The organism is Alphaproteobacteria bacterium PA2 (genome assembly GCA_002256425.1).
Taxonomy (GTDB): domain Bacteria; phylum Pseudomonadota; class Alphaproteobacteria; order Caulobacterales; family Caulobacteraceae; genus Phenylobacterium.
Genome location: NKIZ01000001.1, coordinates 113,979 through 170,588 on the forward strand (window position 1 = coordinate 113,979; position 56,610 = coordinate 170,588).

Annotated in this window: 51 protein-coding genes (1 of these 51 cut by a window edge); 27 read left to right on the forward strand and 24 right to left on the reverse strand. The window is 65.6% G+C overall.

The features are described from left to right. Together CFE28_00530 and CFE28_00535 are read right to left on the reverse strand one after the other, a co-directional pair. Window positions 1-1,157 carry the 5' portion of a succinate--CoA ligase subunit beta gene (locus CFE28_00530; protein ID OYU68617.1) on the reverse strand. 43 nt of this gene lie to the left of the window's left edge, so 1,157 of the gene's 1,200 nt are visible here — the first part of the coding sequence; the start codon lies at window positions 1,155-1,157; the stop codon falls past the left edge of the window. Window positions 1,158-1,353: 196 nt separating this feature from the next. Further along, entirely contained in the window at window positions 1,354-1,902 is a 549-nt protein-coding gene (locus tag CFE28_00535; protein ID OYU68618.1) for a hypothetical protein, read from the reverse strand. Between the two features lie 144 nt (window positions 1,903-2,046). Here CFE28_00535 and CFE28_00540 point away from each other — a divergent pair, with 144 nt between their 5' ends. Then, window positions 2,047-2,802 (forward strand): hypothetical protein, encoded by a 756-nt coding sequence (locus CFE28_00540; protein ID OYU68619.1) that lies wholly within the window; start codon window positions 2,047-2,049, stop codon window positions 2,800-2,802. A gap of 49 nt (window positions 2,803-2,851) precedes the next feature. On the opposite strand, the gene CFE28_00545 is transcribed toward CFE28_00540, so the two are convergent. Continuing rightward, the gene (locus tag CFE28_00545) at window positions 2,852-3,835 is read right to left on the reverse strand and encodes a malate dehydrogenase (protein OYU68620.1); all 984 of its coding nucleotides are present in this window, start codon (window positions 3,833-3,835) and stop codon (window positions 2,852-2,854) included. Between the two features lie 122 nt (window positions 3,836-3,957). Between CFE28_00545 and CFE28_00550 the strand changes: the two genes are divergently transcribed. Next, the gene (locus CFE28_00550; GenBank protein OYU68621.1) at window positions 3,958-4,377 is read left to right on the forward strand and encodes a diadenosine tetraphosphate hydrolase; all 420 of its coding nucleotides are present in this window, start codon (window positions 3,958-3,960) and stop codon (window positions 4,375-4,377) included. Here CFE28_00550 and CFE28_00555 read toward each other — a convergent pair. Next, complete coding sequence (locus tag CFE28_00555) at window positions 4,374-5,189, reverse strand: hypothetical protein (protein OYU68622.1); 816 nt, start codon at window positions 5,187-5,189, stop codon at window positions 4,374-4,376. The two genes, CFE28_00550 and CFE28_00555, sit on opposite strands and share 4 nt — an antisense overlap. Then, window positions 5,186-6,001 (reverse strand): CoA ester lyase, encoded by an 816-nt coding sequence (locus tag CFE28_00560; GenBank protein OYU71477.1) that lies wholly within the window; start codon window positions 5,999-6,001, stop codon window positions 5,186-5,188. The genes CFE28_00555 and CFE28_00560 overlap by 4 nt, the downstream gene beginning before the upstream one ends. Window positions 6,002-6,089: 88 nt before the next feature. On the opposite strand from CFE28_00560, the gene CFE28_00565 reads away from it, so the two are divergent. Next, complete coding sequence (locus CFE28_00565) at window positions 6,090-6,473, forward strand: hypothetical protein (GenBank protein OYU68623.1); 384 nt, start codon at window positions 6,090-6,092, stop codon at window positions 6,471-6,473. Here CFE28_00565 and CFE28_00570 read toward each other — a convergent pair. Continuing rightward, a complete protein-coding gene (locus CFE28_00570) occupies window positions 6,470-7,648 on the reverse strand; it encodes a citrate synthase (GenBank protein OYU68624.1) in 1,179 nt (392 codons plus the stop codon). The two genes, CFE28_00565 and CFE28_00570, sit on opposite strands and share 4 nt — an antisense overlap. 75 nt (window positions 7,649-7,723) lie before the next feature. Here CFE28_00570 and CFE28_00575 point away from each other — a divergent pair, with 75 nt between their 5' ends. Further along, a complete protein-coding gene (locus CFE28_00575) occupies window positions 7,724-8,809 on the forward strand; it encodes a citrate synthase/methylcitrate synthase (protein ID OYU71478.1) in 1,086 nt (361 codons plus the stop codon). Window positions 8,810-8,812: 3 nt separating this feature from the next. Here CFE28_00575 and CFE28_00580 read toward each other — a convergent pair whose 3' ends face one another. After that, entirely contained in the window at window positions 8,813-9,346 is a 534-nt protein-coding gene (locus tag CFE28_00580) for an inorganic pyrophosphatase (GenBank protein ID OYU68625.1), read from the reverse strand. Between the two features lie 99 nt (window positions 9,347-9,445). After that, complete coding sequence (locus tag CFE28_00585) at window positions 9,446-9,835, reverse strand: hypothetical protein (protein OYU68626.1); 390 nt, start codon at window positions 9,833-9,835, stop codon at window positions 9,446-9,448. A 276-nt stretch (window positions 9,836-10,111) separates the two neighbouring features. On the opposite strand from CFE28_00585, the gene CFE28_00590 reads away from it, so the two are divergent. The 12 genes from CFE28_00590 (at window position 10,112) to CFE28_00645 (ending at window position 23,634) form a co-directional block, all read left to right on the forward strand. After that, on the forward strand, window positions 10,112-10,654 hold the full coding sequence (locus CFE28_00590) for a ribosome maturation factor RimP (protein OYU68627.1): 543 nt from the start codon (window positions 10,112-10,114) through the stop codon (window positions 10,652-10,654). 12 nt (window positions 10,655-10,666) lie between these two features. After that, window positions 10,667-12,331 carry a transcription termination/antitermination protein NusA gene (locus CFE28_00595; protein OYU68628.1) on the forward strand — a complete coding sequence of 555 codons (1,665 nt, stop codon included), beginning with the start codon at window positions 10,667-10,669 and terminating at the stop codon, window positions 12,329-12,331. 21 nt (window positions 12,332-12,352) lie between these two features. After that, the gene (locus CFE28_00600) at window positions 12,353-12,979 is read left to right on the forward strand and encodes a DNA-binding protein (protein OYU68629.1); all 627 of its coding nucleotides are present in this window, start codon (window positions 12,353-12,355) and stop codon (window positions 12,977-12,979) included. Between the two features lie 85 nt (window positions 12,980-13,064). Then, a complete protein-coding gene (locus CFE28_00605; GenBank protein OYU68630.1) occupies window positions 13,065-16,064 on the forward strand; it encodes a translation initiation factor IF-2 in 3,000 nt (999 codons plus the stop codon). Window positions 16,065-16,266: 202 nt separating this feature from the next. Continuing rightward, window positions 16,267-16,770, forward strand: coding sequence for a hypothetical protein (locus tag CFE28_00610; protein OYU68631.1), 504 nt, complete (start codon window positions 16,267-16,269; stop codon window positions 16,768-16,770). Window positions 16,771-16,809: 39 nt separating this feature from the next. Then, entirely contained in the window at window positions 16,810-17,601 is a 792-nt protein-coding gene (locus CFE28_00615; protein OYU68632.1) for a dienelactone hydrolase, read from the forward strand. Window positions 17,602-17,708: 107 nt separating this feature from the next. Then, a complete protein-coding gene (locus CFE28_00620; GenBank protein ID OYU68633.1) occupies window positions 17,709-18,128 on the forward strand; it encodes a ribosome-binding factor A in 420 nt (139 codons plus the stop codon). Window positions 18,129-18,130: 2 nt separating this feature from the next. Continuing rightward, a complete protein-coding gene (locus CFE28_00625; GenBank protein OYU68634.1) occupies window positions 18,131-19,075 on the forward strand; it encodes a tRNA pseudouridine(55) synthase TruB in 945 nt (314 codons plus the stop codon). Window positions 19,076-19,078: 3 nt separating this feature from the next. Next, entirely contained in the window at window positions 19,079-19,348 is a 270-nt protein-coding gene (locus tag CFE28_00630) for a 30S ribosomal protein S15 (protein ID OYU68635.1), read from the forward strand. Window positions 19,349-19,593: 245 nt separating this feature from the next. Beyond that, window positions 19,594-21,729, forward strand: a complete 2,136-nt coding sequence (pnp, locus tag CFE28_00635; protein ID OYU68636.1) for a polyribonucleotide nucleotidyltransferase — start codon at window positions 19,594-19,596, stop codon at window positions 21,727-21,729. A 136-nt stretch (window positions 21,730-21,865) separates the two neighbouring features. Next, a complete protein-coding gene (locus CFE28_00640) occupies window positions 21,866-22,720 on the forward strand; it encodes a 2,5-dichloro-2,5-cyclohexadiene-1,4-diol dehydrogenase (GenBank protein ID OYU68637.1) in 855 nt (284 codons plus the stop codon). Window positions 22,721-22,779: 59 nt separating this feature from the next. Beyond that, complete coding sequence (locus CFE28_00645) at window positions 22,780-23,634, forward strand: multidrug transporter (protein OYU71479.1); 855 nt, start codon at window positions 22,780-22,782, stop codon at window positions 23,632-23,634. On the opposite strand, the gene CFE28_00650 is transcribed toward CFE28_00645, so the two are convergent. After that, a complete protein-coding gene (locus CFE28_00650) occupies window positions 23,615-24,037 on the reverse strand; it encodes a hypothetical protein (GenBank protein OYU68638.1) in 423 nt (140 codons plus the stop codon). The genes CFE28_00645 and CFE28_00650 overlap by 20 nt on opposite strands. Before the next feature lie 58 nt (window positions 24,038-24,095). On the opposite strand from CFE28_00650, the gene CFE28_00655 reads away from it, so the two are divergent. Then, window positions 24,096-24,875: a 3-hydroxy-2-methylbutyryl-CoA dehydrogenase gene (locus CFE28_00655; GenBank protein OYU68639.1), complete on the forward strand. Its 780-nt coding sequence runs from the start codon at window positions 24,096-24,098 to the stop codon at window positions 24,873-24,875. Window positions 24,876-24,954: 79 nt separating this feature from the next. On the opposite strand, the gene CFE28_00660 is transcribed toward CFE28_00655, so the two are convergent. Beyond that, on the reverse strand, window positions 24,955-26,457 hold the full coding sequence (locus CFE28_00660; GenBank protein OYU68640.1) for an ATP-binding protein: 1,503 nt from the start codon (window positions 26,455-26,457) through the stop codon (window positions 24,955-24,957). Window positions 26,458-26,522: 65 nt separating this feature from the next. After that, window positions 26,523-28,106 (reverse strand): FAD-dependent oxidoreductase, encoded by a 1,584-nt coding sequence (locus CFE28_00665; protein ID OYU68641.1) that lies wholly within the window; start codon window positions 28,104-28,106, stop codon window positions 26,523-26,525. Between the two features lie 204 nt (window positions 28,107-28,310). On the opposite strand from CFE28_00665, the gene CFE28_00670 reads away from it, so the two are divergent. Next, window positions 28,311-29,387 (forward strand): AI-2E family transporter, encoded by a 1,077-nt coding sequence (locus CFE28_00670; protein OYU68642.1) that lies wholly within the window; start codon window positions 28,311-28,313, stop codon window positions 29,385-29,387. Between the two features lie 214 nt (window positions 29,388-29,601). Then, window positions 29,602-34,443 carry a glutamate dehydrogenase gene (locus CFE28_00675; protein ID OYU68643.1) on the forward strand — a complete coding sequence of 1,614 codons (4,842 nt, stop codon included), beginning with the start codon at window positions 29,602-29,604 and terminating at the stop codon, window positions 34,441-34,443. A gap of 1 nt (window position 34,444) precedes the next feature. On the opposite strand, the gene CFE28_00680 is transcribed toward CFE28_00675, so the two are convergent. After that, the gene (locus tag CFE28_00680) at window positions 34,445-35,758 is read right to left on the reverse strand and encodes a hsp70 family protein (protein ID OYU68644.1); all 1,314 of its coding nucleotides are present in this window, start codon (window positions 35,756-35,758) and stop codon (window positions 34,445-34,447) included. A gap of 68 nt (window positions 35,759-35,826) precedes the next feature. Further along, window positions 35,827-38,118: an NADP-dependent malic enzyme gene (locus CFE28_00685; protein ID OYU68645.1), complete on the reverse strand. Its 2,292-nt coding sequence runs from the start codon at window positions 38,116-38,118 to the stop codon at window positions 35,827-35,829. Window positions 38,119-38,320: 202 nt separating this feature from the next. On the opposite strand from CFE28_00685, the gene CFE28_00690 reads away from it, so the two are divergent. Together CFE28_00690 and CFE28_00695 are read left to right on the forward strand one after the other, a co-directional pair. Beyond that, complete coding sequence (locus tag CFE28_00690; GenBank protein ID OYU68646.1) at window positions 38,321-39,094, forward strand: 4-hydroxy-tetrahydrodipicolinate reductase; 774 nt, start codon at window positions 38,321-38,323, stop codon at window positions 39,092-39,094. A 12-nt stretch (window positions 39,095-39,106) separates the two neighbouring features. Continuing rightward, window positions 39,107-40,537, forward strand: a complete 1,431-nt coding sequence (locus CFE28_00695) for an amidase (GenBank protein ID OYU68647.1) — start codon at window positions 39,107-39,109, stop codon at window positions 40,535-40,537. 1 nt (window position 40,538) lies between these two features. Here the strand turns inward: CFE28_00695 and CFE28_00700 are convergent, their stop codons facing one another. The 4 genes from CFE28_00700 to CFE28_00715 form a co-directional block, all read right to left on the reverse strand. Further along, window positions 40,539-41,636, reverse strand: a complete 1,098-nt coding sequence (locus CFE28_00700) for a hypothetical protein (GenBank protein ID OYU68648.1) — start codon at window positions 41,634-41,636, stop codon at window positions 40,539-40,541. A 79-nt stretch (window positions 41,637-41,715) separates the two neighbouring features. Continuing rightward, entirely contained in the window at window positions 41,716-42,285 is a 570-nt protein-coding gene (locus CFE28_00705) for a hypothetical protein (GenBank protein OYU68649.1), read from the reverse strand. 14 nt (window positions 42,286-42,299) lie between these two features. Continuing rightward, the gene (locus CFE28_00710; GenBank protein OYU68650.1) at window positions 42,300-42,755 is read right to left on the reverse strand and encodes a deoxyuridine 5'-triphosphate nucleotidohydrolase; all 456 of its coding nucleotides are present in this window, start codon (window positions 42,753-42,755) and stop codon (window positions 42,300-42,302) included. After that, the gene (locus tag CFE28_00715) at window positions 42,752-43,945 is read right to left on the reverse strand and encodes a bifunctional phosphopantothenoylcysteine decarboxylase/phosphopantothenate synthase (protein OYU68651.1); all 1,194 of its coding nucleotides are present in this window, start codon (window positions 43,943-43,945) and stop codon (window positions 42,752-42,754) included. Before CFE28_00715 ends, CFE28_00710 begins: the two co-directional genes overlap by 4 nt. Window positions 43,946-44,113: 168 nt before the next feature. Between CFE28_00715 and CFE28_00720 the strand changes: the two genes are divergently transcribed. Further along, window positions 44,114-44,686, forward strand: a complete 573-nt coding sequence (locus CFE28_00720) for a hypothetical protein (protein OYU68652.1) — start codon at window positions 44,114-44,116, stop codon at window positions 44,684-44,686. A 2-nt stretch (window positions 44,687-44,688) separates the two neighbouring features. Here CFE28_00720 and ubiB read toward each other — a convergent pair whose 3' ends face one another. Together ubiB and CFE28_00730 are read right to left on the reverse strand one after the other, a co-directional pair. Then, window positions 44,689-46,179 carry a 2-polyprenylphenol 6-hydroxylase gene (ubiB, locus tag CFE28_00725; GenBank protein ID OYU68653.1) on the reverse strand — a complete coding sequence of 497 codons (1,491 nt, stop codon included), beginning with the start codon at window positions 46,177-46,179 and terminating at the stop codon, window positions 44,689-44,691. 3 nt (window positions 46,180-46,182) lie between these two features. Beyond that, window positions 46,183-46,971 carry a bifunctional demethylmenaquinone methyltransferase/2-methoxy-6-polyprenyl-1,4-benzoquinol methylase gene (locus tag CFE28_00730; GenBank protein OYU68654.1) on the reverse strand — a complete coding sequence of 263 codons (789 nt, stop codon included), beginning with the start codon at window positions 46,969-46,971 and terminating at the stop codon, window positions 46,183-46,185. Window positions 46,972-47,005: 34 nt separating this feature from the next. Here CFE28_00730 and CFE28_00735 point away from each other — a divergent pair, with 34 nt between their 5' ends. The 5 genes from CFE28_00735 to CFE28_00755 all read left to right on the forward strand — a co-directional run bounded on the left by CFE28_00735 (window position 47,006) and on the right by CFE28_00755 (window position 51,829). Continuing rightward, a complete protein-coding gene (locus CFE28_00735; GenBank protein OYU68655.1) occupies window positions 47,006-47,869 on the forward strand; it encodes a DNA-formamidopyrimidine glycosylase in 864 nt (287 codons plus the stop codon). Further along, window positions 47,763-48,746 (forward strand): hypothetical protein, encoded by a 984-nt coding sequence (locus CFE28_00740; protein OYU68656.1) that lies wholly within the window; start codon window positions 47,763-47,765, stop codon window positions 48,744-48,746. The genes CFE28_00735 and CFE28_00740 overlap by 107 nt, the downstream gene beginning before the upstream one ends. Window positions 48,747-48,780: 34 nt before the next feature. Continuing rightward, on the forward strand, window positions 48,781-49,557 hold the full coding sequence (locus tag CFE28_00745; GenBank protein OYU68657.1) for an enoyl-CoA hydratase: 777 nt from the start codon (window positions 48,781-48,783) through the stop codon (window positions 49,555-49,557). Window positions 49,558-49,687: 130 nt separating this feature from the next. After that, on the forward strand, window positions 49,688-49,957 hold the full coding sequence (locus tag CFE28_00750) for a 30S ribosomal protein S20 (GenBank protein OYU68658.1): 270 nt from the start codon (window positions 49,688-49,690) through the stop codon (window positions 49,955-49,957). 420 nt (window positions 49,958-50,377) lie between these two features. Further along, window positions 50,378-51,829 (forward strand): chromosomal replication initiation protein DnaA, encoded by a 1,452-nt coding sequence (locus tag CFE28_00755; GenBank protein OYU68659.1) that lies wholly within the window; start codon window positions 50,378-50,380, stop codon window positions 51,827-51,829. Here the strand turns inward: CFE28_00755 and queG are convergent. From queG to CFE28_00780, 5 genes are read right to left on the reverse strand one after another with little or no spacing between them, the layout of a single operon-like run. Continuing rightward, a complete protein-coding gene (gene queG, locus CFE28_00760) occupies window positions 51,826-52,944 on the reverse strand; it encodes a tRNA epoxyqueuosine(34) reductase QueG (GenBank protein OYU68660.1) in 1,119 nt (372 codons plus the stop codon). The genes CFE28_00755 and queG overlap by 4 nt on opposite strands. Further along, on the reverse strand, window positions 52,925-53,596 hold the full coding sequence (locus CFE28_00765; protein ID OYU68661.1) for a glutathione S-transferase: 672 nt from the start codon (window positions 53,594-53,596) through the stop codon (window positions 52,925-52,927). The genes queG and CFE28_00765 overlap by 20 nt, the downstream gene beginning before the upstream one ends. A 54-nt stretch (window positions 53,597-53,650) precedes the next feature. Further along, complete coding sequence (locus CFE28_00770; GenBank protein OYU68662.1) at window positions 53,651-54,601, reverse strand: cation-efflux pump; 951 nt, start codon at window positions 54,599-54,601, stop codon at window positions 53,651-53,653. 49 nt (window positions 54,602-54,650) lie between these two features. Next, the gene (locus CFE28_00775; GenBank protein ID OYU68663.1) at window positions 54,651-55,322 is read right to left on the reverse strand and encodes a tRNA (guanosine(46)-N7)-methyltransferase TrmB; all 672 of its coding nucleotides are present in this window, start codon (window positions 55,320-55,322) and stop codon (window positions 54,651-54,653) included. A 30-nt stretch (window positions 55,323-55,352) separates the two neighbouring features. Continuing rightward, window positions 55,353-56,573, reverse strand: a complete 1,221-nt coding sequence (locus CFE28_00780) for a methionine adenosyltransferase (GenBank protein OYU68664.1) — start codon at window positions 56,571-56,573, stop codon at window positions 55,353-55,355. Between the last annotated feature and the right edge of the window lie 37 nt (window positions 56,574-56,610).

The following is a 56,610-nucleotide window of genomic DNA, read 5'->3' on the forward strand; positions in this document are numbered from 1 at the left end:
TCGCTGAGGTCGTTGGCCGCAATGACATTGAGGCCGCTCTCATTGATGATCTTCTTGCCAAGCTCAGCATTGGTGCCTTCCAGGCGCACCACCAGGGGAACGCTCAGGCCCACCTGCTTGACGGCGTTGACCACGCCATTGGCCAGGATGTCGCAACGGGCGATGCCGCCGAAGATGTTGACCAGAATGCCCTTCACATTGGGATCGGCCATGATGATCTTGAAGGCCGCCGTCACCTTGGCTTCGTCCGCGCCGCCGCCGACGTCCAGGAAGTTGGCCGGCTCGGCGCCGTACAGCTTGATGATGTCCATGGTCGCCATGGCCAGGCCCGCGCCGTTGACCATGCAGCCGATTTCGCCGTCGAGGGCGATATAGGACAGGTCGAACTTGGAGGCTTCGATTTCCTTGGGGTCTTCCTCGCTCTCATCGCGGAGGACGACGACTTCCGGGTGCCGGTAGAGGGCGTTGGAGTCGAAGGACACCTTGGCGTCCAGGACCCGCAGCTGGTCATCCGCCGTCACGATCAGCGGGTTGATTTCCAGCATGGCCATGTCCTTGGCCACAAACGCCGTATAGAGCTGGCCCAGCAGCTTGGCGGCCTGCTTGGAAAGATCGCCGGTCAGGCCGAGCGCCTTGGACAGGGTCCGGCCGTGGAAGGGCCACACGCCCGTCGCCGGGTCGATGCTGAAGGTGATGATCTTTTCCGGCGTGTCGTGGGCGACGGTTTCAATGTCCATGCCGCCTTCGGTCGAAGCGACCACCGAGACCCAGCTGGTTTCACGGTCGACCAGGAGGGACAGGTAGAATTCCTTGGCGATGGCCGCGCCCTCTTCGATGTAGAGGCGGTTGACCTGCTTGCCCTTGGGACCGGTCTGATGGGTCACCAGAACCCGACCGAGCATTTCGGCCGCATTGGTCGCCACATCGTCAACGGACTTGACCACCCGGACGCCGCCCTTTGCGTCTTCGCCCAGGCCTTCAAACCGACCCTTGCCGCGGCCGCCCGCGTGGATCTGCGATTTGACGACGTAGACGGGTCCGCCCAGTTGTTCGGCCGCCTTGCGCGCCTCTTCAACGGTGAATGCGGGATAGCCGCGAGGGACGGCGACGCCGAACTCGGAGAGGACGGCCTTGGCTTGATGTTCGTGTATGTTCATGAGGTCGCAGAACGCGTCGGTCTGAGGGCCCGCCCAATCGGCGAGTGGGACGGCTTATAGGGCGCCCCGCGTCAAAGTGGCAACCGCTGTCAGGGGGTGTTTTTCACGGATTGCGCGAAGAATTCGCCTGATTATTGCGGGCGATCCTGACCAGGCGCCCCTTGCTGATGCACCACCCCCGGGCAGATGGCGACGCCTAGCCGAAGAAGAGCTGCCAGACGGTCCGCCCAGGGATCATGGCGATGAAGCCGTTGATGACGAAGCCACCATAGAACAGGCCCATCATGGTCCGGCGATGCCGCTCCACGTTCCGGCGCTTGGCGGCGAAGACCGCCAGGGGAAGCATGAGGAGGGTCCAGCCGGTGAAGAGGTGCAGCAGGGACCAGTGGCCGTGGTTCAGCTGGGTGATGAAGATCGAGGATCCGGCCACCAGCGACACCAGGCTGACCCAGGTCCAGCCGGCGACCCGATGGAATGTCCTGCCCTTGCGGACCCACATGAGGGCGGCGCCCAGAATGACCGCGCCGACGGCGGCCAGCAGATGCATCTTGATGGCCAGGGGCAGCCGCTGAAAGACGCCAATGTCAGGGGCATGCAGGTGGGCGCGACCGGCCAGCATGATGATCCCATCTGCAAAGGGCGCCAGCGACAGGCCGACAATCAAACAGGTAGCGACTCCTGTAATCGCAAGCCGCTGGGCGGTCATGCGACGGGCGGGCGCTGACATTTGCGAAATCTGCGACATCCGTTATCTCCAAACCTGGTGTCCGCGAGGTGCGGACCTGATGGATGAAGGTTTGGAGGCGGCCTTGGGCTTGGGCAAACGCCGTTGCGTCGGATGACGGACCCCGTTCGCAAGTCGCAGGGGGGCGCCGTTGGCGCTTCGTCAATGAACCAGCTGGATGGCCCGGCTGTGCGGCGGACCCTGATCGGAGCTGTCCTGATCGGCCTGTTCCTGGCGGTGGTCGGCGCCTTCGGAACCATCAATGTCCCGTTCTTCTACAGGGCCGGCGTGATGATCCTCATCGCCCTGATCGGCGCGGGAACCGGCATGGTCGCCTATGCCCTTGCCGGAAGGATTGCGGGCCTCGTCGACCGTCCTCTTTTGAGAGGGGTTTTCGGCGGACTTATCCAGTCTGTTCCCATGACCCTGATCATCATGGCCCTGGGCTGGATCTTTGAAGGGCCCCGCCCCTTTCTGCAGGCCTTCGTTCAGGATTTCCCGGTGGTGCTTGTGGTCTGCCTGACCATGAGCGTGCTTGCCCCGGCCCTCAATCGTCAAGCAAGCGCAGCGAAGGAGGCCGCCGCCCTCCTGCAGACAATACCAACCCCCCCGCGGTTTCTGGAGCGCCTGCCCCTCAAGCTCCGGGGCGCCGAGGTCTGGGCCGTTGAGGCCGAGGACCATTATCTGAGGGTGCACACTTCGAAGGGTCAGGACCTGATCCTGCTGCGACTGAGCGACGCCATCGAGGAACTGGCCGGCCTTGAGGGTGAGCAGGTCCACCGGTCCTGGTGGGTGGCGCGGGACGGGGTCACCGATGTGGAGCGAGGGGATGGCCGCGCTGTCCTGACCCTGAAGAGCGGCGTCAGGGCGCCGGTCAGCCGGACCTATGCCCGGGTCATACGGGAGAAGGGCTGGTTCTGAGAAACCCGACAGCTCCCCGACGGTTTCATCGGGGAGCCGCAGATCCGCCCTAGAGCATGTCCTTGATGGTTTCGCGTTCGCCGACCAGTTCGTCATTGGTCAGGGCGATCTTGCTCTTGGCGAAGTCGTCCATCTCGAAGCTGGTCAGGACGTCATAGCCCGTAGCCGTGGTCTTCACCGGCATGCCGGCCCAGACGCCTGGGGCAAAGCCGTAGCGACCCTGGCTCTCGACGGCCACAGAGTGAATGGCGCCCACGGTGGTCAGGTCGCGGACGTGGTCCACGAGGGCGTTGGCGGCCGAGGCGGCCGAGCTGAGGCCACGGGCCTCGATGATCGCCGCGCCGCGCTTTCCGACGGTGGGCAGGAAGTCGTTCTTCAGCCAGGCTTCGTCACCGATGACCTCGGCGGCGGACTTGCCGCCGATCGTGGCGTGGGTGAAGTCGGCGAACATGGTCGGCGAGTGGTTGCCATAGATGAAGAGGTTGCTGACCTCATTGATCGAAACGCCGGCCTTCTTGGCCAGCTGGGCCCGGCCGCGATTTTCGTCCAGACGCACCATGGCGGTGAAGCGGTCGGCGGTCAGGCGCTTGGCCTGGGCCGCAGCGATCATGACATTGGTGTTGCAGGGATTGCCGACCACGGCGACCCGGGCGTCATCAGCCGCCACGGCGTCGATGGACTTGCCCTGGGCGATGAAGATCTTGCCATTGTCCTTCAGGAGGTCAGCGCGTTCCATGCCGGGACCGCGGGGCTTGGAGCCCACCAGCAGGCACCAGTTGGCGTCCTTGAAGGCGACATCGGCTTCTCCGGTCAGGACCATGTCCTGCAGCAGGGGGAAGGCGCAGTCTTCCAGTTCCATGGCGACGCCCTTGAGGGCCTTCTGGGGGCCTTCGACCGGGATTTCCAGGAGCTGGAGGATAACCGGCTGGTCCTTGCCGAACATCTCGCCGGAGGCGATGCGGAACAGCAATGCGTAGCCGATGTTTCCCGCCGCGCCGGTGACCGCCACGCGGATGGGTTTCTTGGTGGCCATGGCCGAAGCTCCCGTCTGTTTGGAACATTGAATGCGTATGCGGCGTCCCTAGCCCAAAATGCCGCCGGGCCGCAATGCCGCCGACGCTTTGTTTGATTGCCGGACCTGTGGTCAAAAGGGACATGTTCACTGTCGACCCCGCCTTCGAGACCGGTTCCGTCCCCCTGGGGGATTTGCGCCTGTGCCATGTCCGCCTTCAGGTGGATGCCAGATGGCCCTGGCTGATCCTGATTCCCCGGCAGTCCGGCCTGCGGGAAGTCGAGGACCTTTCGCCGGCCGACCAGTCTGATCTCATGGCCGAGATCGTCGCCTGCGGTCCGGCTGTGCGCGCTCTGGGCCTGGCCAGGGGATTTGAGGTCGAGAAGCTGAATGTGGGCGCCCTGGGTAATGTGACGCCACAGCTTCATGTGCATGTGGTCGGCCGATGCGCCGGCGATTCTGCATGGCCAGGACCAGTCTGGGGGGTCGGGGTCGCCGAGCCCCTGTCCCAGGACCAGCTCGCCGACGCCCTGAGCGCCGCGCGGACCGCCCTGAAGCTCTAGTTCCGCGTCAGGGTCGCCGAGCGCCGATCACCGCGATCGGTAACTTCCCCCGACCATTGTCCCGGTGTCGTGGACTCAAGGGCGGCCTCAACGGCTTCAGGACTGTTGCGACGGGGTTTGAAACGCAGGGTCAGCCGACCACCGACGGACTGGATTTCATCGATGAAGCCGCTGGCGTCCACCGCCCCCGCGCGACGGGGGTCGCGCCAGGCGCCCTCAAGGGTTCCCTGCCCCTTGTCGACCAGCTGGAGATAATAGGCGTCAATACCATTGAGCCTCAGCACCCAGCGGCCATCCAGGGGCCCCTGCATGCCCTGGGCGGCGTTGTAGGTCGCCCGGAGGCGGCTCTCATAGTTCAGGTCTGAGGGCGTTGGCGGCGCATCCGGCGTCCGGCCCTGTTCATCCACATGAATGGGGGATTCCGGTCTCCGGTCAGGCCTGGGGTCCACCTGCGGTTCGGGCTTGGGCGCAGGCCTGGGCTCAGGCTTCAACACGGGTGCAACGGGCGTTGGCGTTGGCGTGGAAGGCGCAGTTTCTGATGGCGCGTCAACAGGCCTTGTTTCAGGCGCAGAGGGCCTTTCCGCCGCAGGCGCCGTCTCGCTCGCCGGCGGCTGGAGCTGCGTATCGGTCCCGGCTGGCGGCGTTTCCGGGGTCTGCGGCGATACGGGCGCGGGGGCGGGATCCGCCGTCGGTAGGGCGACCACAGGCTTTGGCGGTCCGTTCAGCAGGTCGCCGATCGGATCAACCTCCTGGGCCGGGGCTGTCCCGGCTGAAAGGATCAGGGCAAGCAGAACCAGGGGGGGTGTCTTCATCGCGCTGCGATCGCCTCGGCGACGGCGATCAGGCGCAGGCCTTCTTCAAGATGCAGACGCTCAACCATGCGACCCTCAAGCTTCAGGACCCCCTTAGCGGCGTTTTCAGGCAAATCGAAGGCGGCCACGATCTGGCGGGCCCAGGCGACCTCGGCAGGGTCCGGGGCGAAGATCCGGTTGGCGGCTTCAATCTGTCCAGGATGGATCAGGGTCTTTCCGTCAAAACCGAAGTCCAGGCCCTGGCGGCACTGGCGTTCCAGGCCGTCACTGTCGGCAATGTCATTGAAGACGCCGTCCACCACCGCCAGACCATGGGCCCGGGCCGCGATGACGGTCTGGCTGAGAGCGGACTGGAGGGGGGTTCTTTCAATCCCGGGCCGACAGTGCATTTCCTTGGCCAGATCGTTTGAGCCGACCACCAGAACTTCCAGGGGCGCGCCCGAGCCGGCGATGGCGTCAAGGTTGAGCAGACCCCGGCAGGTCTCCACCATGGCCCAGAGACGGGTGGCGGGCGCAAGGCGCGCTGCATAGGACGCGAGGTCCGACGGGCTGGAAATCTTCGGAACCAGTATCGCCTCCGGCGCCGCAACGGATATGGCTGCCAGGTCGTCTGACCCCCAAGGGGTATCCAGGCCGTTGATGCGGACCACGACCTCCCGGGATCCGAACCCGCCAGCTCCAAGGGCGGCGAGAGCGTTCTGCCGGGCCTCTTCCTTTGCATCCGGCGCAACGGCGTCTTCCAGATCAAGAATGACCACGTCGCAGGCCAGACTGCGGGCCTTGTCGATGGCCCGTACATTCGAGGCGGGCATGTAGAGAAGACTGCGGCGGGGGCGGGCAGGGATCACGCGAATCTCCCTTCGGTATGGGCAAGGCCCGCTTTTAGACTAGAGTCGGTTCATGACCACCCGATACGACGCTGACGCCCGCAATGTTCTGGGCGGGGAATTACTCCCCTGCTCCTTTGATCCGGTGACCGGATTCTTCCGCAATGGCTGTTGCGAGACCGGCCCCCATGACACCGGTCTGCACACGGTTTGCGCCGTGATGACCGCCGAGTTCCTGGCCTTTTCGAAGCAGGTCGGCAATGACCTCTCCACGCCGGTTCCTGAGTACGGATTCGCCGGGCTGAAGCCAGGCGACAAATGGTGCCTTTGCGCACCCCGCTGGAAGGAAGCCCTGGACGCCGGGGCCGCTCCCCAGCTGGTCCTGGAAGCCACCCATGAGGAAACCCTGGCCATTGTCCCGCTGGGAATCCTCAAGGACCATGCCTTCGAAGGCTAGGCTTCGGGGGGTGCGATCGGGTCGCCCGTATAGCGGGCCCTGGGACGAATGGCGCCGCCGCTCTGGCCCTGCTCGATGGCGTGGGCGATCCACCCCGCGCAACGGGCCGTGGCGAAGAGGGCGAAGGGCGCATCCCGGGGCAGGTTCAGGTGATCGGACAGGGCCACCAGGGCGAAATCGATATTCGGTCTGAGGCCCGAAAAGGCCTCGACATCCGCCGCCAGTCTGGCCAGGGGCGCGGGAACCTCAAAACGGTCGAGAACCGCCGCCGCCCTGGGATCGCCAGCGGGATAGAGCTGATGACCAAAGCCCGGCAGGGCGCGGTCTTCCGCCAGACGGGCGGAAATGACGGCCCTTTCGCCCAGCTTTCCGGCGTCTTCCGCCAGGAACCTTATGGCATCGGGCGCCCCGCCGTGACGGGGACCCGCAAGGGTAGCCAGACCCGAAAGGGCGCAGGCCGAAAGGGAGGCGCCGGTGGATGCCGCAACCCTTGCTGAGAAGGCCGAGGGATTCAGTTCATGATCGGCCAGCAGGACAAGCACACGGCGGATGAGGTCCGCCCCCGGCCCTCCCGGGCCCAGCCCCCAGGCCAGAGCCAGACGGTTGTGAATGGCCCCACCGCTCACCTGACCCGTAATGGCGTCGGTCATGACATCCAGCAGGGTGGCGGCCTCGACCGCAAGTGCAAGGGGATGACGGCCGAGGGCCGGTGGGTCCAGACCGGCCTTTGCAGCCAGGGCGGCGAAGGCTCTCGCCCGCATGTCCACCCCATCAGGCGCCGGCGGACGATCGGTCCGCTTCAGGGCCGCCCCATGGCCGCCCCGCAGCAACCGGGCCACGGATTCCAGGGTTTCGGTTTCGGCCAGATGGAGGGCGTCGCGCCCCCTGTAATAGAGTCGACCATCTGACACTGTTGTGATGGCCGAGGCCAGAACCGGCTCGCCCCAGGCCATGGCGCCGGCGGCGACATCCGACAGCTTGCGGCTGCGGGACTTCCGGTCTGCCAGGGCGGCGATATCGGCGGCGCGATAGAGGCTGCGGCGGGGATCCCTGGCGTCGGCCCGGGTCTGGACCCGCCCGCGACTGACATAGGCATAGAGGGTCTGTGGCCGGACCCCCAGCCGCGCCCGGGCATCTTCCGCGTTGATCCAGTCCTGTCTCGGTTCCGACGGCATATATTGATTATATTGATCAAGATTGACTGATCAAGTTGCTTGCTGGTTTCCTTCGTCCAGCAAGGAGACCAGACCATGACCAACGGGCTTGAAGACGTTGTCGCCGCCGACACCATCCTTTCGGAGGTGGACGGCCAGAACGGCCGGCTGATCATCCGCGGCTTCGAACTGGATCAGCTGGCTGGCCAAAGGCGTTTCGAGGAGGTCGCAGGCCTGCTGTGGAGCGGCTTTTTCGAGGACCTTCCGCAGGATCTCGCCCCGCTGATCGGGGCCGCCCGCGCCAGGGTCTTCGCCGAGGTTTCCGCCCTGGACACCGGATTGCTGGACAGGACTCCGGTCGAGGCTGTGCGCGCCCTGATGGCTCGGCTGGCCGATGGTGATGATCTGGAGGTCGCCCTCAACCTGACGGCCGCCCCCGCGGTCTTCACCGCCGCGGTCGTGCGCGCCCAGGCCGGACAGGCGCCCGTGGCGCCAGACCCCAGGCTGGGTCACGCCGCTGACGCCTTGCGGATGCTCCGGAACAGCCCGGCGACGCTGGCCGAAATCGCCGCCCTGGACACCTATCTGACCACGGTCTGCGACCATGGCCTCAATGCGTCGACCTTTGCGGCCAGGGTTGTGGCGTCCACCCAGGCGGGGCTGACCTCATCTGTGCTGGCGGGGCTGAGCGCCCTCAAGGGGCCCCTTCACGGGGGCGCGCCCGGTCCGATCATCGACATGCTGGATGGCATTTCCCGGCATGGCGACGCCAAGGCCTGGATCCTGGAAGCCCTTGAGAGGGGCGACCGGCTGATGGGGTTCGGACACCGGGTCTATCGGGTGCGCGATCCGAGGGCCGACGCCCTCAAGGCCGCCGTGCGCCGCCTGACAGCCGAGCCCAATGGCCGGCCTGGCCGTCTGGCCTTTGCAGAGACAGTGGAGCAGGCGGTTCTGGAAATCCTGAAGGCCCACAAGCCAGGCCGGTCCCTGCAGACCAATGTGGAGTTCTACACCGCCCTGCTGCTGGAGAGCCTGGCCTTTCCGCCTTCGACCTTTACCTGCGTCTTCGCCATGGGGCGGGTGGCCGGATGGGTCGCCCATGCCCGGGAGCAGGCGACCGGCGGACGTCTGATCCGTCCGGCCTCCCGCTATGTGGGCGTCTGGCCCAGGGCCGCAGCCTGAGGATCAGCCCCTGGCCTTTTCGCGCTCGATGGCCTGACGGATGATTTCGCCGGTTTCTTCGGGATCGGCCCAGCGGACGATCTCCACCGACTTGCCCTTTTCCAGGTCCTTGTAGTGCTGGAAGAAGTGGGCGATCTGCTCGGTCAGGATGGCGGGCAGGCCGCGCCATGAATCCACGCCGGCATAGAAGGGGTGGAGCTTGTCCACCGGCACGGCCAGCACCTTTTCATCATCGCCGGCCTCATCGACCATGATGAGGCAGCCGATGGGACGGCAGCGGATAATGGCGCCGGGCACCACCGGGGTCGGGCCGACCACAAGAATGTCCATGGGGTCGCCGTCGCCCGACAGGGTGTGCGGGATGAAGCCGTAATTGCCGGGATAGTACATTGCAGTATGGAGGAACCGGTCCACGAAGATCGCGCCGCTTTCCTTGTCGAGCTCGTACTTCACCGGCTCGCCGCCCTGGGGGATTTCAATGAGGGCGTTCACGTCATAGGGCGGGTTCACGCCGACGGAAATTTTGGAGATGTCCATGGGGAGATGGCCTTTCCACGCGCGGACGTCGATGTCCGCGCGCGGCTTTTGGACCAAACCGGACGCAGGGGAAAGTCTCCCCCTGCGTGAAATTCAGGTCTAGCGCTTCAGCAGGCCCGCCAGGCCGCCGATGAGATCAGCGACGCCGCCCGACTGCACCTGACCATTGGGGGTCAGGTGGTCGACCACCTGGGGCAGGACCTGGGCCAGGACGCCCGTAGCCATTTGCGGATCTATGCCAAGCTTCTGGGCGAACTCGGCGACCGGGCCCGATCCCATGACGGCCGAAATCTGGTCAGCTGAGATCGGCAGGTTGGCGCCGGTGGAAACCCATGACTTGGCGATTTCGCCGAGGCCGCCCTGTTCAAAGGACGAGACCATGCCGCCGAGGCCGCCAGGCTGGGAATTGATGAGGTTGGTGATGGCCGAAACAGCGTCGCCGCCATTGCCGCCGCCGAGGCTTCCAAGAATGCCGTCAAGCAGACCCATGATCGTTCTCCAGTCGTGTATTGGCCGTCGAAAGCGCGGCCTTTCTGCGCCGAGACTTCTTTGGCGACAGGCCTGGAGTCAAGGAAAGTTGTGACTTCGCAGCCCGGCGTTGAATTCCCCAAATGGTCGCAACCCCGGTTAGGTACACAGAGGGGCTGACAAACCTGTGACGCCTCGTTATAAGACCGGCAACATCGTCCGTAGCGTTGGATAACGCATACGAGCGGCGGGCTTCGGCCCAGCCGCTTTTTTGTTGGCCGGAGGGCGGCGAGTTTGATGCGCGGCAAGACCGCTGAAGATGGCAAGCTCCTGGAGCTGCTCGACCCCGTGGTCGAGGCGACAGGCTATGAGATCGTGCGCCTGCGCCTGATGGGCGGCGAGCACGCCCGACGTCTGCAGATCATGGCTGAAACCCCGTCCGGCGACATGAATGTCGAGGATTGCGCCATAGTTTCCCGGGCCGTGGCCGAAATCCTTGACGCAGCGGACCCGATCACCGGGGAATACACCCTGGAAGTCTCATCTCCCGGCGTTGACCGCCCCCTGACACGACTGAAGGACTTTGCGACCTTCGAGGGCCATGAGGCCCGCCTTGAACTCGACCGCGTCGCCGAAGGCCGCAAGCGGTTCAAGGGCGTGCTGGCCGGGGTCGAAGATGATCAGGTCGCCATCGATCTGGAAGGCGAGGAAGCCACCGCCCTGGTGCCCTTTTCCTGGATCGTCGAAGCCAAACTTTCCCTGACCGACAAGCTGCTCAAGCGGGGCGCCGATGTGCGCGCCGCCCGCCTGGCGGACGAAACCTCAAAGACCGAACTGTAAGGACAAAGACCCATGGCCCTGACCGGAATTTCCGCCAATCGGCTTGAGCTGCTGCAGATCGCCGACGCTGTGGCGCGCGAGAAGAACATTGACCGGGAAATCGTCATCGAGGCGATCGAGGAAGCCATCCAGAAGGGCGCCCGGTCCCGCTACGGCGCCGAGCACGACATCCGGGTCAATATCGACCAGAAGACCGGCGAGACCATCGTCAAGCGGGTGATCACGGTCGTCGCTGACGACGCCGTCTTCGAGAACGAGGAAGGCGTCGCCGAAGAGCCCCCGGGCGGCCGCCGCCTGGCCGACGCCCTGCGCAGCGACAAGGACGCCTTTGTCGGCAAGACCTATGAAGAGGTCCTGCCGCCCTTCGAGTTCGGCCGGGTCCAGACCCAGATGGCCCGTCAGGTCGTCACCGGCAAGGTCCGGGAAGCCGAGCGCGAGCGTCAGTTCGAAGAGTTCAAGGACCGGGTCGGCGAGATCATCAGCGGCACGGTCAAGCGGGTCGAATACGGCAACACCGTCGTCGATCTGGGTCGCGGCGAAGGCATCATGCGCCGGGACCAGTCCATCCCCCGTGAGAATTTCAACATCGGCGACCGGATCCGCTGCTACATCTATGACGTCCGCCGCGAAGCCAAGGGCCCCCAGATCCTGCTGTCCCGCGCCCACGGCGGCTTCATGGCCAAGCTGTTCGCCCAGGAAGTTCCGGAAGTTTATGACGGCGTGATCGAGATCCGCGCCGTGGCCCGTGACCCGGGCAGCCGGGCCAAGATGGCCGTCATCTCCAATGACAGCTCCATCGATCCGGTCGGCGCCTGCGTCGGCATGCGCGGCAGCCGCGTCCAGGCCGTGGTCGCCGAACTGCAGGGCGAAAAGATCGACATCATCCAGTGGAGCCCGGACGAGGCGACCTTCATCGTCAACGGCCTGGCGCCTGCTGAAGTCTCCAAGGTCGTCATGGACGAGGAAGACGAGCGGGTCGAAGTGGTCGTTCCCGACGAGCAGCTGTCCCTGGCCATCGGCCGTCGCGGCCAGAATGTCCGCCTGGCCAGCCAGCTGACCGGCTGGCAGATCGACATCATGACCGAGAGCCAGGAGAGCGAGCGCCGTCAGCGCGAATTCACCGAGCGCACCGCCCTGTTCCAGGAAGCCCTGGACGTTGACGAGGTCATCGCCCAGCTGCTGGTGACCGAAGGCTTCGCCAGCGTTGAAGACGTGGCCTATGTGGAAAACGCCGAAGTCGCGGCCATTGAAGGCTTTGACGAGGACACCGCAGAAGAGATCCAGGCCCGCGCCCGTGACTTCCTTGAGCGGGAAGCCGCCGAGCTGGACTCCAAGCGCCGCGAACTGGGCGTTGAAGACACCCTGCTGGACGTCGAGGGCGTGACCCTGCCCATGGCCGTGGCCCTGGGCCAGGGCGATGTGAAGAGCGTTGAAGACCTGGCTGGCCTGGTCCCCGACGACCTTCGCGGCTGGTTTGAAACCAAGGGCGGCGAGCGCGTCCGTGAAGCGGGCATTCTCGAAACCTTCGGCCTCGACCCCGCAGAAGCCGAAGCCCTGATCATGCGCGCCCGCATTGTCATGGGCTGGGTCGAAGCTCCCCCGGAAGTCGAAGTCGAAGAGGCCCCTGCCGTGGAACTTTCCGAGCAGGAACAGGTTTTCGGAACTTCGGGCAACTAGGCGGAGACCAGCATTACCTCCATGCCCCACGCCACCCTGGCCCAGGCCTCACGCGAACGCCGGGATCTGGCGACGGGCGAGGTCATGGGCGAAGAGGGCCTGATCCGCTTTGTGGCGGGTCCGGGGGGCGTGGTAACGCCTGACCTGGCGCGCAAGCTTCCCGGCCGGGGCCTCTGGGTCGCGGCCAATCGCGCTTCGGTGGACCTGGCGGCCCGAAAGGGTCTCTTCGCCCGATCCGCCAAGGCCAAGCTGACGGCGCCGGCCGACCTGTCGGATCAGGTGGAAGCCCTGTTGCACACCCGGGTGCTGCACGGGCTTGGCCTTGCGAAGCGGGCTGGCGACCTTATCTCCGGTTTCGAGAAGGTCGCAGCCGCCCTTGGCGCCGGCAAGGCGGCCTGGCTGGTGGAAGCGTCTGACGGCGCCCCGGACGGCCGCCGGAAGATACAGAATGCGGCCCGCAAGTCTCCAAGACCGCCCCGTTTGATCGGTGTTTACACCGCTTTGGAATTGGGTTTGGCCTTGGGGGGTGAGAATGTGATACACACCGCCTTCCTTGCGGGGCGTGGCGCTGATCGCTGGACTTTAGACGTCATGCGTTTATCAGGCTTTCGCCCGCTCCTTCCTGAGAGCTGGCGCGAGGAATTTTAGCGGCGGGCAGAGCCTTTGCGGGTTTTGCGCGCCAATTGCTGTTGAATGTGGCTGGGATCGCCCGGCCGGTATATAAAGCGAGCGCATGAGCGACGAGAACGACAACGGCCGACCCCCCGCCCCCGGCGGACGCGCCCCACTGACCCTGAAGCCCCGTACGGGCGCCGGGGCTGTGAGCGCGGGTACGGTAAAGCAGACCTTCAGCCATGGTCGCTCCAAGACGGTGGTCGTGGAGACAAAGCGCGCACGTCCCCATTCCGGACCCGCTGGCAACCTTGCGGCGCCCTCTTCTGCAGAGAAGCGCGTCTTCACGCCGCCGCCCGCAGCCGCAGCCCCGACGCCCCGCCCGTCGGCCCCGCCGGCCGCCGATGGCAACCTGTCTTCCGAAGAACTGCGCGCCCGTCAACGGGCCGCCCTTGAGCATCAGGCCCGTCAGGCCGCCGAGGCCCGCGCCCGCGAAGAACGCGCCAGGGCTGAAGCCGCCGCTGCGGCCGCCGCCGCCAGGGCTGCTGCGCCCCCGCCGGCCGCACCTTCGGAACCTGCGCCTGTGGCCGCGGCGCCGGCGCCTGTCGCCGAAGCCCCTGCCCCTGCCCCTGCCCCAGAGGCGCCCAGGGCAGAGCCTCCCAGGGCCGAAGCGCCCCGTGCTCCGGAGCAAGCAAGGCCGGCGCCCTCAGGCCAGACCCGGACCTATGAGCCGTCCCGCGAGCGCCGTGATGATCGGCCCTCGACCACGACCTATCGTCCGCCCCAGGCGGCTGAACGTCCGGCAGGCCGTTTCGAGAACACCAATTTCGGCCAGCGCGCACCGCGGCCCGACCAGGGCTTCAAGGACCGCCCCGCCGGCGATCGCGGCCCGGCCCGGCCCGCTGGAGACCGTCCCCAGAGTGACCGCGGGCCTCGGCCTGCAGCGCCCGGCGGCGAACCCGTCCGCTATTCGGCCCTGTCTCCGCGTCCGGCGCCCGGTCGTGACGGCGCCCGCCCCGGCGGCCCGCGTCCGCCGCGCACTGCGCCCAACGCCCCGCCTGCTACGCCGGAAATCCAGCGCGCGACCCGTCAGGCGCCCCGCCCCGGCTCGCTCAACATGGATCGTCGTCCGGACGATGATGATGATACGCGCCGCAAGGCCGCCAATGCGCCGGCCAACAAGGCCATCAGCCGGGTCAAGGGCGCTGTCCAGCGTCGCGAAGGCCGCCTGACCATCCAGGCAGTCGCCGGTGATGATGAGGGCGCCGTCGAACGCATGCGCTCCCTGGCTTCGGTTCGCCGGGCCCGCGAACGTGAGCGTGAAAAGCGCAAGGGCGGCGGCCAGGAGCAGGCCCGCGCGGCCCGCGAGGTCATTATTCCCGACGTCATCACCGTGGCCGAACTGGCCAACCGGATGGCGACCCGCGGTGTCGAGATCATCAAGTTCCTGATGCGTCAGGGCGTGATGCTCAAGATCAACGACGTCATCGACAATGACACGGCCGAACTGGTGGCCACCGAATTCGGTCACACGGTCCGCCGGGTGTCTGAAGCCGACGTTGAAGAAGGCTTCATCGGCGCCGAGGATGTGGACGATCACCTGGAAGTCCGCCCGCCTGTGGTGGCGGTCATGGGTCACGTCGACCACGGCAAGACCTCGCTGCTGGACGCCCTGCGCGCCACAGACGTGGCCGCTGGCGAGCATGGCGGCATCACCCAGCATATCGGCGCCTATCAGGTGCGGATGCAGGATGGACAGAAGATCACCTTCCTCGACACTCCCGGCCACGCGGCATTCTCGGCCATGCGCGCCCGGGGCGCTGACGTCACCGACATCGTCATCCTGGTGGTGGCCGCCGACGACGGCGTCATGCCCCAGACCATCGAAGCCATCCATCACGCCAAGGCGTCGGGGGCTCCGATTATTGTGGCGATCAACAAGATCGACAAGCCGGGCGCCAATCCGACCCGGGTCGTCAACGAGCTTCTGCAGCACGAAATCGTCGCCGAAAGCCTCGGCGGCGACACCCAGATGGTGGAAGTTTCCGCCCTTGAAAAGCTGGGTCTCGACGATCTGATCGAAGCCATCCTGCTGCAGGCCGAGGTCATGGACCTGAAGGCCAACCCCGACCGCACCGCCGACGGCGTGGTGATCGAGGCCAAGCTGGATCGCGGACGCGGCGCCGTGGCCACGGTTCTGGTCAAGCGCGGCACCCTCAAGCGCGGCGACATCGTCGTGGCGGGCTCCAATTTCGGCCGGGTCCGCGCCCTGCTGAACGAGCGTGACGAACAACTGGATGAGGCCGGCCCCTCTGTACCGGTGGAAATCCTCGGCCTGGACGGCACCCCTTCGCCGGGCGAAGCCTTCGCCGTCGTCGAAAATGACGCCCGGGCCCGGGAACTGACCGCCTACCGCATCCGTGTGAAGCGCGAAAAGTCCGGCGCCCCCACCACGGGCGGCGTCACCATGGCCGACTTCATGGCCAAGCTGCAGGACAAGAAGATCTCGGAACTGCCGGTCATCATCAAGGCCGACGTCCAGGGTTCTGCAGAAGCCATTGTCACGGCCCTGGACAAGCTGGGCACCGAGGAAGTGCGTGCGCGCATCATCCTGTCGGGCGCCGGCGCGATCAGCGAAAGCGACGTCATGCTGGCCAAGGGCGCCGGATCTCCGGTCCTGGGCTTCAATGTCCGCGCCTCCAAGCAGGCCCGCGATCTGGCCGAGCGTGAAGGCGTGGAAATCCGCTACTACGCCATCATCTACGACCTGATTGACGACATCAAAGGCGTCATGTCGGGCATGCTGGCGCCCGAGCAGAGGGAAACCTTCCTCGGCAACGCCCGGGTCCTTCAGGCCTTCGACATCACCAAGGTCGGCCGGGTCGCCGGTTGCCGGGTCACCGAAGGCGTCGTCCGCCGCGGCGCCCGCGTCCGGATCATCCGCAACGACATTGTCGTGCTCGAACTGGGGGTCCTCCAGACCCTCAAGCGCTTCAAGGACGAAGTGGCCGAGGTCGGCAATGGCGTGGAATGCGGTATGGCCTTCCAGGGCTTCCAGGACATCCAGGAGGGCGACGTCATCGAGTGCTTCACCCTCGAGGAAGTGGCCCGCAGCCTCTAGAGCCCGCCGCGATAAGTGGGAACCGGTTATCGCGACAAGCGTGCTCTAGACCTTTTAATTAGAGCGCAGTTTTACCCTTTAGACGATTCCGTCCAAAGGGAACGCGCTCTAGGATCAACGCCCGGACGTCTCAGCATGTCCGGGCGGTTGACCCGGAGAAATCGCCTCGCCGTCGCCACGGTTTGGCGTTTATAGTCGCGCCATGCGCCGACTCCTGATCCTTGCCCTCACCCTGACGCTCGCCGCCTGCGCGACCGCGCAGAAGCTCACCGCCGCCAATGATGTCCACGCCCTGCTGGTGGCGATCCGCGACAATGACCAGGCGACCTTCGACGCCCATGTGGACCGGGACGCCCTGAAGAAGGAGATCGCCGCCCGTCTGGCCCAGCAGGGTCGCAAGGCGGCTCCGGATTCCCTGGGCGCCCTGACCGCCTTGCTGGCGCCAAAGCTGGCGGACCTGGCCGGCGAGGCCCTGATCCAGCCAAGGGTCTTCCGCAAGGTCGCAGAGTATTACGGCTACAGCGACAGCCAGCCCATTCCCAACACCCTGGTCATAGCTGGCTCCATGAAGCCCATGCCCGACGGGCGCGTCTGCGCCACCGCCAAGAAAGACGGCCCCTGCATGCTGGTCTTCACCCAGACCGACGGGGTCTGGCGCCTGACATCCTTCGCCGGCGACATTTCCATGCTGCGCATCAAGCTCTGATCTGCCTAAACTTCCCGGGAAACTCCTGGGGGACTGCAGATGGGCTATGAAGCGGCGCTGGCCAATTATGAGAAGTCGGACTTCACCGATGGCCCCTGGACCCGTCCGGTCTATCGGCGGGGCTCGGGTCCGGCCGTCATCATCATTCACGAAATCCCCGGCCTGCACCCCCTCGTGATCGACTTCGCCGACCGGGTGGCCGCCCAGGGCATGACCGTCTTCCTGCCCAGCCTTTTTGGCGAGCCCGGACGGCCGGTGACAAATGGCTATGCCATCGCCTCCATGTTCAACGCCATCTGCATCCGGCGGGAGTTCAACGTCTGGAAGAGCGGCAAGTCGAGTCCCATTGTCGAGTGGCTCCGCGCCCTGGCCCGCAAGGCCCATGCCGAGTGCGGCGGCAAGGGTGTTGGCGCGGTCGGCATGTGTTTCACCGGCGGCTTCGCCCTGGCCATGATGACTGAGCCCAGCGTGGTGGCGCCGGTCCTCTCGCAACCCTCCATGCCCATGGCGGCCGGATCAGCCCTGCGCGCCGCCGGCATTGACGCCTCCCCTGAGGAAATCGCCTGCGCCAGGCTGAGATTCTCCGAGGAGGACCTTTCAATGATCGGTCTTCGGTTCAAGTCCGACGCCTTGGTGCCTGACGCCCGGTTCGATACCTACAAGCGCGAGTTCGGCGACAGGTTCGAGGCCATTGAGCTCGAGGATGAGGACGCAAGGCCATCGGAACGTCCCCCTCACTCGGTCCTGACCGTCCACCTGGCCGAGGATGGTCCGTCCAAGGCGGCGGAGCAGAGGGTCATCGCCTTTTTCAGGGAACGCACAGGCGCTTAAGGGGGGAACGGGAATTTGCTTTCCCTTTCGCCTCCAGCACTCTAGAAGCCCGCCCTTCCCTGATCCGGCGTCCGATCCGTGGGTCAGGTCTAACAAGGCGAGCCCAAATGAAACCCGCATCGCGCCGACCCCTCGGCCCCTCCCAACGGCAATTGCGCGCCGGGGAACTGATCCGCCACGCCCTGGTGGAGGTTCTCCGGACCGAAGACATCAATGACGAGGCCCTGAGCGGCGTCTCGGTGACCCTTACCGAAGTGCGGATGGGCAAGGACCTGCGCCATGCCCGCTGCTTCGTTGAGCCCCTGGGCGGCAGTGACGCCCTGACCGTGGTCAAGGCCCTGAACCGGCACAGCAAGTTCCTGCGCGGGCTTCTGGGGCGGTCCATCGACATGAAGTTCACCCCCGAACTGACCTTCGTCCACGACGAGAGCTTCAATGAGGCCGCCCGGATGGAGGCCCTGTTCGCAAACCCCAAGGTCGCCCAGGACCTGGTGAAGACGCCGTCCGACGACGCGGACCAGGACTGATCATGGCGCGGAAAAAAAAGGGCGACCCGGTTTCGGGATGGGTGTGCCTGGACAAGCCCTATGACATGACCTCCACCCAGGCGGTCAGCAAACTGCGGTGGATCTACAACGCCCAGAAGGCGGGCCATGCGGGGACACTGGATCCACTGGCCACAGGCATTCTTCCCATAGCCCTGGGCGAGGCCACCAAGACCGTCCCCTTCATGATGGACGCCGATAAGACCTACCGGTTCAGCATAAGCTGGGGGCGTACGACGGCGACCTATGACCGGGAGGGCGAAACCCTCGATACGTCCGATGTCAGGCCCAGCCGCGAGGCCATCGAGGCCGCCCTGCCGCAGTTTGTCGGCGAAATCTCGCAGGTTCCCCCCGCCTTTTCCGCCATCAAGGTGGATGGTGAGCGGGCCTATGACCTGGCCAGGGCCGGTCAGGACGTCGTGCTGGCGGCGCGGCCGGTGACCATCCATGCCGCGCGGATCATCGACATGCCCGATCCCGATCAGCTGGACCTGGAGATCGACTGCGGTAAGGGGGTCTATGTCCGCGGCCTGGTCCGGGACCTGGCCCTGGCGGTCGGCGCCTGTGGACATGTGAGCGCCCTGCGCCGCACCCGGGTTGGGCCGTTTACCGAAGATCGGGCGATAACACTGGAAATGCTCGAGGATTTGCGCCATAAGCCCGGCTGCTTGGAGGCCCTGCTTCCGGTTGAGACCGCCCTGGACGACATCCCGGAGCTGGCCGTGACCGCCGAAGACGCCTTCCGGCTCAAGCAGGGACGGCCCATCGTTCTCGTTCCCCGACAGGTAGAAGCCCTGGCCTCCCGGCTCAAAACCGGGACCCGGACCGTTTCGGCCCACGCGGACGGAAAGATGGTGGCGCTCTGCGAGATGCGCATGGGTCGGCTCGAACCCACGCGAGTCTTTCACATTGAGAGAGCGGAGACCTAAACGATGTCGATTACGCTTGAGCGCAAAGCTGAACTCATCAAGACCCACGCCCGCAGCGAGGGTGACACCGGCAGCGCCGAGGTGCAGGTCGCAATCCTTTCGGAACGGATCGCCAACCTCACCGAACACTTCAAGACCCACAAGAAGGACAACCACTCACGTCGTGGCCTTCTGAAACTGGTTTCCCAGCGTCGTTCGCTGCTGGACCACCTGAAGAAGACCGACGAAGGCCGCTATACGGCCCTGATCGGAACCCTGGGTCTGCGTCGCTAGATCCTTTAAAGCCCCCGCAAAGCGGGGGCTTTGTACTTCAAGAATGAAGTCTTACGTCGCTGCCCCCAAGACAGGTTGGGGGACCGGAGCGACGGCGCGGCGTCCAGCCGAATGGACACCGTCCTACACGCCGAGGGTTCGCAAACATCCTCACCAACCCCCTGTCAGTCTGGAGAGGATTTCGGAAGTCCGAGCCCTGTCCGCCCCCGTCGGGAATACGCCCGCGGGACGAGAAAGAAGAGAAAATGTTCGATATCAAACGCAAGACCATCGAGTGGGGCGGCAAGACCCTCACCCTCGAAACCGGCCGCATGGCCCGTCAGGCTGACGGCGCCGTTCTGGCCACCTATGGCGAGACCATGGTTCTGGCCACTGCCGTCTACGCCAAGAGCGCAAAGCCCGGCCAGGACTTCTTCCCCCTGACCGTCAACTATCAGGAAAAGTTCTACGCCGCCGGCAAGATCCCCGGCTCCTTCCCCCGTCGTGAAGGCGCCCCGAGCCAGAAAGAAACCCTGACCTCGCGCCTGATCGACCGTCCGATCCGCCCGCTGTTCGTCAAGGGCTTCAAGAACGAAGTCCAGGTGGTCTGCACCGTGCTGGCCCACGACCTGGAAAATGATCCGGACATCGTCGCCCTGGTCGCCGCCTCGGCCGCCCTGGTGATCTCCGGCGCCCCCTTCATGGGCCCGATCGGCGCCGCCCGCGTCGGCTTCATCAATGGCGAATATGTGCTGAACCCGACTCTCGACGAGATGAAGGAATCGGCCATGGACTTGGTCGTCGCCTCCACCAATGACGCCGTCATGATGGTCGAGTCCGAAATTCAGGAACTGAGCGAAGATGAAGTCCTGAAGGGCGTCATGTTCGCCCACGCCGGCATCCAGCCGGTGATCGACGCCATCATCGAACTGGCCGAGCACTCCGCCAAGGAGCCCTTCGACTTCACGCCGGACGACACCGACGCCCTGAAGGCCGAGATGAAGAAGCTGGTCGGCGCGGATCTGGCCAAGGCCTACAAGATCGTCGCCAAGGGCGAGCGTCAGGACGCCGTCGGCAAGGCCAAGGGCAAGGCCGGCGAAAAGTTCCTCAAGTCAGAGGCCAATCCCGACGGAATCGGCGCCGACAAGCTGGGCGCTGTGTTCAAGGAACTGGAAGCTGACGTGGTCCGTCGCAACATCCTCGACACCGGCATCCGCATTGACGGCCGCACGGTGGACAAGGTCCGTCAGATCGTTTCGGAAGTGGGCGTCCTGCCCCGTGCACATGGCTCGGCCCTGTTCACCCGCGGCGAGACCCAGGCCCTGGTGGTCGCCACCCTGGGCACCGGCGACGACGAGCAGATGATCGACGCTCTCGAAGGCAAGTACTACGAGAAGTTCATGCTGCACTATAACTTCCCCCCCTTCTCGGTGGGTGAAACCGGCCGCATGGGCGCCCCCGGGCGTCGGGAAGTTGGTCACGGCAAGCTGGCATGGCGGGCAATCCGCCCCATGCTGCCTGCCCAGGAAGACTTCCCCTACACCATCCGTCTGGTGTCCGAGATCTTCGAGTCCAACGGCTCGTCCTCCATGGCCTCGGTCTGCGGATCGTCCCTGGCCCTGATGGACGCCGGCGTTCCCATGAAGAAGCCGGTCTCCGGCATCGCCATGGGTCTGATCCTGGAATCGGACGGCTTTGCAGTCCTGTCGGACATTCTGGGTGATGAAGATCACCTGGGCGACATGGACTTCAAGGTGGCCGGTACGGAAGACGGCATCACGTCCCTGCAGATGGACATCAAGATCGCCGGCATCACCGAAGAGATCATGAAGAAGGCCCTGGCTCAGGCCAAGGACGGCCGCAACCACATCCTCGGCGAAATGGCCAAGGCGATGGAAGCGCCCCGCGCTGAACTGGGCGAGTACGCTCCGAAGATCGAGACCATCAAGATCCCGGTGGACAAGATCCGCGAAGTGATCGGCACGGGCGGCAAGGTGATCCGCGAGATCACCGCCGAAACCGGCGCCAAGATCGACATCGGCGAAGACGGCACCATCAAGATCGCGGCGGCGGAGCAATCCAAGATCGACGCGGCCAAGGACTGGATCAAGTCGATCGCCTCGGAGCCGGAACTCGGCGCCATCTACACCGGCAAGGTCGTGAAGATCGTCGATTTCGGCGCATTCGTGAACTTCTTCGGCGCCAAGGACGGCCTGGTTCACGTGAGCCAGATCTCCAGCGAGCGCGTCGCCAAGGTCTCCGACGTCCTCACCGAAGGCCAGTCGGTCAAGGTGAAGCTGCTGGGCTTCGATGATCGCGGCAAGACCCGCCTGTCCATGAAGGTCGTCGACCAGGAAACCGGTGAAGACCTTTCCAAGACCGAGGACAAGGAAGAAGCCTAAGGCTTCAACCTACCTCTGAAGATCAAGGGCGGTTGCGGCGACGCAGCCGCCCTTTTTCATGTCCCGGCTCGTCCTTGAGCCTCGACGGGCGCCTTCCGTCGGCTTAGTGATCACTGATCATCTGGGGAGATTGAACATGGCGGGACGTCTGGACGGCAAGGTGGCGGTGATCACCGGCGGCGCATCGGGCATCGGGCTTGGAACGGTGGAGCTCTTCGTCGCTGAAGGCGCCAGGGTGGTGGCTGCCGACATCCAGGACGAAAAAGGCGCCATGCTGGAAAAGCGCTTCCCGGACCGGGTGAAATACGCCCATTGCGACGTCACCCAGGAAGACCAGATCGCCGCCGCCCTGAACCTGGCGGACAGCGAATTCGGCGGTCTCGACATCCTGTTCAACAATGCCGGCATTTCCGACCGCATGACCACAGTGGCCGAGATCACGCCGGAAGGCTGGAGCTGGATCTTCGACATACTGGTCCGCGGCCCGGCCCTGGGCATCAAGCACGCCACGCCCCTCATGCTGAAGCGCGGCGGCGGCTCCATCATCAACACCGCCTCCATCGCCGGTCTGCAGGCCGGATATGGGCCGCTGGCCTATTCCACCGCCAAGGCCGGCGTCATCCACATGAGCCGGGTGGCGGCCGCCCAACTGACTCCGCAGGGCATAAGGGTGAACGCCATCTGCCCGGGTCTGATCGCAACCTCGATCTTCGGCGCCTCCTTCGGCATGCCCATCGAGGTCGCTGACCAGATGGCGGCCATGGTGGCCCAGAACGGCCAGATGGCCCAGCCGGTGAAGAAGGCCGGCCTGCCGGACGACATCGCCAAGGCCGCCCTCTACCTGGCGTCTGAGGACTCCGCATTCGTCTCCGGCACCCACATTGTCGTCGACGGCGGCATCACGGTGGGCGGACGGCATGCCTGGGACACCACCATGGCCTCGCCCTTCGCCACCATATTCGGCGGTGTCTTTCCCGAGCAGCCGGCGTGACAGAGGCGGGGCCTGCCGCCTGGGCGCGCCTGACGCCCAATGTACGCGGCGCCCTCTGGATGGTGGCGTCGGCCCTGGCCTTTACGGTCATGACCACCCTCATCAAGTTCCTGGGGGCTGACTATCCGGCTGGTCTCCAGACCTTCTACCGACAGCTCGCCGGGTTCCTGATCCTGCTGCCGGTCATACTGCAAAGGGGCAAGGCGGTTTTCGCGACGTCCCGGCCGGGCATACTGATCTTCCGGTCTGCGGCGGGGACCATCGGCATGGTCCTGTCCTTCTACGCCTTCCAGAAGATGCCCCTGGCGGACGCCAACGCCCTGAGCTTCACACGCACCCTGTGGCTGGTGCCCCTGGCCGCCTTTGTGCTGGGTGAAAAGGTCGGTCCCTTGCGTATTGGCGCAGCGCTTGTCGGATTCCTGGGGGTTCTGGTCATGGTCAGGCCCGGCGCCGGCGGCCATTTCGCCATGGGGATTCCGGCCCTGGCCATGCTGGGATCATCCTTCCTCTTCGCCCTGACCATCACCGGCATGAAGGTGATGACCAAGGACCATGCGCCGATTGTCCTGCTGGTCTGGTCCGCCGCCCTGGGTCTGGTCCTGGCCCTGCCCGGCGCCTTCCTCAGCTGGCGCTGGCCGGCCTTACCCGACCTGATACTGCTGGGGGTCATGGGGGTGATGGGGACGGTCACCCAGGCCTGCTATATCCGCGGCATGGCTGTAGGCGACGCCGCCGCCATGGCGCCGGTGGACTATATCCGGCTGGTCTTCTCGGTGCTTGCGGGCTTCATGCTCTTCCACGAGCTGCCTGGAATATGGACCCTGATCGGCGCCTTGATAGTCGTGGTCTCGACCCTGTTCATCACCTGGCGCGAGCACGTCACGGCGCGATTGCTCAGGTCTGCTGAAGCCTGACCAGCAGGGCGTCGGCGGCCGCACGGTGGTGGGGCTTGAGATGGCGACCGACTATGGCGATCAAGGCGGCGAAGACCGCGGCGTCATCGGTGAAGCCAATCACGCCCAGAAAGTCCGGAAAGGCGTCTGTGGGCAGGACGAAATAGGCCAGGGCGGCCATCATCATGCCCTTGGCGCCCAGGGGCGTCTGGGGATCCCGGGCGCAATACCAGACCGATATGGCGTCCCTGGCGAAGGGAATGGAGGCCGCCACCCTGGCGATCTTGGGCAGAAAGCCCTGCCGGACCCGCTCCTCATTGACCCTCAGGGTCTGGGGAACCAGGGCCTTTGCCGGGTCAATCGGACCTTTTGCATCAAAACTGTCGTTATTGACGTCGGGTGAGGCTTTGGACTTGGCGCTCATCGGGCTAAAGGCTCGGGTCAACGGGACTTCATCTTAACGAGAACGGGAGCAAAGCGCCATGAAACTCGATTCCTCCATCGCCGCGGTCGTCACCGGCGGGGCCTCCGGCCTCGGCGAAGCCACGGTCCGTCAGCTTGCCGCCCATGGCGTCAAGGTCGCCATCTTCGACATGAACGAAGCCCGGGGCGAGGAAGTCGCCAAGGAAGTCGGCGGCGTTTTCTGCAAGTGCAATGTGACCTCGGAAGACGAAGTCGATGCGGCCTTCGCCAAGGCCCGGGCCGCCCACGGCCAGGAGCGCATCCTCGTCAACTGCGCCGGCACCGGCAATGCGGCCAAGACCGCCAGCCGCGACAAGACAACCGGCGAAACCAAGCACTTCCCCCTGGACGCCTTCAACCTGATCATCCAGATCAACCTGGTCGGCACCTTCCGCTGCATCGCCAAGTCCGCCAAGGGCATGCTGGACCTCGAGCCCATCGACGGAGAGCGCGGCGCCATCGTCAACACCGCCTCCGTGGCGGCTGAGGACGGCCAGATGGGCCAGGCGGCCTATTCGGCGTCCAAGGGCGGCGTGGTCGGCATGACCCTTCCCATCGCCCGCGACCTGGCTGGCGACGGCATCCGCGTCAACACCATCCTGCCCGGCATCTTCGACACCCCGCTGATGCGCGGCGCGCCGGAAGCCGTGAAGCAGGCCCTGGCCAATTCCGTGCCCTTCCCCAAGCGCCTCGGCGCTCCGGAAGACTACGCCCAACTGGCCCTGACCATGATCACCAACGGCTATTTCAACGGTGAAGACGTCCGCCTGGACGGCGCCATCCGCATGGCTCCGCGCTAGGCCCGACCTGAGACGGGATCTGCCTGAGACGGGATCTGAATGACGCCCCGGGCCGCAAGGTCCGGGGCGTTTTCATGGGTCAGCGCCGCTTGCGTCCAGACAGCCCGCCCAGCATGCCGCGCATGATTTCCCGGCCGGCCGTGGACGCCACAGTGCGGATCAGCTGCTTGGCGAATGTTTCGGCCATGCTCTGACGCCCGCCCTGGCGGCCGAACACGACAGAAGCGGCGGAACCAGCCCACTCCCCTACAGGGTTTGAGTCCTTCTGAGGCGCTTCAGGCTGAGCTTCGGCGGTGGGAGCCTCCACCTGGGTCCGGACGTTCAGCCGTTCATAGGCCGACTCCCGGTCAACCACCTGATCATAGAGCCCCTTTACCGGGCTGCCGGCCATGACCTGGGCCCGCTCGGCGGGAGTCGCCGGACCGATCCGGGAATTGGGCGGACGGATCATGGTCCTGGCCACCATGGTGGGGGCTCCCCTCTCGTCCAGCACCGAGACCAGGGCTTCGCCGACCCCGAGGGCCTGAATGGCCTCAGCCGTGTCGAAGGCGGGATTGGGGCGGAAGCTGTCGGCGGCGGCGCGCAGGCCCCTCTGCTCGACAGGGGTATAGGCCCGCAGGGCGTGCTCCACCCGGTTGCCCAGCTGGCCCAGCACGGTCTGTGGAATATCGGCCGGATTCTGGGTGATGAAATAGACGCCAATGCCCTTGGACCGGATCAGGCGGACAACCTGTTCGACCTTCTCCAGCAGGGCCTTGGGCGCGTCCCGGAACAGCAGGTGGGCTTCATCGAAGAAGAAAACCAGCCGGGGCTTTTCGGGATCACCCACCTCGGGCATCTGCTCGAACAGCTCGCTCATCAACCAGAGCAGGAAGGTGGCGTAGAGCTGGGGATTGGAAATCAGCTTGTCGGCCGCCAGCAGATTCACATAGCCCCTGCCGGATCCGTCACAGCGCATGAGGTCGCCCAGGTCCAGGGCCGGCTCGCCAAACAGTCTGTCGCCACCCTGATCCTCCAGCACCAGCAGCTTGCGCTGGATGGTCGCCACGGTCGCCGGCGCCACGCGGCCATAGCGGGCGCTGAGGTCTGCGGCGTGCTCGGAGACATAGTTCAGGGCCGCCTGCAGGTCCTTCATGTCCAGCAGCAGCAGGCCTTCTTCGTCTGCGGCGCGGAACACCACCGCCATGACGCCCTCCTGGACGTCATTGAGGTCCAGCATGCGCGAAATCAGCAGGGGGCCCATTTCCGACACCGTGGTGCGGATCGGATGCCCCTGATCCCCGAACAGATCCCAGAAGACCACCGGTGCAGCAGACGGATGCAGTTCAAGCTTCATGGACTGGGCCCGGGCCAGCATCTTCTCGTTCGGCGTGCCGGTCATGGAGATGCCGCTGAGATCGCCCTTCACGTCAGCGGCGAAGACCGGGACCCCGGCGTCGGAAAAGCCCTGGGCCAGGACCTGCAGGGTCACGGTCTTGCCGGTGCCGGTCGCTCCAGCCACCAGGCCATGGCGGTTGGCCCGGTCCAGGCGCAGATACTCAAAGTGCTCGGAATTGCCGATCAGTACGCCGTCATCGGCCATGGTCTTGTCCTCGAAAAGCCCTCGTGGGTCAGCTTAGTGGCCAGACCGACGACGCGCCACCGGGATCAGCGGCGAAGGTCCTTCAGGATTTCCCGCGCGGCGTTGTGGCCAGGCGCGCCCGTGACCCCGCCGCCGGGGTGGGTTCCGGCGCCGCACATGTAGAGACCCTTGATCGGGCTGCGATAGGCGCCGTGACCCAGGACTGGCCTGGCCGAGAACAGCTGATCAAGGCTCAGCACCCCATGCATGATGTCGCCATTGACCAGCCCGAAGGTCCGCTCCAGATCCAGCGGACTGTTGATCTGGCGGCCAAGGACCGAGGCCCTGAAGCCCGGCGCCCACCTGTCCACTGTATCGATCATCAGGTCGGCGACCTCTTCGCGATGGTCATCCCAGCTGCGACCGCCGGACAGGACCGGCTGGACGTGCTGGCAGAACAGGCTGGCCACGTGCTGGCCGGGAGGGGCCAGGCTGTCATCCAGGGTGGACGGGATCAGCAGCTCGACAATGGGCTCCCTTGACCAGCCATCCTGCCGGGCATCGGCGAAGGCCCGCTCCATATAGGCCAGGCTGGGCGCCAGTATGATCCCGCCGGTCAGGTGATCGCCGGGTTCCGGCAGGCAGCTAAAGCGCGGCAGTTCGCTCAGCGCCACATTCATCCGGAAGGTGCCCGAGCCGGACCGGTAGCGGTCCATCCGCTCGTTGAAGTCGGCGGGCAGCAGGGCGGGATCCACCAGCTTTCTGTAGAGCAGTTGCGGGTGGATGTTGGACACCACGGTCGCCGCCTCGATCCGCTCGCCGGTTGAGGTGACGACGCCGCAGGCCCGGCCCTTCCGGGTCAGGACTTCCCCGACCGCCACCCCGGTCCGGATATCCACGCCCTTTTCCCGGCAGGCCGAGGCCATGGCCTGGGTGATGGCGCCCATGCCGCCGACCGCGTGACCCCAGGCGCCCTTCTTGCCGTTCACCTCACCGAACACATGGTGCAGCAGGACATAGGCCGAGCCCGGGGCGTAGGGGCTGGCGAAATTGCCAACAATCCCGTCAAAGCCCAGGACCGCCTTGATCGGATCGCTTTCGAACCAGCCGTCCAGCCAGTCCCCCGCTGACTGGGAGAAAAGGGCGAGCAGGTCCCGCCGTCCGGTCACGTCCAGCTTCGAAAGACGCCGGCCGATGACGGCGCTTTTCAGCAGTTCCGGAATGGCCTGGAACAGATTGCCCTGGGTCATGTCGGGCGGACTCTGCATCACCAGTTCGCGCAGGACGTCGGCTATGGCCTCCAGCCGGTCATTGTAGGCGTCGAGCCGGTCAGCATCCCTCTGCGAGAACTTGGCGACTTCTGAATGGGTTCGACCATCCCCTGTAGCGAGATATCCGTTCTCCACCGGCAGGAAGTTGGAGACCTTGCGCTCCAGCACCTTCAGCCCGTGCCGGGGCAAATCCAGGTCGGCGATGACCCTGGGATTGAGCAGGCTGACCGTGTAGCTGGCGACCGAATTGCGGAATCCCGGATGGAAGGTCTCGGTCACTGCTGCGCCGCCCACCACATCCCGACGTTCGAGGACTGTAACCTTCAGCCCCCGCTCTGCGAGATACCAGGCGCAGACGAGGCCGTTATGGCCTCCTCCGATGAGGATGACGTCGGTCATGGGATCAGATCAAGCCAGCGGAAACAGGTCAGACTTCAAGCAGCAAGACAGGCCCGACGTCAAACCTCTCCGCCTGCCGGAAGTTTCCATTGCAACCATTTCGCTGGCCGGAAACCATTTGTTCGCCAAATCAGCGGCAGCGTCAGGGGCTGAGATCAGAGCTTCGCTCCGAAGCCCTGAAGTCCTGGGAGTCCTGTCCGACCCATGGCCGACGCCACAACCTCCTCCAGCCTTGAGCGCAACTGCCTGCTCATCCTTGCGGTGATCGCTTCGGGCGCCGCCGCCTATGTCCTGGCTGACATTCTGACGCCGCCGGCCCTGGCCCTCTTCCTGGCCATTGTGGTGGACAGTTTCGCCCGGGCCATAACCCGCAGGCTGAAATGGGTCAGCAATGCCGCAGCCATTCCCATGGCGATCATCCTGTCCCTGCTGCTGTTTGGCGGCTCACTGCTGGTGATTGCGGAAAACGGCGCAAGCCTCGGAGCGAAGCTGGTCACCTATACGCCGCGACTGAACGACCTCCTGGCCAAGGGCGCCAACGCCGTTCACGCCCACAATGTCCCGACCATGGCCGACGCCGTCGCCTGGCTGAACCCGGCCAAGTATCTCGGCGACATCGCCAAGGGCGTTCAGGCCTTCGCCTCCAATGGCGTTCTGATCCTGATCTATCTGGGCTTCATCCTGGCGTCCAAGCGGGGGGTCGAGCGCAAGCTGGTCAGCCTGTCCCGCAACCGGACAGAGCGCCAGAGCGCCACCGAAGTCTTTGTCCGGATCCGTGACAGCGTGGAGCAGTATCTCTGGGTCCAGACCCTCACAGGCCTGATGATCGCCGCCGCCTCCTGGCTGATCATGACGCTGATCGGCCTCGACAACGCCGTCTTCTGGGCCTTCCTGATCTTCATCGCCTCCTATGTGCCCATTGTCGGCGGGGCGATCGGCATACTGGCGCCGCCGCTCTTCGCCCTGGTGCAGTTCGAAGGCATCTGGCCCGCAATCGTGGTGGCCGCAGGCCTGGGTGGCGTGCAGTTCGTGGTGGGCAATGTGATCCTGCCGCGCATGCAGGGCGACAGCCTGAACATCGACACAGTGATTGTCCTGCTGTCCCTGGCCTTCTGGGGCGCAATCTGGGGCGTGCCCGGCATGTTCCTGTCCACCCCCCTGACAGTCATCACCATGGTCATCTGCGCCCAGTTCGAAGGGTCCCGCTGGCTTGCGGTCCTGCTTTCGGCAGACGGAACGCCTGACAAACTTCGCGATCGAAAACCTGCGGCGGGGGCTTAACTTTGCCTGCAGGCTCCCCATCTCTGGGTGGCTCGACACCCCTTCGAGCCCAAAATGCTCATAGAGCATCATGCCTCCTGAGGGCTCCGCCTCCCCCCCAGGGCGGGGCCAGACGCCGCCGGATACTCTCCTCCGGCGGCGTTCTCATGTCTGAACCTTCCCACTCCCTGCATTCGCCCCTCCTGACTTCACCCCAGGCGATCCGGACAAGCCCATGACCAAACCTACGAAAGCCGGCCTCAAGGCCGCCTTCAGCGCCCTTGTCAGCGAGCCGGCCGCAGAGGCCTTTCTTGACCAGGCGAACCGCGACCTTGGTCCCGACGACCTGCCGGATTTCAGCGCCGAGGACCTGGCGGGCCTCCTGGCCGATTTCTGGGCCTATGGCTCGGTTCGAAAGGGCAGGACACCCAGCCTGCGCCTGGTGTCTGATCCGGCCTCAGGCCTCGACCGGCTGGAAATCATCCAGCCTGACGCCCCCTTCCTGGTGGACAGCGTCATGGGCGAGATCGCCGAGCAGGGCCTGTCGGTCCGCGCCATGTTCCACCCCATTGTCGAAGTGGGACGCGACAAGGCAGGCGCCCGGTCGGACGACGCCATCGCCCAACGCGAGTCCATGATCCTGGTGGTGATGGACAAGGTCGGGGCCGACCGTGAGGCCGCCCTGCTCCGGGGCGTCAAGGCGGTTCTGGCTGATGTCCGCGCTGCTGTGGAGGACTTCCCGAAAATGCTGGCCCTGATGGGCCGGACTGTCGCCGAGGTCCAGGGCCGCACCGTTTCAGGCAAGGCCGAGAGCCTGATCCGTGAAGAGGATGTGGACTTCCTGAACTGGCTGCGGGACGAGCACTTCGTCTATCTCGGCGCCCGGGTCTATGAATACCCGCGCAAGGCGGACGGGGACTATGCCCCGGAGGAACCCCTGGTCCAGCCGGAGTCGGGCCTGGGCGTCCTGCGCAGCCCCGAACGCACCGTGCTGAGGCGGACCTCGGAACCGGCCGTTCTGTCGACCCAGATCCGCAAGCGCATGGCCGACCCTTCGGTCATGGTGGCCAAGTCCAATGTCCGCAGTCTGGTCCACCGTCGCGGCTACATGGATTATGTGGGGATCAAAGCCTACGGCGCTGACGGCAAGCCGTCGGGCGAGGTGCGGTTTGTCGGCCTGTTCACAGCCGAAGCCTATGACAAGCCGGCCAATGAGGTTCCACTGATCCGCGCCAAGCTTCAGACAATTCTGGCCAGGTCAGGCGCCCTGCCCGGCAGCCACAACGAAAAACGCCTGAAGAACATCATCGAGAACTATCCAAGGGACGAGATCTTCCAGGCGCCCGTAGCCGACCTGCTGTCCACGTCCCAGGCCATTCTCCACCTCTATGACCGCCCCCGGGTCCGCCTTTTCGAGCGCCTGGACCCCTATGACCGCTTCGCCTCGGTCCTGCTCTATGTTCCCCGTGAACGCTATGATTCCGGTCTTCGCGCCAAAGCAGGCGCCCTGCTGGCCGAGGCCTATGGCGGCCGGATTTCAGCCTATTATCCGTCCTTCTCAGACGCCCCCCTGGCCCGGGTGCACTTCATTGTCGGGTTCAATCCCGGCGATCACAAGAAGCCGGATCTCAGGAAGATCGAAGACCAGATCGCCGCTGCAGCGCGGACCTGGGAAGACCTGTTCTCTGACGCCGTGCGCGGCCAGAACCGACCCATGGCCCAGGTCGCCGAGCTGTTGGGCCGTTATGGCGGCGCCTTCACCGCAGGATACAAGGACAAGTACGACTCTGAAGAGGCCCTGGCGGACCTGCAGGTGCTGGAAACCCTGTCCGTCAGCGATGGCGTCCACATCCGCGCCTATCGCCGGCCCGACGACGCCCGCACCCAGTTCCGGTTCAAGCTCTATCGTCCGGGCGCCCCGGCGCCCCTGGCCGATGTCCTGCCAATTCTCGAGAACATGGGCCTGAAGGCCATGGTGGAGACGGGCTTTCCCGTCACCCCCGCCGGTGGCGGAACGGTCTGGATCCACGACTTTGACCTGCTGGACGAGCAGGGCGAGCACCTTGTCTTCGAACAGGTAAAACAGGCCTTCGAGGACGCCTTCACCGCCGTCTGGCAGGGCCGGACCGAGAATGACGGCTTCAACCGTCTGGTGCTGGAACTGCCGGCCTCCTGGCGGGAAGCGGCCCTGATCCGCGCCCTGTCCCGGCACCGTCAGCAGTCGGGCCTCGACCCCAGCCAGAGGGTGCAGGAAGCCGCCCTTGCGGCCCACCCCGCCGTGACATCGGGGATTCTCCAGCTGTTCCGCACCAGGTTCGATCCCGCCATCAAGGTCGATCTGAAGACCCGTCAGGCCCGGGCGGCAGCGGAAATGGCCGAGATCATCGAGGCCCTGCAGACCGTCGAGAGCCTGGATGAAGACCGGGTCCTGCGGCGGATCGCCCTGCTGGTGGGGGCCATACAGCGCACCAACTATTACCAGCCAGGCGCCGATGGGCAGCCCAAGGCCTATATCAGCTTCAAGGTCGCCTCGCCGGAACTGGCCGACCTGCCCCTGCCCAAGCCCTATCGCGAGATCTTCGTCTGGGCGACCCATGTGGAGGGCGTCCACTTGAGGTTCGGCCCCGTCGCCCGGGGCGGCCTGCGATGGTCCGACCGCCGCGACGACTTCCGCACCGAGGTCCTGGGCCTTGTGAAGGCCCAGCAGGTCAAGAACGCCGTCATCGTGCCTGTGGGGTCAAAGGGCGGCTTCTATCCCAAGCAACTGCCAAAGGGCGGCAGCCCTGACGCCGTTCGGGCCGAAGGGGTGCGGGCCTATACGACCTTCCTCCAGGGCCTGCTGGATATCACCGACAACCTGACCGCTGACGGCAAGGTGGTCCATCCCAAGGGCGTGGTCGTCCATGACGGGGATGATCCCTATCTGGTGGTCGCCGCCGATAAGGGCACGGCGACCTTCTCGGACATCGCCAATGGGGTAGCGGAGTCCTACGGCTTCTGGCTGGGCGACGCCTTCGCCTCCGGCGGCTCAGCGGGCTATGACCACAAGGTCATGGGCATTACCGCCCGGGGCGCCTGGGAAGCCGTCAAGCGGCACTTCCGCGAACTGGGCAAGGATATCCAGACCGAGCCCTTCACCGTGGTCGGCGTTGGCGACATGTCCGGGGACGTCTTCGGCAATGGCATGCTGCTGTCAAAGGCGACCCGGCTGATCGCCGCCTTCGACCACCGGCACATCTTCCTGGATCCGGATCCGGATGCGGCGGTCTCCTATGCCGAGCGGGCGCGGATGTTCGCCCTGCCCCGGTCGTCATGGGATGACTATGACCGCTCGGCCATTTCGAAGGGCGGCGGCGTCTTCGCCCGCAGCCTGAAGTCCATCCCCCTGACGCCGGAGGTCAAGGCCGCCCTCGACATTGCGGCTGACACGGTGACACCGGGCGAGCTGATCAACGCCATACTGCGGGCCCGGGCCGAGCTGCTCTATCTGGGCGGCATTGGCACCTATGTGAAGGCCCGGTCCGAGGGCCACGGGGATGTGGGCGACAAGACCAATGACGCCTGGCGGGTCAATGGCGGCGACCTCCGGGTCAAGGTCGTCGGCGAAGGCGCCAATCTTGGCCTGACCCAGGCCGGCCGGATCGAGTTCGCTCTGCATGGCGGACGGATCAACACCGACGCCATCGACAATTCCGCAGGCGTCGACTCCTCCGACCATGAGGTGAACATCAAGATCGCCACCGGCGCCCTTGAGCGCACCGGGGTCCTGACGCGCCCGCAGAGGGACAAGCTTTTGCGGTCCATGACCCAGGATGTGGCGAGCCACGTCCTGCGCCACAACTATGATCAGACCCTGGCCCTTTCCCTGATGGACCTGGACGCGGCCAGCGATCTGGACGCCCAGGGCCGGTTCATGGCCAGGCTGGAGTCCCAGGGTCGCCTCGACCGGACCGTGGAAGGCCTGCCCGACGCCGTCCTGCTGGCCGAGCGGGCCCAGGCGAGGCGGGGTCTGGCTCGGCCCGAGGAGGCCGTCCTGCTGGCCTATGGCAAGCTGGAGCTGTCCCAGGACATGGTGGCCACTTCGGCCCCGGATGACCCGTATTTCGAAGCCGTGCTCGAAGGCTACTTCCCCAAAGGCCTGCGCAAATACGATCAGGTGCTCAGCCGGCACAGGCTGCGGCGGGAAATCATCGCCACGGTTGTCGCCAATGACATCATCAACAAGTGCGGCCCGTCCTTCCCGGGGCGGCTGATGGCGGCGGCGTCCTGTGACACACGGGCCCTGATTGTCGGCTATGAGGCGGCCAAGGCCGTGCTGGACCTGCCGCGTCTCTGGAGCGCGGTGGCGGCCCTGGACAGCAAGGTGCCCGGCGAGATCCCGGCCAGCGGCCAGATGGCCCTGTTCAAACGCCTGGTCTACACCCTGCGGGGCGAGACCTTCTGGCTGGCCCGTCGGGCTGGTCGCGAAAACCTCAGCGTCGGCGACCTGATCCGCCGCTATGAGCCCGGCACGACGGAACTGCGCAAGCTGGGCGGCGACATCCTCGCTCCGGTCGAGCGACAGCGGGTGGACGACGAGGTCCAGGCCATGGTCGCCCTTGGCGCGCCCCAGGCCCTGGCCCGGCAGGTGGCCAACCTGGAGCCCCTGACCACCGCCATCGACCTGGTGGACCTGGCCGAAGGCTCCAGCTGGCGTCTGGCGCCTGTGGCCCGGCTCTATCAGCAGGTGGGGGCTGACTTCGCCTTCGACCGCCTGCGGGTGGCGGCCGGCAGCTTCCGGGCCGGCGACAACTTCGAACGCACGGCCCTGCGGCGACTGATGGAAGACCTGCTGGCCGAACAGGCTACGGTGACGCGGGCGGTCATGGCCTTTGCAGGGTCAGAGAAGTCAGCTGACGATACGGCAGGCGCGGTCCGGGCGGTGAAATCCTGGGCGGCCATGCGTCGGGAAGTGGTGGGCGCGGCGCATCAGGCTGTTGAGGAGATTGAAAGCGCGGGGGGTTCCTGGACCTTCGCCAAGCTGACCATCGCCAACGCCGCCCTGCGGGAACTGGTGTCGTCTGTCGGCCAGAAATAGCTCAGGCCCGGCGGCACCAGCGTTCCAGGTCCCGTTCCCGGCCCATGAGGGCGAGGCCCGAGGCGATGGACTCCAGTTCATTGCCGCTTTCAATGCGCTCGGCGGGAAACCGCTTGAGGAAGATGTCGCGGACGGCGGGCACCAGGGATGAGCCGCCGGTGAGGAAGACCCGGTCAATGCCCGCCGCCTCAAGACCTGCGTCCTTGAGCGCCTGATCCACCGCGGTCTCGATCTGGGCAAGCTCGGGGGAGATCCAGGCCTCGAATTCGGAACGCTGGACTTCGCGCTCCAGCTGGATGGATCCGGCGTCGAAGGAGAAGGTCGCCCGGGTCTCGGCCGAGAGGGTCTCTTTCAGCCGGGAGACCGACTTGTAGAGCTGGTAGCCGTAGTTCTCGTCCAGGGTCTCCACCAGCCGGGAGATCTTCTCCGGCTCATCGGCTTCCCGGACCAGCTTGCGGATGTCACGCATGTCGCGGCTGGCCCGCAGCAGGGCCAGCTGATCCCAGCGGGCGAAGGCGGAATAGTAGCGATTGGGGATGGGCAGGGTCTTGCCGAAGCTGGAATAGGTCGACCCCTTGCCCAGGGCCGGCGAGACAAGATTGTCGATGATCCGGTAGTCGAAGGCGTCGCCCGCCACGCCGACCCCGGAGCGCCCCAGGGCTGTGGACTGGATCTCGCCATCCTGGCGGCTGAAACGGATGATCGAGAAATCGGAGGTGCCGCCGCCGAAATCCCCCACCAGAACCGTGGCGTCCCGGGTCAGGCCACGGGCGAAGAAGAAGGCCGCCCCCACAGGCTCATAGGCATAGAGGATTTCCTCAAAGCCCAGCCGGGCGAAGGCCGCTTCATAGCGCGTCAGCGCCAGATCCTCGTCAGGCGAGGCGCCGGCGAAGGTCACGGGGCGACCGACAATGACCCTGCGCGGCATGTCCGCCAGGCCTGGCCCCGCGTGTTCACGCATCTTCAGCAGGAAGGCCGAGAGCATGTCCTCGAACACATAGCGGCGCCCCAGGATCTGGGTTTCCGTGAAGCTGGCTGAAGCCGCAAAGCTCTTGAAGGACTGGATGAACCGGGTCTCCAGCGGATCTTCCACATAGGCCTCGATGGCCCAGGGCCCCGCCTCGACCTGGCGCTCCGAAGGCCGATCCGCCGGGGCGTTGAAGGACAGGGCCGAGCGGAAGGCGAAGACCTCGCCCTCGGGGGCGGGGAAACGCACCAGCTCAGCCGCGCCGCCGGCGCCGGCCAGGGCGATGACCGTATTGGTGGTGCCGAAATCGATACCGAGACTGAGGCCGGACATTGCGCATTCCTTCATGGGGTGACGACACGAAGACCGCGCCACCCCGAAGTGCGCAGCCTGCTAGTTCAGGATGGACCCGAGGCTCAAGACTGAGCCTCCGCAATGTCCTGTTCGTAGGCGGCCAGGGTGGCCATCTGCAGGATCTTGGAGACCGAGGCCGACAGGGGGGCGATCTGGACCGACTTCTGCAGGCCCAGCAGGACCGGACCGATCACGGTCGCCCCGCCCAGGGCCTGGACCAGCTGGGTGGAGATGGCGGCCGAATGGATGGCCGGCATGATCAGGACATTGGCCGGGCCGGTCAGGCGCATGAAGGGGTAGCTGGCGCGGCGCTGGGGATCCAGGGCCACTTCCGGCGGCATTTCGCCTTCGTATTCGAAGTCGACCTCGTCCATCTCGTCGAGCATGGCCACGGCCTCGCGGACCTTTTCGGACCGCTGGCCCATGGGATTGCCGAAGGTCGAATAGGACATGAAAGCCACCCGCGGGGTGAAGCCCATGGCCTTGACCGCCCGGGCCGCTTCCATGGCGATTTCCACCAGTTCGTCGGCTTCCGGCATTTCGGTGATGTTGGTGTCGGCGATGAACAGGGTCTGGCTCTTGGCCAGCAATATGCTCATGCCGATGACGCGGCCATCCGGGGTGGGGTCTATGACCCTCAGGATCTCCTCGAGCACCTGATCATAGGACCGGGTGACGCCGGTGACCATGCCGTCTGCGTGACCCAGGGCCACCATGGAGGCGGCGAAGGAGTTGCGGTCCTGGTTGATCAGGCGCTGGACGTCGCGGATCAGATAGCCCTGGCGGGCCAGGCGGGCGTAGAGGAAGTCCACGAACTGGGGATTGTGGGCCGAGACGCGGGCGTTGACTATTTCAAGATTGGTCTCGGCGGGATCCAGACCGGCCAGAACCATGTTTTCCCGGACCAGATCCTCACGGCCCACCAGAACGGCGTGGCCAAGGCCGGCGCTCTCGAAGGCATAGGCGGCGCGGATGACGCTGGGCTCTTCGCCTTCAGCGAACACAATCCGCTTCTTGGGCCCGCGCAGGACAGCGCCCTGCAGCTTCTGCAGGAAACCGGCCGTGGGGTCGAGGCGCTGGGCCAGGGAGGCGCGGTAGGCGTCCATGTCGGCGATGGGCTTGCGGGCCACGCCGGTGTCCATGGCCGCCTGGGCGACGAAGGGCGGGATGTAGGACATCAGCCGCGGATCGAAGGGCGAGGGGATGATGTATTCCGGGCCGAACTTCAGCTGGACGCCGTGATAGGCGGCGGCGACCTCGTCGGGCACGTCTTCCCGGGCCAGCTGGGCCAGGGCGTTGGCGCAGGCGATCTTCATTTCCATGTTCACCCGCCGGGCGCGCACGTCGAGGGCGCCCCGGAAGATGTAGGGGAAGCCCAGAACGTTGTTCACCTGGTTGGGATAGTCGCTGCGGCCGGTGGCGACGATGGCGTCCTTGCGCACGGCGTGGGCTTCTTCCGGGGTGATTTCCGGGTCGGGATTGGCCATGGCGAAGATGATCGGATTGGGCGCCATGGAGCGCACCATGTCCGGGGTCAGGGCGCCCTTGACCGACAGGCCGATGAAGACGTCGGCGCCCTTGAGGGCGTCGGCCAGGGTGCGGTGTTCGGTATCCACGGCGTGGGCCGACTTCCACTGGTTCATGCCTTCGGAACGGCCGCGATAGATGACACCGGTATTGTCGACAGCGATGCAGTTGTCCGACCGCACGCCCATGGCCTTCATCAGCTCAAGGGAGGCGATCCCCGCGGCGCCGGCGCCGCAGAGCACCAGCTTGACCTCTGAAAGCTCGCGCCCGGTAATGGCGCAGGCATTGATCAGGCCGGCGGCGGAGATGATGGCCGTGCCGTGCTGGTCATCGTGGAAGACCGGAATGTCGAGCAGCTCCTGCAGCTCGGTCTCGATGCGGAAGCATTCGGGGCTCTTGATGTCCTCGAGATTGATGCCGCCAAAGGTCACGCCGATATTCTTGACCACCGTGATGATCTCATCGGGGTCTGTCGCCGAGACTTCGATGTCGATGGAATCCACATCGGCGAAGCGCTTGAAGAGGACGCTCTTGCCCTCCATCACCGGCTTGGAGGCCAGGGCGCCCAGATTGCCGAGGCCCAGAATGGCCGTGCCGTTGGAAATCACCGCCACAAGGTTGCCCTTGGAGGTGTAGTCATAGGCCGCTTCCGGATCTTCAGCGATCTTGAGAACAGGCACAGCCACGCCCGGCGAATAGGCCAGGCTGAGGTCCCGCTGGGTCGCCATCGGCTTGGTGGCGATGATCTCGATCTTCCCCGGCGTCGGGTACTTGTGGAAGGCCAGAGCCTCTTCGTCGGTGAAGGTGCGTTTTTCCGAGTCGCTCATAAGCGCGGCGGATCCTACATAAGTTCAAAGAATGAGAGGCAACCTATAGAGGGGGCATGGGCCGGATAACAGCCCGAAAGGCGCCCCGGGCGAAGAGAGTTCCCCCAAATTCCCCTTCGACGCGAAGGGGCGGCGGGGAATTCATTGACCGGGACCCTCGCGGCGAGGACAAACAGCGCAAAGTCGTTCCGGAAACTGCGTCATGACCCTTCCTGTGAAAATCGCCCTGGCGGGGGCCCTTGGCCGCATGGGGCTGGCCCTTGAGGCCGCCCTGCTGGATCGTCCGGATCTGGTGATCGTGGGAAAATTCGACCGGCCCGGAGCGACCGGCCCCGGACTGACCACGGCGGAGGAGGCCCTGGTCATGGCCGATGTGGTCATTGACTTCACCACGGCGGAGGCCTCGACCCAGCTTGCAGAGGGCCTTGCCGCCCGGGGCGGGCCAGCCATGGTCATCGGCGCCACCGGGTTTACCGAAGCCCAGGCCGGGCGCATCGCCGCCGCCGCCCGGTCACTGCCCATCGTCCGCACCGGAAACTATTCCCTGGGTGTCAACCTGCTGGCCGGCCTCGTCGCCAGGGCGTCCAGGGCCCTAAGTCCGGAAGCCTATGACATCGAGGTCTTCGAAGCCCACCACAAACGAAAGGTGGATGCCCCCTCGGGAACCGCCCTCCTTCTGGGACAGGCCGCGGCGGACGGTCGGGGCCAGGTCCTGTCCGAGGTCTCGGTCCGGGCCCGGGACGGGATGACCGGGCCGCGGCGCGCCGGAGACATCGGCTTCTCCGTCCTGCGCGGCGGCGGCATTGTCGGGGATCACTCGGTGATCTTCGCCGCTGAGGACGAGATCATCACCCTCAGCCACTCGGCCCGCGACCGCAGCCTGTTCGCCCGGGGCGCCGTCGAAGCCGCCAGGTGGGTCGCCGGGAAGGAACCGGGCGAATATGACATGCAGGACGTCCTTGGCCTGAAGACCTGACCGGAGATCACCATGAGCCGCGACATTCTCGATCTGGACGCCACAGACCAGCTGGCGGCTCTTGCGGCGGGACAGGTTTCCGCCGTCGAACTGTTCGACCTCTCCACGGCCCGTGAAGCCAGACTACGCGATAGGCTGAACCTGGTGGTCGTGCGGGATCTGGAGGGCGGGCGTTCCGCGGCCAGGGCCAGCGATGAGCGGCGGGCGAAGGGCGAGACACCAGGTGTCCTGGAGGGACTGCCCATGACCCTGAAGGATACCCTGGATGTGGTCGGCATGCCGGCCAGCGCCGGGGTTGAGGCCCTCCGGAATCGCCCCTCCTGCGAGGACGCAGAAACAGTTGCGCGGGCGCGGGCGGCTGGCGCCGTATTCTGGGGCAAGACCAATGTCCCTGTCATGGCCGGGGACTGGCAGAGCTTCAACAGCCTCTATGGGGTTTCCAGCAATCCCTGGGACCCGACCCGGACCACGGGCGGATCCTCAGGCGGCGCAGCAGGCTGCCTGGCGACGGGAATCACGGCCCTGGAAATTGGGTCGGACATTGGCGGCTCCTTGCGGGTTCCGGCAAATTTCTGCGGTGTCTATTCCCATAAGCCCAGCTGGGAGGCTGTGTCGCAGAGGGGCCACGTACCCCCGGCGCCTGGATCCAGCGCCCCGCGGGACCTGAATGTGGTGGGGCCCATGGCAAGGTCGGCCCGGGACCTGCAACTGCTGTTCTCGATCATCTCACGGGCGGGGACGGGGGCGGTGCCTGCGCCACGACTTAAGACGCTGAAGGTCGGGCTGTGGCTGGATGAACCCGCCTACGGTCTGGACCCGGAGGTCCGCACTGTCCTTGAAGCTTACGGACGGTCATTGGAGGACGCCGGCGCTACTGTCGAACTGGTCCCCTCCCCGTTGGATGCCGCAGTTCTGAAGGACTGCTACCAGACCCTGCTGGGCTCGGTGATCGCCCAGGACCTTTCCGCCGCCCAGATCGACAACCTGCTCTCCATGCGGCCGGAAGCCCTGGCTGCAAAGGCCGCGGGCGCCCCCATGGCCGGCCAGGTCCTGTCCTATACGGCGACCCATCTGGAATGGCTGGCGGCCGACGAGACCAGGTTCAGGCTCATTGATCAGGCGGCCAGCGTTTTTGCGCGCTATGATGTCCTGCTGGCGCCGGTGACGCCGGTTCCGGCCTTTCCCCACGACCATTCGCCGTTCAACACCCGGGTCCTGACCCTCAGCGACGGCCGGACCATCCCCTATGCCTCCATGCTGGACTGGATCTCGATGGCGACCACATGCCGCCTGCCGGTGACCTGCGCCCCGGCCGGGCTCACGGCCTCTGGTCTTCCAGTCGGCGTTCAGATCATCGGACCACCCGGGGGCGACGCCATCACCCTTTCGGTGGCGGCGGCCCTGTCCGAACTCCGCAGCTTCGTTCCGCCGCCAGCATACTGACCTAGGGAATGACCGCGTCGCCATCCAGGTCGAGGACGGTCGCCATGGCCCGCTCGGCCCAGGCCCGGAAGACCGCCACGCCGCGATCATTGGCCATGTCCAGGGAGCCGATGGCCACGACCGGCCAGCACCAGCCCAGGGTGGCGCAGAACCGGTAATCCGCCTGGAGCCGGGCCAGGGAATAGTCGGCGACCCCGGCCTTCACCAGCCCGGCATGGTGGCGTTGGACCAGGTCATCCTGGGCCTGCCTGCGGACATCGGTCTTCAGGCTGCCCGCCAGCATGTAGGCCAGGTCGAAGGCCGCCGGTCCCTCCAGCATGACCTGCCAGTCAGCTATGGCGAAGGGCTCCCTGGCCTCCCCCACCTCGAAGAACATGTTATCGGCCCGATAGTCCCCGTGCATGATGGTGCGCGGCATGGCGGCGGCCAGGTCCATCATGGCCTCAATGCGGGTGGCGAGCTTTTCGCCGGTCTTCCTCATGGCGGCGGGCATGCCATCTCCCAGGAAGTCGACCACCGCTGGCCAGCACTGCTGATAGACCCCCTGCAGGCCCTTCATCTGGGGCGAGTTGATTTCCAGCAGCCAGGGCATTTCCGCCAGCCTGGGTGAACCCCACCACCGGCCATGGAAGGCGGCCGCGGCGTCCAGGGCCAGGGCGGCGTCGGCGGGGCTCATGCCAGCCAGGTGGTCCCCCAGCCTTGCCGGAGACAGGTCTTCCATCAACAGGATGAAGTCGTGGGACTGCGGATCGAACTCTGCGTGATAGGCCCGCGGGGTGCGGATCGGGCTGTCTTTCTGCAGGAGCCGGTAGAAGCCGGTTTCCTTTTCGTAGAACTGGAACACCAGATCGATCTGCCGGGCGCCGGGATCCAGGGGCGCCAGCTTGGCGATCAGTCGACGCGGCGCCTCAGGGGCCGGGCCGTCATAGTCCAGGATCAGGCGCTGCATGGCGCTCATGAAACCCAGGCCGACACCGAGAGGCTCCGCCGTCACCTTTGCGACCCGGGCCCCGGCGAGGACGCCGGACCGCTCAAGGGCGCCGGTCAGCCAGGCAGGGGAAATGTCTGTTACGGTTCTGGGAAAGGTCTCGCCGGCCATGTTTCCTCCCGCCGGGGTATTTGTCCCCGTGCTGCTGGCAGGAAGGCTAGGTCAGGAAACGGGCCCTGAAAACCCCGATCTATCCCCGAAGGTGCGCCCGCTCGTTCAGGCTCAGCACATTCCTCTGCCCGCTGCGGGCGGCCATGAAACGGTTGATGCTGGTATAATCGGCTTCGAAGAAGACCCTGGGCGCAATGCCAAGGACGTGGGCCGCCCAGACATTGATCACGCCGCCATGGCAGAAGACAGCCACCCTCTGGCCCGGATGGGCGGCGATGATCTCCTCCATCGCCGCAACCACCGTGGCCTGGAACTCGCCCATGTCGACGCCGTTGCCGCCCTCGGCCATGGCCTGCCAGGCGGCGAAGTTCTCGCGCTTGAGTTCCTCGGTGGGAATGTAGACGCCGGACGACCTGTCAAATTCCACCACGCCTTCGTGCCGCCGGACTTCATGACCCGCCAGACCTGCAAAGGGCTCCGCCGTCTGCACCGCCCGCATCATGGGGCTCGACCAGACAGCGTCGATCTTTTCCGCCGCCAGCCAGTCGGCCACCCTGCGGGCCTGGTCCAGGCCTTCCGGATTGAGGTGGGGATCTGACGTATCTTCGCGGCGCTCCGGGCGGCCATGACGGACGAGGAGAAGTTCCATGGGGGCTCCGATGCTTACTGGGCGCCCGTGGAGCCGAAGCCCCTGGCGCCCCTGACGGTTTCGTCCAGGCTGTCGACCTCGATCCAGCCGGCCTGGATCACCGGGGCGATGACCATCTGACCGATCCGGTCGCCCCGGGAGATGACAAAGTCCTCCTGGCCCAGATTGATCAGGATGACCTTCACCTCGCCGCGATAGTCGGCGTCAATGGTGCCCGGGGTATTGGCCTGGGAAATGCCGGACTTCAGGGCAAGGCCGGACCGGGGGCGGACCTGACCTTCAAAGCCCGAGGGAATGGCGAAGGAGAGGCCCGTGGGGATGGCCGCCCGGGCGCCCGGCTTCAGGACAAAGGGTTCGTTTGCGGGCACGGCGGCGCGCAGATCCATGCCGGCGGCGTCCGCCGTTTCATAGGCCGGCAGGGGCAGGTCCTTATTGTGGGCCAGTCGGACCACAGGGATCATCGGTTTCATTTCAGGCCCTCAGCCATGCGCGCCGCCAGCTGGTCGGCGACCTGTGATTTCGCCAGGCGCTCCCAGCGTTCAATGCCGTCCTTGGTGACAATGGAGACCGCATTGTCATCGCCGCCCATGGTTCCGGCGATGGAGACGTCGTTGGCGATGATCCAGTCGCAGCCCTTCCGGGCCAGCTTGGCCCGGGCATAGTCTTCCACCTGGTCGGTCTCGGCGGCGAAGCCGACGACGAGAGCTGGCCGGTTCTGGCTCCGGGACAGGGTGGCCAGAATGTCGGGGTTTTCCGTAAGGGTCAGGGTCGGCGGCCCTCCGCCGGGAACCTTCTTGGTTTTCTGGTCGGACACCTCCGCCGGGCGCCAGTCCGCGACAGCGGCGACACAGACAGCGATATCGGCGGGCAAGGCCGACTGGCAGGCTGCCAGCATCTCAACCGCTGTCTCCACATCCACCCGGTTGACGCCTGGAGGCGTCGCCAGGGCGACGGGGCCCGAGACCAGGGTCACCCGCGCCCCGAGCTTGGCCAGGGCGGCCGCGATGGCGAAGCCCTGTTTGCCGCTGGAGCGGTTGGTCAGATAGCGCACCGGATCAATGGGCTCTGCTGTCGGTCCCGCCGTCACAAGGGCATGTCTGCCCGCCAGGGGTCTGGCGGAGCCGGACAGCAGGTCGAGAATGGCGGCGTGGATTTCGGCAGGCTCGGCCATACGGCCTGGTCCGAACTCTCCACAGGCCATGTCGCCGTCATTTGGCCCGACCATGTGGACGCCGTCGGCCATCAGGGTCGCAAGATTGCGGCGGGTGGCGGCGTGCTCCCACATTCGGACATTCATGGCCGGCGCCATGAGGACCGGCTTGTCGGTGGCCAGCAGGACCGTGGAGGCCAGATCATTGGCGTGGCCATTGGCGGCCTTGGCCATCAGATCCGCCGTCGCCGGGGCGACCACCACCAGGTCAGCCGCCCGGGAAAGCTGGATATGCCCCATCTCGGCTTCGTCCGTCAGGCTGAACAGATCGGTATGGACGGGGTTTTCCGACAGGGCCGAAAGGGACAGGGGCGTCACGAATTCCGCGCCCGCCGAGGTCAGAATGACCCGCACCCCGATACCGGACTTCCGTAGAAGCCGAATGAGTTCAAGGCTTTTGTAGGCGGCGATTCCGCCCCCGACGATCAAGAGTATGCGCTTTTGCGACACGGGATCCGCGCCTCCGCCAAACCTGCAGCCTTCTAAGGCCGGATCGGGAAAAGTGCGAACCCCTTTTCAGATGGACGGCCGGTTCGCCAGGCGGGCAAAAAAGGACTCGACAACCTTGGAGGTTGGTTCCTATTTTGTTCCTGCACTCTTAGCTCGGGGAGAGAACCCATGTCAAAACTGCGTTTAGCCGCCGCCTTCGGGCTGACCCTGGTCATGCTGGCCGCCTGTGAGCGGTCTTCGGCCGTCGCCACGCGAACCGATGGAACCGACCGTCGCGACCTCTATGAAGACAACCGTACCGGCAACCCAACCGGTGACAGCGCCGAAGACCGGCGCTCCTCCTACCAGGCGCAGGCCGCCCGGGATGAGCCGGCCCGCCAGATCAATGGCAAGGCCATCTGGTCCTCCAGCCGCAAGGGAACGGCTGAGGAGAATGCCGAGCGCAGCTTTGTCCGAAATGGTGAGGACTTCGGCGCCCGGGACCTCGACGCCTATATCCGCAAGGCCCAGGCCTTTGTCAGCAAGCCCCCGGCTGGCGCCCAGACCCTGAAGCGGGCCAATGGCGATGTCCTGATCTACGACGCCGGCTCCAACGTCTTTGCGGTCGCTACCAGGGACGGCGTTCCCAGGGCCATGTTCAAGCCCGACCAGGGCGCAGCCTATTGGGATATCCAGAAGGCCCGGGAGAGCAAGCGCCAGACCGCCAAGGCCGATCGGCGGGCCTCGGACACCGAGGGCTAGGCTCAGAAGAGCCAGGCGCCCAGCAGGACACCTGCCGCCAGAGTCGCTGCGCCAATGCCGAACCAGATCCAGGGCGATGGCGTCACGGACTGGTATGCTGGCGCTGCCGGCGGCGACTGAAGGAGGCGGGCAAGGTTCTGGAGGGCGTCTGCGCCTTCCTGAAGGAAGCGGCGGGCCTGGGCCGGAGGCGAAAGCTCCCGCAGCATCCAGCGCCGCACCACGGGGTCGGCGGCCTGCCACATGTCGTGGTCGGGACAGATGCCACGGGCCACGCCCTCCACGGCCACCATGGTCTTCTGCAACAGGACCAGTTCGGGCCTCAGCTTCATGTCGAATATGGCGGTGATCTCGAAGAGCTGGATGAGGACCCGGCTCATGGGTACTTCGCTGGCCGGACGGCCGAAGACCTGTTCGCCTACCGCCCTCAGGGCCTGGGCGAAGGCCGAGACCGAATGGGTGCGGGGAACATAGCCGGCGTCGAAATGAACCCTGGCCACGCGCTCATAGTCGCGCTCCAGAAAGCCCCAGAGGATCTCGGCCAGATAGCGCCGCTCGGGCGCGCCAAGCCGTCCCACAATGCCGAAATCAACCGCCTCGATCCGGGCGGGCGCCGCCACGAACAGGTTTCCCTCGTGAAGGTCCGCATGGAAGACCCCATGGTCCAGGGCCTGGGCCAGAAAGGCGCGGATCAGATTGTCGGCCAGGGCCTGACGGTCGAGCCCCGGCTGTTGCAGGGCCTCAGGACCCGAAAGGGGAAGGCCCTTTGCCCATTCCAGGGTCAGGACCGTCTTGCCGACGCCCTCCCAGATGATGCGCGGCGCCGTCATATAGCCGTCCCGGGCCATGACCCCGCGCAGTTCATCACAGCCGGCGGCTTCGAGCCGCAGGTCCAGTTCCAGCTCTGTTGACCGGATGACCGTTTCCGCAAGCGCCTGGGGCTGCAGGCGCCGGGCAGTCGCCGACACGCCGGACAGGAAGCTCGCCGCAAGGCGCATGGCGGCGGCGTCCTCGGCGACCCTCTGGTCAATGCCGGGACGCAGGACCTTTACCGCCACATGGCGGCCGTCCAGCAGCCAGGCGGGGTGGGCCTGGGCAAGGGAGGCGGCGGCGATCGGCTCATCAAACCGGGCAAACAGGCTTTCGACGCTGCGGCCAAGGGCGTGTTCGATCTCGGCCCGCGCCGTCGCGGTCGGGAAAGGCGACAACCGGTCCTTCAGTCGGGACAGGTCCACCGCGAAGGCGGCGCCGAAGATATCGGCCCGGGTGGAAAGGAGCTGACCCAGCTTGATGGCCACCGGACCCAGGGTCTCGAGGGCCAGGGCGAGACGCTCGCCGGGGCGGCCCAGGCGGGACTGGGGACCGGCGAAGACCAGCAGAAGCCGGGACAGCGCCTGCAGGGCGGGCGGATAGTGGCTGATGGCTTCCCGCGGCAGGAGGGCGTCGTAGCGGACCAGCCGCCAGACGGCCTCAATGAGTCGCCTGAAGCCGGCCATGGGTCAGATGGCCCAACCCTGATGCAGGGCCGCAACCCCGCCTGTGAAATTGGTGTAGCTGACGCGCTTGAAGCCCGCCTTCTCCATCATGCCGGCAAAGGTCTTCTGGTCAGGAAACCGGCGGATGCTCTCCACCAGGTACTGATAGGAGGCGCGGTCCTTGGCCACCAGCTCGCCAATGGCCGGGATGACCGAGAAGGAATAGGCGTCATAGGCACGACGCAGGGCCTCGGTGGCCGGGCGCGAAAACTCAAGGCACAGGAAACGTCCACCGGGCTTCAGGACCCGCCGGGCCTCCACCAGGGCGGCCTGGACGTCGGTGACATTGCGGATGCCGAAGGAAATCACATAGGCGTCGGCGCAGGCATCCGGCAGGGGCAGGCGCTGGGCGTCGCCCACACCCCAGGCGATTTCCGGTTCCCCGCCCTTTTCCCGCCCGGACGCGACCATTTCAGCATTGTAGTCGAGGACGAAGATCTTTGCGTCGTCCCCGCCCCGGCGCTCCTGGGCGCGGCGGGCCATGCGGGCGAACCTGCGGGCCATGTCCCCGGTGCCGCCGGCGCAGTCGATGATGACTTCGCCGGGCTGGGGATTCAGCCGCGCCGCCACAGCATCCTTCCACAGACGGTGAACCCCTGCGCTCATCAGGTCGTTCATCAGGTCATAGCGGCTTGCCACCCGGTCGAAGACGCCCCGCACCAGGCGCGGCTTTTCGCTGGGATCTACGTCTCGAAATCCGAAGGTCGCGGTCATGCTGGCCTCATAGCGCTCCTCTGTCCTGCGCGCCACCATTGCCTACCCATGACGACGTATGCGAGTCAGCACCATGCCTGAGCTTCCCGAAGTTGAAACGGTCCGGAGGGGTCTCGCCCCTGTCCTGGAGGGTCAGAGACTGCGCAGGGTGGAAGCCCGCCGCCCGGACCTGCGCTTCCCGTTTCCCGAGGGCTTCGTCCAGCGCCTGACCGGGGCGGAGATTGTCGCCCTGAGACGCCGGGCCAAATACCTCCTGGCCGAGCTGGACCGGGGCGAAACCCTGGTCATGCATCTGGGCATGAGCGGAAGGTTCGAGATCGCCCTGCCTGAAGGCGCCGTCCGGCCCGGCGAATTTCACTATGCCGCCGACCCCGACCCCAAGCACGCCCATGTGGTTTTCGAGACCCAGGCTGGCGGGCGGGTCACATATTATGATCCCAGACGGTTCGGCTTCATGGGTCTGATTGAAACGGGCGGCCTTGATCAGCACCCCTGGTTCGCCGCTATGGGCCCCGAGCCCCTTTCGCAGGACTTCGGACCTGATCGGCTGGTCGACATGTTCAGGGGCCGGATCCAGGGGCCCAAGACCCTGCTGCTGGACCAGAGGGTCGTGGCCGGCCTCGGCAATATCTATGTGTGCGAGGCGCTGAACCGGTCGAAGATCTCGCCCTTCCGCCCCGCCGGCGAGATCAAGGCCGCCAGGCTGGGCTTGCTGGCGACGACGGTGAAGGACGTCCTGGCCGAGGCCATTGAAGCCGGGGGCTCGACCCTGAAGGACTTTGCGGCTGCAGATGGAGCCCTCGGCTATTTCCAGCACAGATTCCGGGCCTATGACCGCCTGGGCCAGCCCTGCGCCAACCCCGGCTGCAAGGGGACCATACACCGCGAGGTCCAGGCCGGACGCTCGACCTTCTTTTGCCCAACATGTCAGACATAGGGCGGTCATGAACAAAAGCGCCCTGCCCGTCCTCGCCCTTGCCTTCTGCCTGTTCTGGTCGGTTCCGGCCTGGACGAAGCCACCGGTATGGATTGTCCGGGATGCGGATTCCGAAATGATCCTGTTCGGCTCTGTCCACGTGCTGCCGGCGGGTCTGGAATGGCGTCCCGAAGCCCTGAACAAGGCCCTGCCTGCAGCTGATGACATCTGGTTCGAACTGCCCATGGAGCCGGGCGCCTCAGCCCAGGTGGGCCAACTGGCCCTGAGCATGGCCAGGTTACCCCCAGGCAAGACCCTGCAGGGCCTGCTGACCCCTGCCGACAGGGTTCGGCTGGCGAAGGTCTGCAAGAGGCTGGGACTCTCCCCCGCCCAGTTGGATCCCTTCGAGCCCTGGTTCGCCGAGGTCCTGCTGGCCACGGCGGAATTCCAGCGGTCGGGCGCCACGGCCTCAAGCGGGGTCGAGGAAATCCTGGCGGGCGCAGCGCCACCCGACACAAGGCGACGGGCCCTTGAGACGGCGCAGCAGCAGCTGGACATGTTTGACCAGGCGCCCATGGCCGATCAGATCGCCTCGCTGAAGGACACCCTCCGCCAGATGGAAAGCGATCCTGGGGCCTATGACCGGCTGGTGGAGGCCTGGAATGCGGGCGACCTGGACCGGCTGGACCGGGAGGCCCTCTCGCCCCTGCGCAAGGCGGCGCCTGAGATCTACCGGCGGCTGGTGACAGACCGCAATCAGGCCTGGGTCGGTCCGCTCGATGAACGCCTCAAGGGCCAGGGCCTGACCATTGTCGTGGTGGGCGTCGGCCACCTGATTGGGCCCGGCGGCGTTCCAGCCAGGCTCCGCGCCCTTGGCTATTCGGTTCAGGGGCCGTAAAGGCCGAGGACCCGTTCTGAAAGGAGATCCGTCCATGGCCTTCGAGACCCTGATTGTCGAAACCCAGGGCGCCGTCCGCGTCATCCGGCTCAATCGCCCGGACGCCCTCAACGCCCTGAACAGCACCCTGATGACGGAACTCGGCCTCGCCCTGGACGCCGTCAGCGCCGATGACGCCATTGGCTGCGTTGTACTGACCGGCTCGGAGCGGGCCTTCGCCGCCGGCGCCGACATCAAGGAAATGTCCGACAAGAGCTACGCAGACATGTTCAAGAGCGACATGTTCGGGGCGATCTCCCGGAAGTTCGACCAGTTCCGCAAGCCGGTCATCGCCGCCGTCAGCGGCTTCGCCCTGGGCGGCGGCTGCGAACTGGCCATGCTGTGCGACTTCATCATCGCCGCCGAGACCGCGAAGTTCGGCCAGCCCGAAATCAATCTCGGCGTCATGCCCGGGATCGGCGGCACCCAGCGCCTGACCCGGCTGGTGGGCAAGTCCAAGGCCATGGACATGATCCTGACCGGCCGGATGATGGACGCCGCAGAGGCGGAGCGCGCCGGCCTGGTTTCCCGGGTGGTCCCGGCCGAAAAGCTTTTGGAAGAAGCCCTGGCCGCAGCCACGAAGATCGCCGGCCAGTCGCCCCTCGCCGTCATGATGAACAAGGAACTGGTGGAAGCCGCCCTGGAGACCACCCTGGCGACCGGGGTGGCCATGGAGCGGCGCCTGTTCCACTCGCTTTTCGCCTTCGAGGACCAGAAGGAAGGCATGGCGGCCTTTGTGGAAAAACGGAAGCCGCAGTTCCGGGGAAGCTGACCCGATAGCCGTCCTGAGAAGAAAGCCCAATGGCGCATTGACCCACAGGCCGCCTTCCCGTATATCCGCGCCTCCAATTTAGACGCCCGCCTCTGACAGGCGGCGCGCCATTCGTTTTGAGAGCTGAAGCATGGCAAACACGCCCGGCGCCAAGAAAGCGGTCCGCAAGATCGCCCGCCGTACCGAAATCAATACGGCCCGCCGTTCGCGCGTGCGCACCTTCCTGCGCAAGTTTGACGAGGCCCTGGCCGCCGGCGATCCCGCCGTCGCCAAGGACGCCTTCATCAAGGCTCAGTCCGAACTGATGCGCGCCGTGACCAAGGGCGTGGTCCACAAGAATACGGGCTCGCGCAAGGTCTCGCGCCTGGCTGCCCAGCTGAAGAAGATGGCCGCCGCCTAGGCAGGCTCTCACCTGGCGAAATCGTCAGGCGACATCGGCTTTTTCTTACCCGCAATCGCACCTGACGCCCGTGGACCATCGTCCGCGGGCGTCTTGTTTTTCAGCCTCATTAACCGCTTACCTGCGACCAATTTACTCAGTTCAAGGACCCGGAAATTCCAGATTCCCTTGCGGGATTGGGGGTCATGTCGAGTCAATAAAAATATCCGCAAACCGAGCGAAGAATCTCCGTTGACCGGCGAAGAGCCGAAGCTAGTGTTCGTCTCGTAGAGCGTATTTCCAATTGAACTTGGATGCGGAAAACGACGGCGGCGAGAGTCTATCTCGCTTCCGGGAACGAACCCGTGCGCTCGAAAAACTGAGGTTTATCTCGGTGCGAGTTGAGGCGTGGGGGCTCGGCTTGCGGCCAGAATTAAGGGGATGACAGTGACCATCGCGCGTGGAGGGCTAGCGGAAGCTTTGACCGGAGCTGGGACGGGCGATGCCTGGAACAAGACCTGTCAGGCGCTGAAGCATGAGCTCGGGGAAGCGACCTTCGGATCCTGGCTTGGCCAGGCGTCTCTCAAGGAGCATGGCGCCGACATCTGCCTCGTGGCGGCCACCGGCGTCGCCCGGGACTGGATCCGCCGTCACGCCTGGCGGCGCATTGGAGAACTGTGGGCCCAGAACGACCCCATGGGTCGCCATCTGGATCTGAAGTCCCGCATGGAATTCGAGGCCCTGGGTGAAGCTGCGCCCATGACAGCCCCGGCGACCATGGTCGAAATCTCGGTCCCGCAGTTTTCGGCTCCATCTGCATCTCATTCCCCGACCCAGCAGGTCAGGGCTCCGGCCCGCCACGGCCTGCAGGAAAGATTCACCTTCGACACCTTCGTTCAGGGTCCGGCCAACGAGTTCGCCTTTGCCGTGGCCCGTCGGGTGGCCTCCTGGGCTGACGGACATTTCAACCCGGTCCTCTTCCACGGCCCCTATGGCTTTGGAAAGACCCACCTGCTGAACGCCATGGCCTGGGAGGCCATGCAGACCGGTGTCGAGAAGAAGGTGGTCTATCTGACCGCCGAGCGCTTTACCTCGGCCTTTGTCCGCGCCATCCAGGATCGCCAGACCTCGGCCTTCAAGGATGAGCTCCGCGACGCCGACCTGCTGCTCATTGACGACGTTCACTTCGTGGCGGGCAAGCAGTCCACCCAGGAAGAGCTTTTCCACACCCTCATCGCCCTGGTGGAGGATGGTCGCCGGGTCGTCATGACCGCTGACCGTTCACCGTCAGAACTGACGGACATGGAGCCGCGACTGCGCTCACACCTGCAGGCGGGTCTGGTCTGCGGCATCGAGCCGGCCGACTTCAATCTTCGTCTGGGCATTCTCGAGCGCAAGCTGGCCACCCTGGCCGGTCAGGGCGGCTTCGCCCCTTCGGTCCGGCCCGAGGTCCTGCAGTTCCTGGCCGACCGCTTCACCGATTCCGTTCGTGAACTGGAGGGCGCCTTGAACACCCTGGTGGCCCGTGTCGGCGGCGATCTCGCACGCCTGTCCCTGGACGAAGCCCAGGCCATTCTGCGCCCCCATCTTTCCTGCACTGAAAAGCGCGTGACGGTGGACACCATCCAGAAGGCCGTGGCCGAGCACTATGGCCTGAAGCAGGCGGACATGATTTCCGAGCGCCGCGCCAGGGCCGTGGCCCGGCCGCGTCAGGCGGCCATGTGGATCGCCAAGCAGATCACAACCCGCTCCCTGCCCGATATCGGTCGGCGGTTCGGCGGGCGGGATCACACTACGGTCCTTCACGCGGTGCGCCGGATCGAGTCCCTGCGGGCGGAGGATCCGGCCCTGGCGCGGGATCTGGACATCCTGCTGCGCAAGCTGCGCGGCTAGAGCCATTCCGTCATGACAGAGGGGTCGGATTCATGTCCGGCCCTTTCGGCCTTCAGAACGCTGAAGGTCTCTTCCGGGACAACCTGTCTCATCGCCCAGACCGCAGCCCCCCGGACCACCGGGGAGGCATCTTCAAGAAGCTGGCCGATCGCATCCCCATGGCGGGCGTCCCGGGTATTGCCCATGGCGTAGAGTACATTGCGGATGAACCGGTCGCGACCGATGCGCTTGATAGGGTTCTTGGCGAAGAGGGCACGGAAGTCCTGATCCGTCAGGCCGATCAGATCCTCCAGCCTTGCCTGGGCCAGGGCTGGGCGCGCCTGAAGACGAAGTTCATGGGAAGCCCGGGCGAACTTGTTCCAGGGACAGGCCGCCAGACAGTCATCGCAGCCATAGATCCGGTTGCCCAGGGCGGGCCGGAACTCCACCGGGATCGGCCCCTTCAGCTCGATGGTCAGGTAGGAAATGCAGCGCCGGGCGTCCAGCTGATAGGGCGCTGGGAAGGCGCTGGTGGGGCAGATGTCGAGGCAGGCCCGGCAATTGCCGCAGTGATCCTGTTCGGACGTGTCCGGCGCCAGGTCAGCCGTGGTCAGAATGGCGCCGAGAAACAGCCAGGACCCGAAGTCCCGGCTCACCAGATTGGTGTGCTTGCCCTGCCAGCCCAGACCGGCAAGCTGGGCTAGGGGCTTTTCCATGAGAGGGGCGGTGTCGACAAAGACCTTGAGATCCTGCCCGAAACGGCTGGCCATCCAGCCTGCCAGTTGCTTCAGCCGGCCCTTGATCAGGTCGTGATAGTCATCGCCCTGGGCATAGACCGAGATGGCTGCCCGCTCAGGATCCTTGAGGACTTCAAGCGGATCGGTGTCTGGACCGTAATTGACCCCGAGCATGATGGCGCTGCGGGCCTCATTCCACATGCCTGTTGGATGGGCGCGGCGCTCCAGGGTCTCCGCCATCCAGTCCATTTCGCCATGGCGGCCAGCCTCGACAAAGGCCTCCAGCCTGGCGCCGGCGGGCCAGGGCGCGGCGCAGTCAGCAAAGCCACAGATATCGAAACCGAGCTCAGCCGCCTTCTGGCGGATGATCTCTCGGGGATCAGAAATCGAGGTCGTCATAATGCGCCGCTGGCGGAAGGCCCGGCCAGCGGTCGGAGAGCAGGGGGCGGAAGGCCGGCCGGGATTTCAGCTTCATGTACCAGGTCTTGACCCCCGAAAAGTCCTGCCACGGGACATCGCCGAAATAGTCGATGACCGAAAGGTGGGCGGCGCCGGCGAAGTCGGCCATGGAGAGGCGGCTTCCGGCCAGCCAGTCCCGCTCCCGCAGCAGGTCTTCCATATAGGTCATGTGGGCCCGTAGGGCCTCACGGCCCTGCCGCAGGCTGGCGAGATCAGGGGCGCCAAGGCCAAGCAGTCGCTTTTCCATCTTCTCGTGCAGGAGATAGCCGCCAACCTCATAATCGAACTTGCGGTCAAACCACTGGAGCAGACGACGGGCCTCGGCCCGCTCCTTCGGCTCGCGACCCAGAAGCGGCGGCTCGGGAAAGGTTTCTTCCAGGTGATCGAGAATGGCCCTGCTCTCGCAGAGGACCAGATCATCTTCCACCATGACTGGCGTCAGGCCTGAAGGGTTGAGGGCCATCAGATCGGCCGGCCGCTCCCAGTACCGCACGGTCTGGTCATTGAAGGCCAGACGCTTTTCTCCCAGGGCCAGGCGGACCTGGCGGGAGGCGGGATCCAGCGGAAAGTGGTGAAGGGTGCGGACGGTCATATTCTACGGCGTCAATTCTGGGCCGATAGACCACGGTGTGTCTTAAGGTCCCGTTTACTGAGCGGCCAGTCCGGCGTGATCTTCAGGAAACGCCCCGCCATGGGGCTCGGCCCGACCGTGGGGGTCAGGATGCAGTATGATGTCGGCGGCGGGAAACTCCGCCAGGACCCGGTTCTCGGCGGCGACCATGAGCCGGTGGGCCTCTTCCAGGCTGAGGTCTGGATCAAGATCCACATGCATCTGGATGTGGACATAGGGGCCAGAACTGCGGGTGCGCAGCTGGTGCACATCGGAAATCCCGGCGTCCTGGGTCATCAGGGCGATGATCCTCTGCCTTTGGTCGTCGGGTAACTCGCGGTCCATCAGCTGGTTGGCGGCCTCGCGGAATACACTGACGGCGCCCCAGAGCAGCAGCAGGGTCACCCCAAGGGCGGCGAAGGCGTCCAGATTGTTGAGGCCGAAGAAGGACGAGGCGCCAATGCCGACCAGGGCGATCATGTTCGAGGCCAGGTCCGTCGTGTAATGGGCCCGGTCGCCGCTGATGGCCACGGACTGGGTCTGACGCAGAACCCGGGTCTGGGCCGCCAGCAGGCCCATGGTCAGGACCGTCGAAAGCACCATGACCGTCACCGCCCAACCTTCCTGGGCCAGGGGATGGGGCTCATAGAGGTGGCGGATGGCCTCCTGGCCGATCAGGGCGGCTGAAGCGAAGACCAGTCCCGCCTGCACCAGACTGGCGAAGGCCTCGGCCTTGCCATGGCCGAACCTGTGCTCGGCGTCCGGCGGCTCGGCGGCGTAGCGCACGGCGAAAAAGGTCACCAGGGAGGCAATCAGGTCGAGGCCGGAATCGGCCATGGAGGCCAGAAGCGCCACCGAGCCCGAGGCGATCCAGGCCACGGCCTTCAGGGTCACCAGAATGGTCGCCATGGAGACGGAGAGCAGGGAGACCCAGCGGGTCAGCCTGGCTGTGTCTGCTGCGGTCAGGGGTGGGGATTTCGCCATCATGTCTATCTAGCCGCTTTGCGCCCCGATCCCAGCGCAAACGACTCGCATCTTAGGTGCGGACGAAGTCCAGGAAGACCGGGGCGCAGTCCCCAAGGCCCTTCTGCTCGTACCGTGTGGTGATGTGGTCCGGCGGCGGGAGGCGCCAGTCGTCGGGACCCCGGGCAGGCCAGGAAAAGGCCGGGGACTTCAGGACCCGTTCCAGGGTCCAGTCGGCATAGTCAGCCCAGTCCGTGGCGAAGCGCAGGCCGGCGCCCAGCTTCATCAGCCTGGCCAGTTCAGCCAGAAGCTCCTCATTCACCAGTCGCCGCTTGTTGTGCCGGGCCTTGGGCCAGGGATCGGGAAAGAGGATGAAGACCCGGTCAAGGCAGGCGTCCGGCATACGGGCCAGCATGTCCCGGACATCGCCGTCATGCAGGCGCACATTCTTCAGGTCGGCTTCTTCGATGTGGCGCAGGGCGCTGGCCACGCCGTTCTGGAAGGGCTCGGCGCCCAGGATCAGGACATCGCGCCGGCGGGCGGCCTGGGCGGCCATGTGCTCGCCCCCGCCAAAACCAATCTCCAGCCACACCTCGGCCGGTCCAGGCATGAGGGCGGCCGGGACGAAGGGGATTTCCGGCGCCCGCAGGGCGGGCAGCAGATCGGTCATCAAGGCCGCCTGCCGGGGCTTGATGGTCCGCGATTTCAGGCGGCCGAAGGATCGAAGGGGCGGGGGATTATCCATTTCCCGCCCCCTCTATAGGTCAGGGAAGGACTAGGCCAGACCCTTGAGCTGGTCGACCAGATCGGTCTTTTCCCAGGAGAAGCCGCCCTCATTGTCCGGCTTGCGGCCGAAGTGGCCATAGGCCGCCGTGCGGGCATAGATGGGACGGTTGAGACCCAGGTGCTCGCGGATGGCCCGGGGCGTGGCGCCGCCGATCATCTGGGGAAGGGCCAGTTCCAGCTTGGCCGGATCGATCTCGCCTTCGCCGTGGAGGTCCACATAGAAGCTCAGGGGATTGGCCACGCCGATGGCGTAACTGATCTGGATGGTGCACTTGCGGGCCAGACCGGCCGCAACGACGTTCTTGGCCAGGTAGCGGCAGGCATAGGCCGCCGAACGGTCCACCTTGGTGGGGTCCTTGCCCGAGAAGGCGCCGCCGCCGTGGGGCGCTGCGCCGCCATAGGTGTCGACAATGATCTTGCGTCCGGTCAGGCCGGCGTCGCCGTCCGGGCCGCCGATTTCGAACTTGCCGGTGGGATTGACGTGCCACTTGGTCCTGCGGGTGATCAGGCCGGCCGGGAAAACGCTTTCGACGAAGGGCTGGATCTCGGCCTTCAGACGCTTGGGATTGGCGGCCAGCAGGCCGATCTTCTTCTTGTGCTGGGTGGAGACCACGATCTGCAGGACTTCGACCGGGCGGCCGTCCTGGTAGAGCAGGGTCACCTGGCTCTTGGCGTCGGGCTCGAGCACCGGGCATTCGCCGGAGTGACGCACTTCAGCCAGGCGCTTCAGGATGTCGTGGGAATACTGCAGGGTGGCCGGCATCAGTTCCGGCGTCTCGTCGCAGGCATAACCGAACATGATGCCCTGGTCGCCGGCGCCTTCTTCCTTGGTGGCGGTGGAGTCAACGCCCTGTGCGATATGGGCGGACTGGGCGTGCAGGTGGCAGGCGTACTTCGCCTTCTGCCAATGGAAGCCCTTCTGCTCGTAGCCGATATCCTTGATGGCCGCCCGCACCTTGGGCTCCAGGGATCCGACGATTTCCTTGGTCAGGGCCTTGTTCTCGGCGGCTGAGGCGCCCGGCTTGCCAGCGCGGACCTCACCGGCCAGGACAACCCGGTTGGTAGTGACGAGGGTCTCGCACGCCACGCGGGCCTGGGGCTCTACGGCGAGGAAGGCGTCCACGACCGTATCGGAGATGCGGTCGGCGACCTTGTCGGGGTGGCCTTCGGAAACGCTTTCGCTGGTGAAGATATAACTGGAACGGCTCACAATCTGGCTCCGGAAAGGGCGCAACGGTCACGCCGGC

Excerpts from the sequence above, each read along its gene's own strand:
- CFE28_00535 (OYU68618.1), bottom strand. The coding sequence starts at position 1,902 with ATGTCGCAGATTTCGCAAATGTCAGCGCCCGCCCGTCGCATGACCGCC.
- CFE28_00540 (OYU68619.1), top strand. The coding sequence starts at position 2,047 with ATGAACCAGCTGGATGGCCCGGCTGTGCGGCGGACCCTGATCGGAGCT.
- CFE28_00545 (OYU68620.1), bottom strand. The coding sequence starts at position 3,835 with ATGGCCACCAAGAAACCCATCCGCGTGGCGGTCACCGGCGCGGCGGGA.
- CFE28_00550 (OYU68621.1), top strand. The coding sequence starts at position 3,958 with ATGTTCACTGTCGACCCCGCCTTCGAGACCGGTTCCGTCCCCCTGGGG.
- CFE28_00555 (OYU68622.1), bottom strand. The coding sequence starts at position 5,189 with ATGAAGACACCCCCCCTGGTTCTGCTTGCCCTGATCCTTTCAGCCGGG.
- CFE28_00560 (OYU71477.1), bottom strand. The coding sequence starts at position 6,001 with ATGCCCGCCTCGAATGTACGGGCCATCGACAAGGCCCGCAGTCTGGCC.
- CFE28_00565 (OYU68623.1), top strand. The coding sequence starts at position 6,090 with ATGACCACCCGATACGACGCTGACGCCCGCAATGTTCTGGGCGGGGAA.
- CFE28_00570 (OYU68624.1), bottom strand. The coding sequence starts at position 7,648 with ATGCCGTCGGAACCGAGACAGGACTGGATCAACGCGGAAGATGCCCGG.
- CFE28_00575 (OYU71478.1), top strand. The coding sequence starts at position 7,724 with ATGACCAACGGGCTTGAAGACGTTGTCGCCGCCGACACCATCCTTTCG.
- CFE28_00580 (OYU68625.1), bottom strand. The coding sequence starts at position 9,346 with ATGGACATCTCCAAAATTTCCGTCGGCGTGAACCCGCCCTATGACGTG.
- CFE28_00585 (OYU68626.1), bottom strand. The coding sequence starts at position 9,835 with ATGGGTCTGCTTGACGGCATTCTTGGAAGCCTCGGCGGCGGCAATGGC.
- CFE28_00590 (OYU68627.1), top strand. The coding sequence starts at position 10,112 with ATGCGCGGCAAGACCGCTGAAGATGGCAAGCTCCTGGAGCTGCTCGAC.
- CFE28_00595 (OYU68628.1), top strand. The coding sequence starts at position 10,667 with ATGGCCCTGACCGGAATTTCCGCCAATCGGCTTGAGCTGCTGCAGATC.
- CFE28_00600 (OYU68629.1), top strand. The coding sequence starts at position 12,353 with ATGCCCCACGCCACCCTGGCCCAGGCCTCACGCGAACGCCGGGATCTG.
- CFE28_00605 (OYU68630.1), top strand. The coding sequence starts at position 13,065 with ATGAGCGACGAGAACGACAACGGCCGACCCCCCGCCCCCGGCGGACGC.
- CFE28_00610 (OYU68631.1), top strand. The coding sequence starts at position 16,267 with ATGCGCCGACTCCTGATCCTTGCCCTCACCCTGACGCTCGCCGCCTGC.
- CFE28_00615 (OYU68632.1), top strand. The coding sequence starts at position 16,810 with ATGGGCTATGAAGCGGCGCTGGCCAATTATGAGAAGTCGGACTTCACC.
- CFE28_00620 (OYU68633.1), top strand. The coding sequence starts at position 17,709 with ATGAAACCCGCATCGCGCCGACCCCTCGGCCCCTCCCAACGGCAATTG.
- CFE28_00625 (OYU68634.1), top strand. The coding sequence starts at position 18,131 with ATGGCGCGGAAAAAAAAGGGCGACCCGGTTTCGGGATGGGTGTGCCTG.
- CFE28_00630 (OYU68635.1), top strand. The coding sequence starts at position 19,079 with ATGTCGATTACGCTTGAGCGCAAAGCTGAACTCATCAAGACCCACGCC.
- pnp (OYU68636.1), top strand. The coding sequence starts at position 19,594 with ATGTTCGATATCAAACGCAAGACCATCGAGTGGGGCGGCAAGACCCTC.
- CFE28_00640 (OYU68637.1), top strand. The coding sequence starts at position 21,866 with ATGGCGGGACGTCTGGACGGCAAGGTGGCGGTGATCACCGGCGGCGCA.
- CFE28_00645 (OYU71479.1), top strand. The coding sequence starts at position 22,780 with ATGGTGGCGTCGGCCCTGGCCTTTACGGTCATGACCACCCTCATCAAG.
- CFE28_00650 (OYU68638.1), bottom strand. The coding sequence starts at position 24,037 with ATGAGCGCCAAGTCCAAAGCCTCACCCGACGTCAATAACGACAGTTTT.
- CFE28_00655 (OYU68639.1), top strand. The coding sequence starts at position 24,096 with ATGAAACTCGATTCCTCCATCGCCGCGGTCGTCACCGGCGGGGCCTCC.
- CFE28_00660 (OYU68640.1), bottom strand. The coding sequence starts at position 26,457 with ATGGCCGATGACGGCGTACTGATCGGCAATTCCGAGCACTTTGAGTAT.
- CFE28_00665 (OYU68641.1), bottom strand. The coding sequence starts at position 28,106 with ATGACCGACGTCATCCTCATCGGAGGAGGCCATAACGGCCTCGTCTGC.
- CFE28_00670 (OYU68642.1), top strand. The coding sequence starts at position 28,311 with ATGGCCGACGCCACAACCTCCTCCAGCCTTGAGCGCAACTGCCTGCTC.
- CFE28_00675 (OYU68643.1), top strand. The coding sequence starts at position 29,602 with ATGACCAAACCTACGAAAGCCGGCCTCAAGGCCGCCTTCAGCGCCCTT.
- CFE28_00680 (OYU68644.1), bottom strand. The coding sequence starts at position 35,758 with ATGAAGGAATGCGCAATGTCCGGCCTCAGTCTCGGTATCGATTTCGGC.
- CFE28_00685 (OYU68645.1), bottom strand. The coding sequence starts at position 38,118 with ATGAGCGACTCGGAAAAACGCACCTTCACCGACGAAGAGGCTCTGGCC.
- CFE28_00690 (OYU68646.1), top strand. The coding sequence starts at position 38,321 with ATGACCCTTCCTGTGAAAATCGCCCTGGCGGGGGCCCTTGGCCGCATG.
- CFE28_00695 (OYU68647.1), top strand. The coding sequence starts at position 39,107 with ATGAGCCGCGACATTCTCGATCTGGACGCCACAGACCAGCTGGCGGCT.
- CFE28_00700 (OYU68648.1), bottom strand. The coding sequence starts at position 41,636 with ATGGCCGGCGAGACCTTTCCCAGAACCGTAACAGACATTTCCCCTGCC.
- CFE28_00705 (OYU68649.1), bottom strand. The coding sequence starts at position 42,285 with ATGGAACTTCTCCTCGTCCGTCATGGCCGCCCGGAGCGCCGCGAAGAT.
- CFE28_00710 (OYU68650.1), bottom strand. The coding sequence starts at position 42,755 with ATGAAACCGATGATCCCTGTGGTCCGACTGGCCCACAATAAGGACCTG.
- CFE28_00720 (OYU68652.1), top strand. The coding sequence starts at position 44,114 with ATGTCAAAACTGCGTTTAGCCGCCGCCTTCGGGCTGACCCTGGTCATG.
- ubiB (OYU68653.1), bottom strand. The coding sequence starts at position 46,179 with ATGGCCGGCTTCAGGCGACTCATTGAGGCCGTCTGGCGGCTGGTCCGC.
- CFE28_00730 (OYU68654.1), bottom strand. The coding sequence starts at position 46,971 with ATGGTGGCGCGCAGGACAGAGGAGCGCTATGAGGCCAGCATGACCGCG.
- CFE28_00735 (OYU68655.1), top strand. The coding sequence starts at position 47,006 with ATGCCTGAGCTTCCCGAAGTTGAAACGGTCCGGAGGGGTCTCGCCCCT.
- CFE28_00740 (OYU68656.1), top strand. The coding sequence starts at position 47,763 with ATGACCGCCTGGGCCAGCCCTGCGCCAACCCCGGCTGCAAGGGGACCA.
- CFE28_00745 (OYU68657.1), top strand. The coding sequence starts at position 48,781 with ATGGCCTTCGAGACCCTGATTGTCGAAACCCAGGGCGCCGTCCGCGTC.
- CFE28_00750 (OYU68658.1), top strand. The coding sequence starts at position 49,688 with ATGGCAAACACGCCCGGCGCCAAGAAAGCGGTCCGCAAGATCGCCCGC.
- CFE28_00755 (OYU68659.1), top strand. The coding sequence starts at position 50,378 with ATGACAGTGACCATCGCGCGTGGAGGGCTAGCGGAAGCTTTGACCGGA.
- queG (OYU68660.1), bottom strand. The coding sequence starts at position 52,944 with ATGACGACCTCGATTTCTGATCCCCGAGAGATCATCCGCCAGAAGGCG.
- CFE28_00765 (OYU68661.1), bottom strand. The coding sequence starts at position 53,596 with ATGACCGTCCGCACCCTTCACCACTTTCCGCTGGATCCCGCCTCCCGC.
- CFE28_00770 (OYU68662.1), bottom strand. The coding sequence starts at position 54,601 with ATGATGGCGAAATCCCCACCCCTGACCGCAGCAGACACAGCCAGGCTG.
- CFE28_00775 (OYU68663.1), bottom strand. The coding sequence starts at position 55,322 with ATGGATAATCCCCCGCCCCTTCGATCCTTCGGCCGCCTGAAATCGCGG.